This window comes from Pseudomonas helleri (assembly GCF_045830615.1).
Lineage (GTDB): Bacteria > Pseudomonadota > Gammaproteobacteria > Pseudomonadales > Pseudomonadaceae > Aquipseudomonas > Aquipseudomonas helleri.
The window spans coordinates 1-55,441 of record NZ_CP174501.1; the positions used below are offsets into that span (position 1 = coordinate 1).

A 55,441-nucleotide genomic window follows, 5' to 3' on the forward strand; every position below is an offset into this window, starting at 1 on the left:
ATGTCCCGACTCAATCCCCGGCAGCAAGAAGCCGTGAGCTACGTCGGCGGCCCTCTTTTGGTGCTCGCCGGTGCAGGCTCCGGCAAAACCAGCGTAATTACCCGAAAAATCGCGCACCTTATTCAGAACTGCGGCATCCGTGCCCAGTACATCGTCGCCATGACCTTTACCAACAAGGCGGCGCGCGAGATGAAGGAGCGCGTGGGCACGCTGCTCAAAAAAGGTGAGGGCCGAGGCCTGACGGTCAGCACGTTCCACAACCTGGGGCTGAACATCATCCGCAAGGAGCACGCGCGGCTGGGGTACAAGCCGGGCTTTTCGATCTTTGACGAGGCCGACGTCAAGGCGCTGATGACCGACATCATGCAAAAGGAATACTCGGGTGATGACGGGGTCGACGAAATCAAGAACATGATCGGCTCGTGGAAAAACGACCTGATCCTGCCGCCTCAGGCCCTGGAAAATGCGCGCAACCCCAAGGAACAGACGGCGGCCATCGTCTACACCCACTACCAGCGCACGCTCAAAGCCTACAACGCGGTGGACTTTGACGACCTGATCCTGCTGCCGGTAAAGCTCTTTGAAGAGCACGCCGACATCCTCGAAAAGTGGCAGAACAAGGTGCGCTACCTGCTGGTAGACGAATACCAGGACACCAACGCCAGCCAGTATTTGCTGGTCAAGTACCTGATCGGCAGCCGCAACCAGTTCACCGTGGTAGGCGATGATGATCAGTCGATCTACGCCTGGCGCGGCGCCCGCCCGGAAAACCTGATGCTGCTCAAGGACGATTACCCGTCCTTGAAAGTGGTGATGCTGGAGCAAAACTATCGCTCCACCAGCCGTATTCTGCGCTGCGCCAACGTGCTGATTTCGAACAACCCGCACGCCTTCGAGAAACAGCTGTGGAGTGAGATGGGCCACGGCGATGAAATTCGTGTGATTCGTTGCCGCAACGAAGACGCCGAAGCCGAGCGCGTCGCGGTCGAGATTTTGACCCTGCACCTGCGCACAGACCGGCCTTACAGCGATTTTGCGATTCTGTATCGCGGCAACTATCAAGCAAAACTGATCGAACTGAAGTTGCAGCACCACCAGATCCCTTACCGCCTGTCGGGCGGTAACAGCTTCTTCGGGCGTCAGGAAGTGAAAGACCTGATGGCCTACTTCCGGCTGATTGTGAACCCGGACGACGACAACGCCTTCTTGCGGGTGATCAACGTCCCACGGCGTGAGATCGGCTCGACCACGCTGGAAAAACTCGGTAACTACGCCACCGAGCGCAAAATCTCGATGTACGCGGCCACCGATGAAATCGGTCTGGGCGAGCATCTGGACAGCCGGTTCACCGACCGCCTGGCCCGTTTCAAACGGTTCATGGACCGCGTGCGTGAACAATGCGCGGGCGAAGACCCGATTGCCGCGCTGCGCAGCATGATCATGGACATCGACTACGAGAACTGGCTGCGCACCAACAGCTCCAGCGAAAAGGCCGCGGATTACCGCATGTCCAACGTCTGGTTTTTGGTCGAGGCGTTGAAAAACACCCTTGAGAAAGACGAAGACGGCGCCATGACCGTCGAAGAAGCCATCGGCAAGCTGGTGTTGCGCGACATGCTCGAGCGCCAGCAAGAAGAGGAAGACGGCGCCGAAGGCGTGCAGATGATGACGCTGCACGCCTCCAAAGGCCTGGAATTCCCCTACGTGTTCATCATGGGCATGGAAGAAGAGATCCTGCCGCACCGTTCCAGCATCGAAGCCGACACCATCGAAGAAGAACGCCGACTGGCCTACGTGGGCATTACCCGCGCCCGTCAGACGCTGGCGTTTACCTTTGCAGCCAAGCGCAAGCAGTACGGCGAAATCATTGATTGTGCGCCGAGCCGCTTCCTGGATGAGTTGCCACCGGACGATCTGGCCTGGGAAGGCAATGACGACACCCCCACCGAAGTGAAAGCGGTTCGCGGAAATACGGCATTGGCCGATATACGCGCGATGTTAAAACGCTAAAATCGACTACTTTTTACTCTACCTTCAGCGCATAGGCGCTATTTGAGGACGTTACGTTGGAAGCACTGCACAAGAAAATTCGCGAAGAAGGCATCGTGCTTTCCGATCAGGTTTTGAAGGTTGATGCCTTTTTGAACCACCAGATCGATCCACAGCTGATGAGAGAAATCGGCGATGAGTTCGCGCGTTTGTTCGCTGATGCGGGCATCACCAAGATCGTGACCATCGAAGCCTCGGGCATTGCCCCGGCGGTGATGACCGGCCTGAACCTGGGCGTTCCGGTGATCTTTGCACGCAAGCACCAGTCCCTGACCCTGACTGAAAACCTGCTGACCGCGACGGTGTACTCGTTCACCAAGCAAACGGAAAGCACCGTGGCCATCTCGCCGCGTCACCTGAAAAGCACCGACCGCGTGCTGGTCATCGATGACTTCCTGGCGAACGGCAAAGCGTCCCAGGCGCTGATTTCGATCATCAAGCAAGCCGGCGCCACCGTGGCTGGCCTGGGCATCGTGATCGAGAAGTCGTTCCAGGGCGGCCGTGCCGAACTGGACTCGCAGGGCTACCGCGTTGAGTCCCTGGCACGGGTTAAATCCCTGGCCGACGGCCAAGTGACGTTTATCGAGTAACTACCCCGATCTGTTAGCCGCTGCCGCAGGCTGCGATCTTTTAAAGATGAAAAGATCGCAGCCTGCGGCAGCTCCTACGGGGTCAGTGGTGGTGGGGGGCTTTTGCAGTCGCCTGCAACCCCGCCAGCAGTACGCGCTGATACACCTCTTCGCGCAGCCCGTCCGGGTCTGTGAGCTGCATGCGCGCCAGATGCTCGGGGAACGCCTGCGGCGACGGCGCTTCAAGGGCAGCCTTGCCAAGCCGGTAGAGTTGCGTGAGCTTGAATTTGCTCTTGAGCCAGTTCAAGGCGCGCAGCAAGTCTTGCTCCTGGGTGCTGAAATCGCTGCCCAGCGGGTACTCCGGGAATAAATGCGGATGGCGGGCAGCAATCGCCTGCAAGCGTTCCGGGCTGTTGTCGGCAAAGCGCGGTTGCAGTTGAAAGTCTTTGGGCAGTTTGCCCACCTGCTGCGCCTGGGCGATCAGTTCGGTCTGGAAACGTGAGTCGGTGATGTTGAGCAGTGCCTCGATCACGTGCCGGTCGGTTTTGCCGCGCAAATCAGCAATGCCGTATTCAGTAACCACGATGTCGCGCAAATGGCGCGGGATCGTACAGTGGCCATATTCCCAGACGATGTTGGAACTGACATCGCCGCCCGACTCGCGCCAACTGCGCAGGATGATCACCGAGCGCGCATCGTGCAGCGCATGGGCCTGCGCGACAAAGTTGTATTGCCCCCCTACTCCGCTGAGCACACGCCCGTCTTGCAACTGATCCGCCACCCCGGCGCCCAGCAAGGTCGCAGTGAACGCGCTGTTCACAAAGCGCGCATCGCGGCGTTGCAAGCGCTTCAGCGTTTCTTGGCCATACAGCTCGTTGATGTAGCTGATGGCGGTCATGTTGAATTCGGCGCGCTTGCTGTGGGGCAGTTCGTTCAAGCGCTGATAAAACTCCTGCGGGCCCAGCAGAAAACCGCCGTGCACGCTGATGCCATCGGTGTGCAGGCTTTCGTCGAGGGTACCGGCGTTGGCTTGGGTCTGGCGTTCGACATCGGGGTACACCTTGCGCCGCACAATGCCGGCGTCGACCAGCACCATCAGCCCGTGCACAAACATTTCGCTGCAGCCATACAGGCCCTGGGCAAAGGGTTCTATCCCGCCTTCGCGCTCAATCAGGTTACGCCACGGGCTGATGTCCAGGTCGTCGAGCAAGGCGCAATAACCTTCGTTGTCCGCCTGGCGTGCGAGCAGCGAGGCGGTCAGCGCATCGCCCATGGCGCCGATGCCGATTTGCAGGGTGCCGCCGTCACGGATCAAGGTGCTGGCATGGTGGCCAATAAAGTGGTCTTGCAGGTTGACCGGCATGCTGGGCGTGGAAAACAGCGTGGTGCGCTCTTCGTCGTCGATCAGCAGGTCGAAAGCGTCTGCATCGAGTTCTGAGTCGCCGGGCATGTAGGGCAAGTCGCTGTGCACCTGGCCGAGCAGCAGGATGGTTTCGCCCGCCTCACGGCGCTTGGTGATCATCGGCAAGAGGTCGAGGGTGATGTCCGGGTTGCAGCTCAGGCTCAGGCGATCCGGGGCCTGGGGGTTACGGGCCACCAGTTGCGCCACCAGGTTCAAGCCGTTGGCGTTGATGTCGCGGGCAGCGTGGCTGTAGTTGCTGCTGACGTAATCCTGTTGCGCCGGTGGGCTGTTGAGCAAGCTGCCTGGCTGCATGAAAAACTGCTCGACGTTGATGTTGGGCGGCAGGCTGTCGCGGTGCAGGTCGGCGAGGTAATCCAGCTCGATATAGTCGCCAAACACGCGCTCTACGAATGGTTGCAGAAAGCGCTTTTGCAAGCCGTCGCCCAGCGCCGGGCGGCCCAGGCTCAAGGCGGTGTAGATGGTTAGTTGGCGTTCGGGCAGTTGCTTGATTCGCTGATACAGCGCGTTCACAAAGCGATTGGCTTTGCCCAGGCCCAAGGGCAAGCCCAAGTGGATGTGGGTGGGCAGCCGAGACAGTGCTTCATCGACTGCGCGCTCGATCGAACAGGATTGCACCATCGGATCCTCCAGGAACTTGCGTGTCTAGCGAATAGACCGAGAGTGACCGGAGTTGGTTGCAAAGCGCAAGGCGCAAACACTTTCAAACTGTAGGAGCGAGCTTGCCTCGCGATCTTTTAAACCATCAAAACATCGCGAGGTAAGAGACGGCGGGGAGTTATAAGCCAGACATTTTCTGGATCGCGGCTTTGAGCTCGGCGTCGCTGCATTCGCCGCACGTGCCTTTTGGCGGCATGGCGTTGAGCCCGGTAATCGCCTTGGCCAAGAGGCCATCAAGGCCGCCTTCTTTGTCGGCGCGGGCTTTCCAGGCAGCGGTGTCGCCGATTTTCGGCGCTTCCAGCAAGCCAATGCTGTGGCAAGCAGTGCAGTGTTTGGCGATCACGTCATCGGGGCTCATGCCTCCCCCGCTCGCGGCTGCGGTCGCGCCACCTCCACCCGCGGCACATTCCTGGCCTTGAATGCAGACTTTACCCACAGGCTCCAGGCGTTTTGCTATCTCATCAGCCGACGTTGTGGCCTGGGCGTTGGCAGCCCAAAGGGCCAGTACTGTTGCTGGTACGGCCAGCATTTTCATAATTAGGTTCACGCGTACACCCTCAATGGTGGCTATTCACGCCCACAACCACGGTTTTGCAGGCGGCGAAAGTATACCGATTAGCCAGACGCACTGAAACAACCCTAATTTTAGAAGGGGAATAGGCGTGACCGATGAATGTCGCGGGCGCCGCCAGAGCTGTGCAGGGCGACGCTTTGCTTAGAAGTTCGCGGGGGTGGCTGCGCTGATTAGTCGCGCCGCTACGTCGAACGGGTTGCGGAAACGGTGCGGTTTCGAGCTCTCGAAGTAGTAGCTGTCACCGGCTTCCAGCACGAACGTCTCCAGACCGACAGTCAACTCCAGGCGGCCCTCGACGAGGATCCCGGTTTCTTCGCCTTCGTGGGTCAGCATTTCATCCCCGGTGTCAGCGCCCGGTGGATAAATTTCGTTGAGGAAGGCAATGGCCCGGCTCGGATGCGCCCGGCCGACCAGTTTCATGGTCACCGCACCATCTGAGATGTCGATCAGCTCATTGGCTTTGTAGACAATCTGGGTCGGTTTTTCCTGAAGAATCTCTTCGGAAAAAAACTCCACCATAGACATGGGAATGCCACTCAGCACTTTTCTCAGGGAGCTTATGGACGGGCTCACGCTGTTCTTTTCGATCATCGAAATGGTGCTGTTGGTCACGCCGGCGCGCTTGGCAAGCTCGCGCTGTGACAAACCTTTGATTTTGCGGATGGATTGCAGTCGTTCACCGACGTCCAATGCAGGAGCCTCCAGGGATCAGATTCAGGTCAAGATGGCGCCATCATGGCGATAGTGTTCAGTATTTACAACACTTTGACTTGAAACCTGAGAGCCCGGTCAGCCCTGCATTTTGCATACAACCCATCAGCTCCCGGAATAGAGCCGTGGCACTCGTTTCAGGTTGCAAAAAATTTGGTAGGGAATGGTTTCAGCTTTTTCCGCGAGTTCGCTGGCAAGAATGTTTTTGCCCCACAACTCAACGGTCGAACCCAGACCGGCGTCGGGCACATCCGTGAGGTCGATGCACAGCATGTCCATCGACACCCGGCCGAGCAATTGGCTGCGCTGGCCGGCCACCAGTACCGGCGTGCCGGTCGGTGCATGACGCGGGTAGCCGTCGGCATAACCCATGGCGACGACGCCGATGCGCATCGGTTTGGGGGTGATGAATTTTGCGCCATAGCCCACCGGTTCACCGGCGGGCAGTTCGCGTACGCAAATGACTTTGGACTCCACGGTCATCACTGGTTGCAGGCGTGCGGCCAGTGGGTGGTCTTGTTCAAAGGGGGTAGCACCGTAGAGCATCAGGCCGGGGCGCACCCAGTCGCTCGGCACGCTTGGCCAGCCCAGAATGGCAGGTGAGTTGCGCAAGCTGACTTCGGCAGACAAGTCGTCACGAGCCGCCAGGAACACCGCCACCTGCTCGACGCTGCGCAGGCTGTCGAGTTCATCGGCGCGGGCGAAGTGGCTCATCAGCACGATCTTCGTGACTTTGCCGCTGGCTTGCAGGCGTTGGTAAGCGCTTTTGTACTCGCTTGGGTGCAAGCCGACGCGGTGCATGCCGGTGTCGAGCTTGAGCCACACCTGAATCGGCTTGGCCAGTGTGGCCTGCTCGATAGCATCGAGTTGCCAGAGCGAATGCACGACGCACCACAAGTCATGTTCGACGATCAGCGGCAGTTCATCGGCTTCAAAAAAACCTTCGAGCAGCAGAATCGGCGCGCGAATGCCGGCGGCGCGCAGTTCCAGTGCTTCTTCGATACAGGCCACCGCAAAACCATCGGCCTCGGCTTCCAGGGCTTGGGCGCAACGCACGGCGCCGTGGCCGTAGGCATCGGCCTTGATCACCGCGAGGGCTTTGGCCCCCGTCACTTCACGGGCCAGTTGGTAGTTGTGTCGCAGGGCTTGAAGGTCGATCAGGGCACGGGCTGGGCGCATGGCGGCAGGCTTCTAACGGCAGTTGAATAAAAAAACGGTGCGTACCGCGGCGTTAACCGCGTACCGCACCGCAAGAGGGACTTTGCTTGGCAACGGTGACGTTAAGGCAGTGCAGCCACCACCGACAATTCCACCAGAATCTCGGGTTCGCACAGTTTGGCTTCTACGGTGGCGCGGGCCGGTTGCACGCCTTTTGGCAGCCACTTGTCCCACACACTGTTCATGCCCGCGAAGTCAGCATCAATGTCTTTGAGGTAGATGGTCACCGACAGAATGTGGCTTTTGTCGGTGCCTGCCAGATCCAGCAAACGCTCGATGTTTGTCAGGGTTTCGCGGGTCTGCTGCTCAATCCCTGCGTTCATGTCGTCGCCGACTTGCCCGGACAGGTAAACGGTGCCGTTATGAGCCACGATCTGGCTCATGCGGTCATTGGTGAGCTGGCGCTGGATTGCCATGTTTTGCAGTCTCCTGGTGGTTGCCGTAACGAGAAATATCGAGGCCTTCGGCGCTGATTTGTGGGGTCTTTTTGGCCATCACGTCAGCGAGGAAGCGACCAGAGCCGCACGCCATGGTCCAGCCGAGTGTGCCATGACCGGTGTTCAGGAACAGGTTTTTGAACGGGGTCGCGCCCACAATCGGTGTGCCGTCCGGGGTGGCTGGACGCAGGCCGGTCCAGAAACTGGCCTTGCTCAAATCGCCGCCCTGAGGGTAAAGGTCGTTGACGCACAGTTCCAGGGTTTCGCGCCGTTGTGGCTTCAGCGACAGGTCAAACCCGGCGATTTCCGCCATGCCGCCGACGCGAATGCGGTTGTCGAAACGGGTGATCGCGATCTTGAAGGTTTCGTCCAGAATGGTCGAGGTCGGGGCCATGGCCGGGTTGGTGATCGGGATGGTCAGCGAGTAACCCTTGAGCGGGTAAACCGGCGCCTTGATACCCAGCGGCTTGAGCATTTGTGGCGAGTAGCTGCCCAGGGCCAGCACGTAGCGGTCAGCGGTTTCGAGCTTGCCGTCGATCATCACGCCATTGATGCGATCGCCTGCGTAGTCCAGGCGCTGAATGTCCTGTCCGAAGCGGAATTCGACACCCAGTTGAATGGCCATTTCAGCCAGGCGGGTGGTAAACATCTGGCAGTCGCCAGTTTGGTCATTCGGCAGGCGCAAGGCGCCGGACAGAATGTTGGTGACGCTGGCCAGCGCCGGTTCAACACGGGCGATGCCTTCACGGTCGAGCAGCTCAAACGGCACGCCCGACTCTTTGAGTACGGCGATGTCTTTGGCCGCGCCGTCCAGTTGCGCCTGGGTGCGGAACAGTTGCGTGGTACCGAGGTTGCGGGCCTCGTAGGCAATGCCGGTTTCTGCGCGCAGTTCATCGAGGCAGTCACGGCTGTACTCGGACAGACGCACCATGCGCTCTTTGTTCACGGCATAACGGCTGGCGGTGCAGTTGCGCAGCATCTGCGCCATCCACAGGTATTGGTCGATGTCGCCAGTGGCCTTGATCGCCAACGGTGCGTGGCGCTCCATCAGCCACTTGATGGCTTTGAGCGGCACGCCCGGCGCGGCCCACGGTGAGGCATAGCCAGGCGAAACCTGGCCGGCGTTGGCAAAGCTGGTTTCCATTGCCACGGCAGGCTGACGGTCTACCACGACCACGTCGAACCCGGCTCGGGCCAGATAATAGGCGCTGGCTGTGCCAATCACGCCGCCACCCAATACCATAACGCGCATATTTTTATCCCTCATCGCGGCCCGCCGCAGACGTTTATTATTCAAAGCGAAGATGCGCGCAGTATAAGAAGCTTTAGCCAGTGAGTTTCACTGTATAACCAGCTATATTTGGCGACAATTCTCGGCCAAAACGCTTTTGACAAAGGAGAATCTCCTATGCGTACAAATCACCAAACAAAGCGTGAATTAGACAAGATCGACCGCAATATTTTGCGCATTCTGCAGGCCGACGGGCGCATCTCGTTTACCGAGCTGGGCGAGAAAGTCGGGCTGTCGACCACGCCCTGCACCGAGCGCGTACGCAGGCTGGAGCGCGAAGGGATCATCATGGGCTACAACGCCCGGCTCAACCCGCAGCACTTGCAGGGCAGTTTGCTGGTGTTTGTCGAAATCAGCCTCGACTACAAATCTGGCGACACATTTGAAGAATTCCGACGCGCCGTTCTGAAACTGCCCCATGTGCTGGAGTGCCACCTGGTGTCCGGTGACTTCGACTATTTGGTCAAGGCGCGGATCAGCGAGATGGCCTCGTACCGCAAACTGCTGGGCGACATTTTGCTCAAGCTGCCCCACGTGCGGGAGTCCAAGAGCTACATCGTGATGGAAGAAGTCAAAGAAAGCCTGAACCTGCCGATCCCGGATTGATAGTAGGAGCGAGCTTGCCTCGCGATCTCTTGATCTTTAAAAATCAAAAGATCGCGAGGCAAGCTCGCTCCTACAGGGTCGTTTTGAGGTCAAAAGTGCTGATCCAGAAACGCAAAATACTGCGCCCGAATGTCGGCAGTTTCATTGGCCAGATGGTGACGGGCCTGGGGAATCAGCAGCACCTGCGGGTGATTGAACTTGGCGTCCAGCACCTTGAGGTTGTGTTCCCAATCAACGGTTTTATCCGCCTGGCCCTGAATCACCAAGGGCTGGCGGGCGCTCGGCGGCAAGGCCTCGACGCGAGGGATCCAGCGCGCCATGGCGCCGACCCAGGCGGTGGGCAGGCGCACGGGCTGTAGCGGATCGGCCTGCAAAAACGGCATGAAGTCGGGGTCATTGGTGTTCTCGCTGAAGCGCCGCTCAATGCCTTTAACAAAGGGCCTGAGCAGGTAATAGCTGAACTTGGACCACTGCCAGTCTTTGGGTCGCACCAGCGGCGCCAGCAAGATGGCCTGGCCCTGGGCCGGGCTCTGCTCGCCGTGATGAAGCAAATGGTCCAGCACCACGGCACCGCCGGTGCTCTGCCCGATTAAGTGCCAGGGCTGCGGCAGGTTCAGCGACTGGGCCTCGATAAACAGGCCTTGCAGCGCCTCCTGGTACTGATAAAAGTCGCCGATGCTGGCGCGCTCGCCGCTCGACAGACCATGGCCCGGCAAGTCGCAGGCAATGACCACAAAACCGTGGTTCAACCCCCACTCGATCACATGCCGATACAGCCCCATGTGATCGTAAAAACCGTGGATCACAAACAGCGTGGCTTTGGGGGTGGACTCAGGCCACCACACCTGGCTGACCAAGTCGTAGCCTGCGGCACTGAAGCGCCCCAACTGACGACGGACCGGTACTGCGCGCTGCGCAAAGTCCAGCCCGTAAAAATGCTGGTATGCCAGATCCTCACTCGATAAAGGCTGACCTGCGACCAACGGTTGTAAATGGGGGCGCAAGGACTCGGGGGAAAACGCGACAGACATAGGGGTTCCAAACAGAAAGGCATGAAGGCAGAACAGTCTTTATAGCTGACGATATTCTGCTGTCAGTTTAAGCATGGCAAGCTACGCGCCCTTTCAGGAACATTCAGCATGCCCATAACGACCCTTAAAACCTGGTTTGCCTGGCTGTTGGTGCTGACCTGCGCCGTGGGTGTGTGGGCCGCCTACCAGTGGTTTGAGGGGCGTTACATCCGTGCGTTCAACGATCAGACTGTTTTGTTTGCCGGGGACGTGCTGGCCCTGCCCGCAGACCTCTCGGGCCCCGGGCCGATTCGCGTGGTGCACTTCTGGGACCCGGCCTGCCCGTGCAATGTCGGCAACCAGCAACACTTGAGCGAACTGCTGGCGACCTACGTCCCACAGGGCGTTGAGTTCTATGCCGTCCAAAAGCCCGGCAGCCAGGGCCAGTTGCCTGCCAGCCTGGGTGCGATCAAACCCCTGACCGCCCTGCCCGGCGCCGAACACCTGAGCGTCAGCCCGGCGGTTGCCATCTGGGACCGCAGCGGCCAACTGGCCTACTTCGGCCCCTACAGCGAAGGCGCCACCTGCAACGCCAGCAACAGCTTCATCGAACCTGTGCTGCAAGCCTTGACCCAAGGCCGCAGCGTCAACGCCACCCACACCCTGGCGGTGGGGTGTTACTGCCCGTGGTCGTCGAAGCAGTCACTGCCCATGCAGCGTTGAAAGCAATGATTGGCCGGGAAGGGCTCGAACCTTCCACCTCACCCTTATCAAGAGTGCGCTCTACCCGCTGAGCTACCGGCCAGTTAACTTATCCACAGGTTGCTGACCTGTGTGCCCGCCCCAATACCGCTGCCCTGCCCACAACATCAAGCTGGCAACGAAACAACAAAGGGCGAGGCTGGTAAATACCCCCTGAATGTCCAGCATTTCGCCCGTGCTGCGTCCAGCGAGAATGACACCGAAGCCTGCCGCCAAGGTGATGATGGTTTTGGTCAGGCCGCTGGCCACACCCGTTACGTGCTCACCCACAACAGCTTGCGTCGCGATTAATGTCAGCGCATTGGCGACCCCTAGAAATCCTCCACATAAGGTGACCAGCAGCAGATAGAGCCATTCGCTTAGTGCAAACGCAGCGCCCAGCAGTAACGCCGCGCTGGCGCACAGGCAGGTAGCCATCGCTCTCACTGCGCAAGATGACGGGATGCGGCCAGCAATGGGCCCACCGCAGGCCAGAAGCACCGCCGAGCCAAGGAATGCGATACCTGCTTGCAAGGGGCTCAACCCCCACACACTTTGCAACGACAACGGCACCACAAACAGATGCACCACCGTCGAGGTATTCACCACGGCCCCGGCTAACGTCAGCATCCAGTACGGTGCATTGCGAAACAGGCAAGTCGCGATCAGAGGGGTGGCGGCGTGTTTTTCGCGCCAGGCAAACAGACTGAAACTGAGCACCATTGCGCTGACGATCAAGACCGTTTGCGGGCTTACCCATGCGCGAGTGCCCAGTTCATCCAGCAAGAAGCCGAAGGCGACCAGCCCTACACTGACCAACAGCAACCCCAGCCCATCCACGGCTGCGCGCTCGCCTGACGGGTGTTGCCCGGCTATTGGCCAGCAACACCCGAGTGCGAACAGCACCACGGGCACATTGATCCAGAAAATAAACCGCCAACTGAACCATTGGCTCATTGCAGCCCCTATAAAAGGGCCAATCACCGTGGCGATGGCCCCAAGCCCTAACGCCAAACCCATTGCCCGACCGCGACGTGCACTGGGGTACACATGGCTCAACAGTGCGAGGCCCGAGGGCATGATGCAGGCGGCGCCGATGCCCTGAAGCACACGCGCAGCAATTAGCCCGTTCAGTGTCGGCGTAACGGCACACAGTAATGACGCCAGGCCGAACAGCGACAGCCCTGTGCGCAACATACGGCGATGGCCAATACCATCACTCAAGCGGCCGGCAGCCAGCATCAACGTACCGACGCAGAGCAAATAACCACTCACCACCCATTTAACGTGTGCTACCGACGCCGCAAAGTCATGGGCGATGGGCAGCAGCGCCAAATTCAATGCAAACGCATCCAGTTGAATACAAAAAATCCCGGCTGAAAAGGCCAGTAATGCCAGACGTTGAGACCGTTCAGAAGTCGATTTCATGGCCACCTGCGGGTTGGCGTTCAATACAAGCCCACTGAATGGGGTTGGTACGTCTGGTCAAGAATGGATGTGAGGAACTGCTCAAAGTCGGCCACTAACTCAAGGCCATGCTCTGGCTTATAGGTGTAAAGGCCTTCGCACATCTGTTTGTCGAGGCTGCTGTCGAGAAACAACGCGTATGAAAAACGGTCCTCTCTGGCATGTTCAGGTCGCTGCTGCACAACCCTGTGCGCGACTGCTGCGACGGGCCTGGCTGTGTGTCGGGTCAGGATTTCCATCGCGCATCCGAAGTTGACGATAAAACACCCGGGCCGGGGGTCAATCGGGCACCAGATACCCTCGCGCAAAACCTCAAGCCCAGGCTCCAGTGAGCGCAACACCGTGACCCAGCCGGAGTCTTTGTGAACGTTCAAGCCGCGCGCTTTTACGTGGGGGCGAAAATGATTGAACGTTAACGTATGGGTACCCGCCTGGGTCATGCAGTGCCCTGTAGCTTTGAGCCAAAGTGCGCGTGGAATATCCAGATGCTTCAGTACGGCCAGCATCACCTCGATGGCCAAGGCTTTCAGATGTTGCGCCAAGCTGCACAGTGCTTGGGGAAACAGCTGTTGCCAATGTGTGCTGCGCAAAAAGAATTGTTCTGTCTGATCTGCATCTCTGCAGAAATACCCTTGAAGAGGGCCGAGTTCGGTTTCGGTTTGGGTTTTAAATCCGCGATAAGCGCAGCCGCGTGGCTCGTTTGGAGGCGGGGGCAAATAAAAGTGGCGGGCGAATCGATCTCCCGGCGCAAGGTCAATTGGCGCGGAGGGCTCAACGAAGAAAAAACCGTCGAGTAGCGCCTGTTGCATGCCGTTGGCCTGATCAAATTGCAGGCCATGATTGGTCAGCGTGGCTTGTTGCCACGGGCGATTACACGCGGGAATGGAAGGCATAGCCCATTCCTTGCGCTTTTTGCACTGAAAAGGCTTTGAACGACTGATACCTGTCCAAGGCGCCCGATGGGTTGTATTGATAGAGGTCCATATCAAAGTCAGGCCCCATGTACACCGTAAATGACGACCGATCCGGCGCCTGCGCTGAGGGCCGGGTTTCGATAACGCGGTGCAAGACGGCCCGGCCAGGCAAGGGCAAATGGGCTGTCAGGATTTGATAGGCGTCGCCCAAGTTGACGATAAAACAGCGTGGCTCCAGTGCAACGGCTTGCCACACGCCCTTGTGGAGGATTTCGAATCCTGGCTGATCGGCTGCGATCAGGGTGATAAAACCGCTGTCAGTGTGTTCGACGATCCCCAGCGTGCCTCTGACACAGGCACGGTAGTGGTTGAGGGTTGTGTAACACAGGCTTGTCTCGTCCAGCGTTGCCCCGGTGATGGTTGCCCAGTGCTCCTTGCGCACCGCTGAGGCCTCAAACAAATGACGCAAGACCTGTACCGTCAGGATTTTCATGGCCTCCAGTAACTCGGTTACAGGCAATGCAAAATACTCGTGCCACAGATGGCTCTCGATTTGCAGTTGTTCGACCTGATTGGGGCGATCTTCGTAGCCTAACTTTGAGCGTGGGTGGGCATGCTCACGATGGCCGCGCATTCGATCCAGAGTGTCTAGCCGGGGTTGATAAAAATTACGGCACAACTCAAAGCCCTGGTTCAGGTCTACACCCTGCGGGATTTCCAGCAAAAATGCGCCAAGGCTTAGCGCCTGTTCAAGCGTGCTCTTGCTGAAGGCCAGGCCGTGGTGGGTCAAACGTGCTCGGGGCAACGCTATCGCACGGGGTTGATCGGCTGCGGATAAGCTCATGCTACCTCCACTGAAGCGTCCATCTTTGGATATCAGGGCCTGTGGATAACCTTGCCCGTTGTTACAGCGTGTGTGTCCTGTCGTAGGTACGTGCGACTTCCTGCTCGGCAAAGTCCGCCACGCTTTGCAGCACCACAGCCCGGCCATGACGGTATTGGTAGATAGTGCCGTCGAGCGCCGAGTCGAGAAAAAGCGCATATGAGGTTCTTTCGAGTCCTGGCTCACGGGGTTCGAGTTGCGCAACGCCGTGAATATTGGCCCTGACGGGTGTTTCAAGCCTTGCGGTCAGCACCTCGAAGGAACTGCCGAAATTGATGATGAAGTAGCCTGGTTCCGGGTTGATCGCCCGTATCTGCCCGTTAATCCACGCATATAAGCCGGGCTCGGTAGAGCGAAGTACCGTCACCCACCCCGAATCGCGGTGAAATTTGCAGCCGCGAGCCTTTTTTGACGACCGAAAATGGTTGAATGCCAGCATCTGATGCCCGCCGTTCTCGCTAAGACCTGACGAAATGAAAGGCCAGTCGCGGACCGGGAGCTTGAGGTGGGCCAAGGTGCTGCGCAGCACACTGATGCCGATGGCTGCCATTTGAGTACCCACTATCGCCACTGATTGGGGTAACAAGTGCCAATTGGCGCGCTCGATGTAGAAGTTTTCCCATTGATCGTGGGGGCGGTCGAAATAGCCCTGATAGAGCCCGGGCACGTCCATGTCGAGAAAGCCGTTTTGGGGCAGGTAAAACTGCTGTGCAAATTGATCAGCGGCCTTACACACCAAGCCTTGGGGCATTTTCAGCAAAAAGAAACCTTGCTCAAGCCCACGGGCAAACCCATTGGGCGAATCGAAGACCAATTTCGTGCCCGCAAGTCGTGCCCGCTCCAGAGCACAGGGCGGGTACATGGCCTGTGCGTGGGCCTGATGCAACGGTGAAGGCAATGTCAGGCTGTCCCGGTAGGTAGCAGTGTGGCGATTAACCATCGCTCTGATCTCCACAGTGTTTGGGGCGCAGGGTCAATACGCCTGGCTGTGCGGGCTTGGGCATCGCGCAATGGCGTCGCAGACTGAGGTCGATACCTTCGCTGCTGACCTCAAAGCGGCCATAAAGCTCACGTAGCAACAATCCTTGAATGTTGACTGAGAAAAGACGGCCTGGGCATTTGCGTGGGTTGCGCCGGGTGTTGAGCATGCTGAACGAGTTGATGTCATAGCGATTGCGCGCCAACAGTGAGGTGCAGAGCGCGTGGGCTGTGTCGTCCTTTTTTTGCAGTGCCAGAATATGGGTGACATCGAAAGCTTCAGGCTGGGTAAAAATGTGAGGATCTCTATTGGCCTGCCAGCGGTCCAGCCACAACTGGGTGTCCTCGGGGACTAGCACGCGCTGACCTGCATGTTCGATTTCGCACGGCTTAAGCGTCCGACGCCAAAGCGCTGTTGGGTTGGAGCCTCCTAGACGCAGCGCTTCCATGACCGCCAGATCAATAACGTTTGGTGCTTGAGTGCAACTGTCTGAGGCCGCTAACAGGACCTCACGTTTAACGTGGGCAGAGGTCTCGATGTACGCCAGCGACCACAACAGGCTAAGCGCCGTAGTGTCATAGGTTGCAATGATGATTGTGCCGATCTCCAGCGCCCGCTCCGTACTCAGGTTTTCAATGTTTTTCCGGGTAAAAGGCAGCGCCCAAAGGGCGAAATGGCCAAGGATCAGGTTGGTCAGGGGCGCTTGTTCAATGGCGTCGAAGTTGGTGAGCAGCAGGTCTTTGATGAACGGTTTCAAGGCTTCATGCTGCTTTAGCGCGAGCCTGTCGTCATGACTGATGACCTTGGAGGCCTGTTCGAAGAATCCGCTGACCACGTCCCTGAACTGATCGTCTTGCAGGTACTGGTCCAGGCTTTTTATCGTGCAGTCCAGGATGCCTGGTAGATAGCTATCAATTTGACTGACCCACAATAAGGTCAATTTCTCCATGCACATCGGAGTGCGCGGGCATTGGTGCAAAAAGACTGCTGCCAAACGACGAATATCGTCTTTTATGCTGTCGATAAAACGCTGACTCCCGAGCACATGCTCCACTGCCCGACGTTTTTGCGAGCGCAATGGGTCACTGATGTGCAACGAGCCCAAAAAGCCACCGAACAACTCATGATTGGCATCGGTTGAGGGCGCAAGGTCTTCATCATTGAATAGCGCACGATTGTCCATCTGATAAAGCGCCAGTTGTTCGCCCATCCAGAAACTGCAAAGGCCGCCTGACTGTTCAGCGCAGTGACGAATTCCGCTGACCTTAAAGTACTCAGTGGCGGGCAAGCCTTGCACAGACGTTGCAATGTGGAACTCGTCGCCATGCCCGCGCACGGGGCAAGGTCCTGGATGATGCGCAATAAGTCCGGCAAAAGGCGGGCATTGTTTATTCATTGGGCGTGCCCTGAGTCTGTTCAGAGAGGATGCCGAATGAGGCATGCCGGTCTTGCCAGGTGCGCTCGTTGAATCGACGAAGGAATGCTTCAGCACTCATCAGCCGTCGCAACTCGCCCAAAGGTTGCACTTCGTAGAGGTCAGCGCTGGCGGGAGGATTGATGAACGTGGCAAACGAGAAGCGGTCTTCTTGTCCCGGCAGCGCCGGGCACTCGCGCACACGATGCTTAATGGCTCGAGCCGAAAGCGGCAGTTGCGCACTGAGTAATTCAAGGCACGCGCCGAAGTTGACAATGAAATACCCAGGTTCAGGCTCAATAGGCTGCCACCCCCCGTCGATGAATGCCTCAAGGCCTGATTGGCGGGTGTACAGCAGCGTCACAAAACCGGTGTCCTGATGTTCTGCACAGCCCGGCAAATGGCGTTCGGGACGGTAATGGCTCGCGGCAAACCAATGGGTGCCCTGGCCTGTCACGGCGCCACCACTGGCGGATGCCCATAGCGCCTGAGCCACTCCAAGTTCGCGCAAGGCTGTCTGAAGAATCACCTGGCCAAGCGCGTCCATTGCGAGCACCATTTTCACCACGGCACCTGGCAGGCGTGTGGCCCAGCGCGTTTTATCGACTAACAGATGTTCAGTCTGAAAATGTTCGCGATCGAAATAAATATCGGTCTGAGGACGGAAGCCGCGATAGCGGGTGGAAGACGTGGCGGGTAAATAAAACTCGCGGCACAGTTTTATGCCCGGCTCAAGATTTAACGTTTCCGGGATTTTCAGTAAAAATAAACCTTGCTCTATGGCCGCGCGTAAACTGAATGGCGTTTTAAATAGTAAAGCGTCTTGATAAATAATGGCACGCTGCATATTAATCTTGTGTGTTTTCATTTTGCGCGCCTCCTGCATTGACAGTGCCTTGGTAAATCTCCTGGTCATTATTGTTAATTAATTCTCGAGCATCACAGATGCGTTCCAGGCCCCGTGTTGGGTAATAAGAAAAGATGCCGTGGTCATGGGGTATAAAGTTACTGGAACTGAAGTGCCCAAAACTAATGCGGTCTTGGGCTTGGTGCGTTACTCGATGCAAGATAGCAGCCACTGGCGAATCGCAATGAGCCGTTAACCACTCCATTGACAGCCCGAAGTTGATCACGAATGTATCAGGCGCACATTTAACGGACTCCCAACGATCAAGGCGGTTTACCTCAAGTCCAGGTTGAGTGGTGCGCAGAATTGTCAAAAAACCATCATCTTTGTGCGAGCTCAACCCCGCCTCTGGTAACTGCGCGCGGTAATGGTTGAAGGTCAGGTGATAAGCCCCTGCGCCTTGTGAGCAACAGCCAGTGGCTTGAGGCCAGAGGTGTTTCGGTATGCCGGCGTAGTCCAGTGCGGCGCCCAGGATCAGCCGGGATAATTCGGTCATTTTCTCGGCTATCCGGGTAATTTCAGTTGGGTAGTAGCGACTCCAAAACCGGCGTTCCAGCAAAAACTGCTCAATCTGGTCGACGCGCTGATGGAATCCCAGCAGTTCATCGTCAAACTGGTTGGCCCTAATGTTTTTGAAATGCCCATACGGGCTGGCATCTCCCCGGTAAAACTCGCTAGCGAATTGATCGGCGGCCGTGATGTCCAGTTTTGCCGGGATAGTCAGTAAGAAAACGCCGTCGGCAAACGCTTGCCGCCGATCCTGATCATTGGCAAACCCCAACCGGCCGCCTTCAATCCAGGCACAGATCAATTGAGCGGTTGTGCCCACGGGGCGCGTATCGACACGTTTGTGGTAAAGCTCGCTATAGAGCTGGCCCGCTGAGGTTGGCCTGGTTGAGTGGCGCATATTCACCGTCCTTTGAGGCACAGAGAAACGATGGTCAGCGCCTTGAGTTCATCAGGAGCCTGGGGGTGTAGACCCTGAGCTATCTCCGATAAGGTGCTGAACGAGCCGGGGTAGATCATCACGCTGTGCCCCTGCTGCTGCAGGCAGGCAAAAATGGCAAATTCTTCAAGAAAGTACGCTGTCGAAAAACCGACCTTGCGTGCCCATTCGGCAGGGGTCGAGGCTTCCAGCCTTTTACGCAAGTAGTGCTCAGCAAAACATTTGACGGACTGACTGAACGCGGCGTCGGCTCGATAGAGGTGCGTGAGTTGAGCATGCAAGTGCTGATAACTTGCCAGGGCCTGAACCCCTTGGCAGGTGATAAAGCGAAATTGTGTGAGCGCGCGAAAATGCTCAAATACGGGCTGGCTTTCACCGACAAAACGCTTACCCAATTGCAGGGCTGTGGTCAGCGCTATAGAGGGATGCATGTCATGTACAGACTGGAGGGTCAGGCGGTGAATGCTGTCTCCCACCAGCACAGTGCACTGGGTAAAACGCCGCGAAATCCATTGCACAATGCTCGCCAGTTTTTCGGGATGGAAATGACTGTTTTCGAGGCTGATGCCTAAAAAGCAATGCTCGGATAACTCAAAATTATGTCGATGCTCCCCCGGTGATACTGATGCTATTTTTGCTTTATATTTCAAATTAATAGAAGTGCTGGTCGGTACACTACAGGCGCCGGAAATATTATTTAAATCGTGCGACATACTGACTCCTTGCTCAAGTATCGACGGTTAGTGTTCGAACTTGTTGGTGAGTTATAGCCGAATTGAATAAATAGACATGACACAGTAGCAGTTTCTAAAAATTGGTATCTATAAGTGTTATTTGAATGATTTATTTATAATTGCAGGTACGGTAATTCGCAACGTCTTACCATGTAGGACATTGCCAATTATTTTGTATGAATTAACCTACAAGTATGTAAAGGGTTGTTATCAAGCCTCATTTGCAGGCCTGCACTGGGTTAACTGTAGGAGCGAGCTTGTCTCGCGATCTTTTAAAGATCAAAAGATCGCGAGACAAGCTCGCTCCTACAGGGGGGGCTGGGTTAGTTCAGTGCGTAATTCAGCACGATGCCCACGAAGATCGCCAATCCGGCCCAGTGGTTGTGCAGGAACGCCTGGAAGCAGCGCTGGGGTTCGCGGTTGCGGGTGTACCAGAATTCCCACAGGTAGCAGCCCGCAGCCACCAGCAGGCCGAGGTGGAACCAGCCGCCGAGGTCGAATTGCACGCCGGCCAGCAGCAGGCAGCCCAACGACAAGCCTTGCAGGCCGAGGATGATCACGCGGTCGGCGTCGCCAAACAGGATGGCGGTGGATTTAACGCCGATTTTCAGGTCGTCGTCGCGGTCGGTCATGGCGTAGTAGGTGTCGTAGGCCACGGTCCACAGCAGGTTGGCGATGTACAGCAGCCACGCCGCCGCTGGCAGGCTGTCGGTCTGGGCGGTGAAGGCCATGGGCATGCCCCACGAGAACGCTGCGCCCAGTACCACTTGCGGGTAGTAGGTGTAGCGCTTCATAAACGGGTAGCTCGCCGCCAGGGCCAGGCCGCCGAATGACAGCCATACGGTGGTGGCGTTGGTGCATAACACCAGCAGGAAGCTGATGCCCATGAGCAGCGCAAAGAACACCAAGGCTTCTTTGCTGCTGATTTTTCCGCTGACCAACGGCCGCTGTTCGGTACGTTTGACGTGGCCATCGACCTTGCGGTCGGCAAAGTCGTTGATCACGCAACCGCCTGCGCGGGTCAGGATCACGCCGAACACAAAAATCAGCAGGATACCCAGCGAAGGCACGCCCTTGGCGGCAATCCACAAGGCCCACAAGGTCGGCCACAACAGCAGGTAAATGCCGATGGGCTTGTCCATGCGGGTCAGTTGGATAAAGTCCCAGGCGCGCGGGTTCAAGCGATTAAGTGATTTGAGCAGGCTCACGTACATCAGTTGTTCTCCGGCCGGGCACTCAGGGCGGCCCACAGGTTAGGTAAAAAAACTTCGGCCACCAGCACACTCAACGGGCCCCGGGAAAAACGCGAGCGGCGTGCCCACAGGCCGTCTGCCTGATCAGCCACGGGCAAGCCGCCGCGCGGGTATTGGCACACCTGCATCGGCCCGCGCTCAAAGGCGTTATCGCTGAACAGCAAGCCGCCCAGTGAGCGCGCGCCCAGCGCTTCCATGTCGAAGCCGCCTATTTGCAGGACGCTTTTCGCGGCGACGCTGCGGGCGAATACCCACGCTTGCTGATGGCCGCGTAAATACACTTCGCGCACCCAGCCCTGGCTGTTTTCAGGCAAATCGAGGGCCGTGCATTCGTCGGCACGAAGTGTCTGCCAACCTTCGAAAAGCGGCAGCACGCTGAAGGAACCGTCTGAAAGTGCGGTAAGACGTTGAGTCAGGGAGCCTTGGTCGAACAACCAGTCGAGGATCTGTTCGTCAGGCGGTGCAGGAAGTTCGCTTTGCTCAAGCCAGACAGGCGAGACCAGCGTAGAAGTTATGTGCGGCACAGTGGGTCATAATTGGCAGCCATTGAGGCGGGCGAGCTTATCACGCTGGTCCTTGCTTGAGCGCCAGAGTGCCATCAGGCAGTCGTCGGGCTTGCATCTGTCGGTGTTGATCAGTACAAACGGCCTGAATTTTGCGAGTAACACAACCGATTGATAAGAGTCTGTGCCCTCGCCCACGCCTGAGCGAAAGGAAATACCCCCATGAAAAAGTGGCAATGCATTGTTTGTGGACTGATTTACAACGAAGCCGATGGCTGGCCGGATGACGGTATTGCGCCCGGTACGCTGTGGCAGGACGTACCTGAAGACTGGCTGTGCCCGGACTGCGGCGTTGGCAAAATGGATTTCGAGATGATCGAAATCGGCTGATCCGCCTTATTTTTGAATTGATTGACTCTGGAGATTGGAATGAGCGCACCTGTTGTGATCGTTGGCACTGGGCTGGCTGGCTATAACCTGGCCCGGGAGTTTCGCAAGCTGGACAGCGAAACACCGCTGCTGTTGATCACGTCCGATGACGGGCGTTCCTACTCCAAGCCGATGCTGTCCACCGGCTTTGGCAAAAACAAAGAAGCCGACGGCTTGAGCATGGCTTTGCCCGGCGCCATGGCCGAGCAGCTCAAGGCGCAGGTGCGCACCCACACCCGCGTCAGCGGGATTGATCCTGGCCACAAGCAACTGTGGATCGGTGAAGAAGCCGTGCCTTACCGCGATCTGATTTTGGCCTGGGGCGCGCAATCGGTGCAGGTGCCGGTCGAAGGCGATGCTCAGGATGCGATCTTCTCGATCAATGACCTGGAAGACTACGCCCGCTTTCGTGCAGCGGCCGCGGGCAAGCGCCGTGTGCTGATTCTAGGTGTGGGCCTGATCGGTTGCGAGTTCGCCAACGACTTGATCGCGGGGGGCTATGAGGTCGACCTGGTGGCGCCGTGCGAACAAGTGATGCCGACGCTGCTGCACCCTGCGGCTGCGGCCGCCGTGCAATCGGGCCTGGAAAGCCTGGGTGCGCGTTTTCATCTCGGGCCGGTGCTCACGCGTTTGCAGCGCACCGAGGATGGCCTTGAGGCGCACTTGTCGGACGCCAGCGTGGTCGCCTGTGATGTGGTGGTGTCAGCCATTGGTTTGCGCCCGCGCACCGATTTGGCTGCCGCTGCCGGCCTGCGGATCAACCGCGGTATCGAAGTGGACCGCCATCTTAAAACCTCCCACGCCAACATCTACGCGCTGGGCGACTGCGCGCAGGTCGACGGTTTAAGCCTGCTTTACGTAATGCCGCTGATGAGTTGCGCACGGGCGCTGGCGCAGACCCTGGCGGGCAACCCGACAACGGTCAGCTACGGGGCCATGCCGATTACAGTGAAAACACCGGTGTGCCCGCTGGTGGTGTCGCCGGTGCCGCGTGGTTGCGAAGGTGTGTGGACGGTGGAAGGTCAGGGTGCCGACATCAAAGCGCTGTGCCGCGATGCAGACGGCAAGCTGCTCGGCTATGCCCTCACCGGCGAGGCGGTTCGCGAGAAACTGGCGCTGAACAAAGAGTTGCCTGCGCTGTTGGCGTAAACACTCTACCTTTTGTCGTAAATGTCATTGCCTTGCCTCAACAAAGCGCCTGCTGAGGGTGGCGCGTGACTTGGTCGCGTGCCATTCTCACACCGGTCTGCCGCAGAGTAGAGCCTGCGGCGCCTTGGATGCTGCTCCATAGAAGAGCAGCACGGACATAACAACAAAAAACCGTCAAAGAGGCTTCATCATGCGTAAACCAGAACTCGCCGCCGCTATCGCTGAAAAGGCTGACCTCACCAAAGAGCAAGCCAGCCGCGTACTCAATGCAGTGCTCGAAGAAATCACCAACGCCCTGCACCGCAAAGACAGCGTCACGCTGGTCGGTTTCGGTACGTTTATCCAGCGCCATCGCGGTGCACGGACCGGGCAGAACCCGCAGACCGGTCAGCCAGTGACCATCAAAGCCAGCAACACCGTGGCCTTCAAGCCTGGCAAATTCCTTAAAGACAGCGTCAACCCTTAAGCGGGGCTGGTTTTAGAGGAGCGGGCAAGCTGGCTTGCCCGTTCTTGAGAGTAAATTGGCCGATCATGCGGTCATAAGTGGCAAAAACCCGTCTATCTGCGCCTAATTATTTGGATATGTGGCGTTCTTCGCTCAAATCGTTAAACTGCGCCGGCTCTTTATTTATTCCCCGAGGCCGCGTACATGAAATTTCGTTTTCTGCTCTGGATGCTGGGCTTTCTGATGGGCAAAGCCAGCCGTAAAAACCCTGCTTTTCAACAGCAACTGGTTGATAAAGACATGGTGTTCCAGCTGCAAACCCTCGATGGCAAAGTCGCCCGTCACTTCAAAGTCAAAAACCAGCGTATTACCAGCCACTCGGGCTTATACCCGGACCCGGTGTTTGCCATCGCCTTTAAAGATGCCGCCTATGGTTTCGCCACGATGCAGGCCAAGAACAAGCAACTGGCGTTTATGACCGGGATCCAGGACAAGTCGATTCAGATTAAGGGTAATCCGGCGCAGGTCATCTGGTTTCAGGGCCTGACCAAGTACCTCAAGCCGCGTAAAAAGCCGAAGGCTTGAGCCCCAATCCGTAGGAGCGAGCTTGCCTCGCGATCTTCTTTAAGATCAAAAGATCGCGAGGCAAGCTCGCTCCTACGCGGTTTAGCCGAAGAACCAGTAGCACACCGCAATCGCTGCCACCACGCCTGAGAACTCTGCCAGCAAGGCGCAGCTCACGGCGTGGCGGGCGCGCTGGATGCCGACCGCACCGAAGTACACCGCCAGCACATAGAAGGTGGTTTCCGTGCTGCCCTGTACGGTCGCGGCCACCAGAGCCGGGAAGCTGTCGACGCCTTTGGTTTGCATGGTTTCAATCAGCAACGCCCGCGCCGCGCTGCCTGAAAACGGTTTGACCATCGCCGTGGGCAGCGCATCGACAAAGCGCGTGTCCCAGCCCAGCCATTCGACCAGATGGCGAATGCCGTCCAGGCCAAAGTCCAGTGCGCCCGAAGCGCGCAATACGCCCACTGCGCAGAGCATCGCCACCAGGTACGGCAGCAGGTTTTTGGCTACGTCGAAGCCTTCTTTGGCGCCTTCGACAAACGCCTCGTAAACCTTGACCTTGCGCAGCGCACCGATCACCAGAAACAGCATGATCAGCCCGAATAGCGTCAGGTTGCCGAGGATCGATGACAAACTCGCCAGCGCCGCCGCTGACAGGCTCGCCAGCAGCGCCATAAAGCCCGCCAGAATCAGTGCGCCGGGTATCAGGTACGCCAGCACCACCGGGTCCCATAAGCGCAGGCGCTGTACGATGGCCACCGAGAAGAGGCCCACCAGGGTCGAGGCGCTGGTGGCCAGCAGGATCGGCAGGAACACCAGCGTGGGGTCTGGCGCGCCTTGTTGGGCACGGTACATAAAGATCGTGACGGGCAGCAGGGTCAGCGACGAGGCGTTGAGCACCAAGAAGAGGATTTGCGCATTACTGGCGCTGGTCGGGCTGGGATTCAGCTCTTGCAGCGCGCGCATGGCCTTGAGGCCGATCGGCGTGGCGGCATTGTCCAGGCCCAGGCCGTTGGCAGCGAAGTTCAGGGTGATAAAGCCCAGGGCCGGGTGGCCGGGCGGGACTTCCGGCATCAGGCGCTTGAACAGCGGCCCCAGCGCCCTGCCCAGCCAGTCGACGATGCCGGCCTTTTCGGCAATCCGCAGAAACCCCAGCCACAGCGTCAGCGTGCCAAACAGCAGCACCATCACCTCAACCGACAACTTGGCCATGGCAAAGATGCTTTCAACGATGGCCGCGAAGATCCCGGCATTTCCCCCGACCAGCCATTGGGCAAACGCCGACACCGTGGCGACAAGGAAAAAGCTGAGCCATAGGCCGTTAAGCATCGGGATACTCCTAATAAGTGCGGCAGATGATACCGGCCAGACCTCAGAAACGACAAACGTCGGGAGGTTGGCAAAATGGTGTTCAACGCAGAACTCGCAAAACCTGTAGTCGCTGCCGAGGAACGAAGGCTGCGATGCGGGCCGCAGGACCGCCGTTTGGGGTCACTGCGCAACCCATCGCAGCCTTCGTTCCTCGGCAGCGGCTACAGGAGAGGAAAAGTCGTGACGCCTAAAACAACAAACCCCGGACAAGTCCGGGGTTTGGGGAGTGAAGCGCCAGGCGAAGGTGATTAACCTTTGGCGGCTTCCTTGCTGCGCCAGTGCGGCAGCGAGTTCCAGTAGCGCTCGCCTTTGGCGGCGTCGTACATGCCTTCCCAGCGCGAGATGACCAGTACGGCCAAGGCGTTACCGATGACGTTGAGGGCGGTACGCGCCATGTCCATCACACGGTCTACACCGGCGATGAAGGCCAGGCCTTCCAGCGGGATGCCCACGCTGCCCAAGGTGGCCAGCAGAACCACGAAGGACACGCCCGGTACGCCGGCGATGCCTTTGGAGGTGACCATCAGGGTCAGCACCAGCAGCAGTTGCTGGCTGATCGACAGGTCGATGCCGTACAGCTGGGCAATAAAGATGGCCGCGATGCTTTGGTACAGGGTCGAACCGTCGAGGTTGAACGAGTAACCGGTCGGTACCACGAAGCTGCAAATCGCTTTCGGGCAACCGTAGGCTTCCATCTTCTCGATCACGCGTGGCAACACGGTTTCGGAGCTGGCGGTGGAGTAAGCCAGGACCAGTTCATCTTTGAAGATGCGCATCAGCTTGATCACCGAGAAGCCGAACAGCTTGGCGATCAGGCCCAGTACCGCGAAGGCGAAGAAGAGGATGGCCGCGTACACCAGCACCACCAGCTTGGCCAATGGCACCAGCGAGGCGAAGCCGAAGTTGGCGACGGTCACGGCGATCAGCGCAAACACACCGATTGGCGCGTAGTTCATGATCATGTGAGTGACTTTGAACATCGACTCGGACACGCCCTGGAAGGTTTTCACCAGCGGGTCGCGCAGCTCGGCGTTCAGGCTCGACAAGCCAAGACCGAACAGTACCGAGAAGAAGATGATCGGCAGCATCTCACCGCGAGCCATGGCTGCGAAGATGTTGGACGGGATCAGGTTGAGGATGGTCTCGATGAACGCGTGTTCATGCTGCACCTCAGCGGCAGTGGCTTGATATTTGGAAATATCCACCGTGCCCAGCGTGCTCATGTCTATCCCGGCGCCCGGGTGGAACACGTTGGCCAACACCAGGCCGACCAGGATCGCGATGGTGGTGACCACTTCGAAGTAAATAATTGTTTTTAGACCGATGCGACCGAGTTTCTTCGCATCCCCCACGCCTGCAATCCCGACAACCAGTGAAGAAATCACGATTGGGATTACGATCATCTTGATCAGACGGATAAAGATATCGCCTGCAGGTTGCAGGACGTTACTGATCCACCAGGCCTTTTCAGCACTGAAATGGTTGAGCAGTGCGCCGATTGCAATCCCGAGGACCAGACCGATTAGGATCTGCCAGGCGAGGCTAAGTTTTGCCTTCTTCATGTCATTACCCTTACTTCAAGTGGACTCGGGTACAGGCTCGGACTAGAGCGCTCAAGAGCGCAAAAAAGACCAAGCTGTACCCCCGTAGAAGGTCGCCCAAATCGAGCCGGACTGGCTCTTTGGCAGGCGAAAAAAGGCGCAACTATTCCCATGCACGGCGTTACCGTCTAATGCCGTAAACGCCTACCCTATGCCGAATCGGCATGGGTTTTGTCCGACAAGACCTCAAAAATCAGGAGGGTTGCACTGACAGAATAGATGACATAACCGCCGTAAACCGGCTGTTTCAAGGCCTTTTTGGCATTAAAGAAGGCTCACAGACAGCACTAGCATTTCGGAAATATCCCACAACACAAATCGAAAAATGAGAAGCCATCAATTTGCCAATAGTCGATATACGGTCGACGTTTCAAAGGGTAGTTCAAGCCACATCTTTTTCAGAAAAAATGAACTGGGATAAGCAATTACCGACGAAAGGCAGTGTCAGGCAGACGCAAAAAAACCAAGGCAAAACCTTGGCTTTTGGCAGTCGAAAACAGCGTTGTCGCCCTGCCCGGCATTCAATACCAGTTAGGGTCTTTCTTTAATTGCTCTTTAAGCAGCGCCTGGATTTCAGTATCAGGCTTGCCCAAGTATCGGAAATCGGCATGACGTGCAGGCGATTTGTCAGTAGGCAACCCCGCAGGCACTTCAACCAGCAGCGCGTAGGCATGCTTTTTGTCAAAGCTCACCGCGACTATCAGCCGTTGGGTGGAACACGATTGCTCGTTTTCGCACAAAGGACCGACTAGATACGGGTCACCGTCTTGTGTCACCGCGTTCATTTGCTCTGCACTGCCAGAGAGGTTCATGACCCACTCAGGCAAGCGTTCCTCTTTTTTAACCACTTTTTGCCACGCCTGACGGTAGTCCGGGTCGCTCAACAGTTGGTTGGCGCGGGACTGGCCGTCATTGGCGGCAAGGGTCATGGCACTGCTGCCCATCAACAGGGCAGCCGCCATTGCCTTAAGGGATCGACCGTACATCGTCAGCCTCGACCACGACGACCAAAGATGAAGGACACAACGAACATCACCAGGAATACGACAAAGAGGATCTTGGCGATACCGGTAGCCGTGCCCGCGATGCCACCGAAGCCCAACACTGCTGCGATGATGGCGATAATCAGGAAGGTAATTGCCCAGCTCAACATGGTGAATCTCCTTATTTCTGTTCGAAAGGGTGATGCCGTTTTGCAACTCAAGGCCCGGTCAGGGACTTAAGCGTGTGAACACTTAAAACACCCAACGTTCCGGAACGGGTTGGGTGTTGGCGGTTTGCGTGTCTTCAGAAGCTGCCAGGTCATAGCGGCCCATCGGGGTGCTTGAGCCCAATGCGGTAGAGCGAATGGCGCTGAAGTGGGTTTGTTGAGCAGCGATGGCGTGGGCTGGCACCGATTGCGCTGGGGATGGCTGCTGCCAATGTGCCCATTGCTGGCCGCCGATGAGCGTCATGACCAGCGCCAGGCTGGTGAAAAGGCCCTGCTGCAGGTGCTGTGAAGTCATACCCAGACTGGCGAAACCTTGACGATTCATGCTCAAACTCCTGCCACTCGCTGTTGTTATGAGGGTGTCGCCGCTGCGCTCATGGGGCAGTGACGGCTATGCGAGAGATATTGCAGGCTGCATGCCAGTTTTTTTGAAAGTAATAATCCTATATAAATCAGTGGTTTACAGATTTTTGAAGATGTTCGGCGCGAGCAACCTGCACGATGAGCCCTGATGGCACCGTGCGTTCTGCACGATCAGCGCCAGCGCGCTACAGTGCTGCCCGCTGAATGCGGCTCCAGCAGACCACCGGAGAATTTATCGGCCTGAACAATGCCGCAATCAGCAGCGCTAAAATCTTTAAAATCAGAGCGTTACAGGAGGTGTCCAGCGCCCTTCCCTGTTAGCCTCTGAATCATTCCTGAAAAATCATGCAACTTGCCCGATTATTCCGACACTAACCAAGATCACTCATAAAGGAACGCCGGATATGGAATCATCCAAAGAGCAACAGGGCCGCATTCTGCTGGTCGATGATGAGTCCGCTATCTTGCGCACGTTCCGCTATTGCCTTGAAGACGAGGGTTACACCGTCGCCACGGCCAATAGCGCGGCCCAAGCCGACGCCCTGCTTCAACGTCAGGTGTTTGACCTGTGTTTTCTGGACCTGCGCCTGGGCGAGGACAACGGCCTGGATGTGCTGGCCCAGATGCGTATTCAAGCGCCGTGGATGCGGGTTGTCATCGTGACCGCGCACTCTGCTGTCGACACCGCCGTGGATGCGATTCAGGCCGGTGCGGCTGACTATCTGGTCAAGCCGTGCAGCCCTGACCAACTGCGGCTGGCCACCGCCAAGCAACTGGAAGTACGCCAACTGTCTGCCCGCCTCGAAGCGCTTGAAGGTGAAGTACGCAAGCCCAAAGACGGGCTCGACTCACACAGCCCGGCCATGATGGCGGTGCTGGAAACGGCCCGGCAGGTCGCCGGCACTGACGCCAACATCCTTATTCTCGGCGAGTCCGGCACGGGTAAAGGCGAGTTGTCGCAAGCGATTCATGGCTGGAGCAAGCGCGCCAAAAAATCCTGCGTGACGATTAACTGCCCGTCGCTGACGGCAGAATTGATGGAAAGCGAGCTGTTCGGCCACACCCGTGGCGCCTTTACCGGGGCCAGCGAGAGCACCTTGGGCCGGGTCAGCCAGGCGGACGGCGGCACGTTGTTCCTGGACGAAATCGGTGACTTCCCGCTGACCTTGCAGCCTAAGCTGCTGCGTTTTATTCAGGACAAAGTCTACGAGCGTGTCGGTGACCCGGTAACGCGCCGCGCCGATGTGCGCATCCTCGCCGCGACCAACCTCAACCTTGAAGACATGGTGCGTGACGGGCGCTTCCGTGAAGACTTGCTCTACCGCCTGAACGTCATCACCTTGCACTTGCCGCCCCTGCGTGAGCGCAGTGAAGACATCCTGACGTTGGCGGACCGGTTTTTGGCCCGTTTTGTTAAAGAGTACGCCCGCCCTGCCCGCGGCTTCAGCCCGCAGGCGCGCCAGGCGCTGTCTAATTACCGCTGGCCGGGTAATATTCGCGAACTGCGTAACGTGGTGGAACGGGCCAGCATTATTTGCCCACAAGAAGTGGTCGAAGTCAGCCACTTGGGCATGGCCGAACAAACTGCCCCCAATACGCCGCGTATTGGCGCAGCCTTGAGTCTCGATCAGTTGGAAAAAGCGCACATCGGTGCGGTGCTGGCGACCAGCGACACCCTGGATCAAGCCGCAAAAACCTTGGGCATTGACGCCTCGACGCTCTATCGCAAGCGCAAGCAATACAACCTGTGAGCCATATCTGATGAAACTTGCGATCAAGCTGCGGACCCGGTTGTTCCTGAGCATTTCGGCATTGATAACGGTGGCGCTGCTGGGCTTGTTGCTGGGCGTGGTCAGCGTGATGCAGATGGCCAAATCCCAAGAGGCGCTGATCCGCAACAACTTCATCACCCTCGATCTGGGCCTCAAGCTGCGTCAGACCCTGGGTGACCAGTTGATCCTGATGCTGCGCAACCACCCTGATCCCAAGGCACTGGAATCGTCGGCGAACCAGTACCTGGCCCTGCTCGATGAGGGGATTGAACATGAGCGCGAACACAAGCTGGACAATGGTTTTGCCCAGGCCCGTGAGGACTACGAGCTTTTTCTGGAGGCCTTTAAAGAAGCCCATGCCAATGCGCTTGATATCGGCAGTGACCAGGAACTCTCCGACCGTTTCAACTCATTGCGCAATGGTCTGATCGAAGAACACCGCAAGGCGCTGGATAACATCTACACCGCGCAAGCGGCTGCCCGTGATCGCGCCATCATCATTGCTGGCTTGCTGGGGCTGGTCGGACTGGCGGTGCTGATAATCGGCTTTGTGACCGCGCATGGCATCGCCCGCCGCTTTGGCGCGCCCATCGAAGCGTTGGCCAAGGCCGCTGACAACATCGGCAAAGGCAACTATGAGGTCGTGCTGCCGCTGTCCTCTGCGGCGGAAATGAACCTGCTAACCCGTCGTTTCGGGACCATGGCCGAGGCGTTGCGCCAGCATCAGGCAACCAATGTCGATGAGTTGCTGGCGGGCCAGCAACGGCTACAGGCGGTGCTCGACAGTATTGATGACGGCCTGCTGATGATTGACCAGCAAGGCCGCCTGGAGCATTTGAACCCGGTGGCCCAGCGCCAATTGGGTTGGGACGAGGGCCGTCTGGGCCAACCGCTGGGCGAGGCATTGGGCCGCCCGGAACTCGACCAGCAACTGTTGACGGTCTTGCGCGGCGGCAGTCTTGAACGCGCGCCTGAAGACTTGAGCGTCGACATTGAGGGCGAAACCCGCCTGCTGACGTACAGCCTGACACCGGTCAGCCAGCCCAAAGGGCCGATCCTGGGGGCGGTGATGGTGCTGCACGATGTGACCGAGCAGCGGGCCTTTGAGCGCGTGCGCAGTGAGTTCGTGCTGCGCGCCTCCCATGAGCTGCGCACCCCGGTCACGGGCATGCACATGGCGTTTGGCTTGTTTCTGGAGCGTGCCCGTTTTGACCCGCAGTCCCGTGAAACCGATTTGCTGAACACGGTGAACGAAGAGATGCAGCGGCTGATGCAGTTGATCAACGACCTGCTGAATTTCTCGCGTTATCAGAACGGCCTGCAAAAGCTCACGCTGGCCCCGTGCAACCTTGAACAGATGCTCAACGAGGCCCGTGCACGGTTTGCCGATCGGGCGACGGCCAAGAACATCGAGCTACTGATTGATTTGCAGCCGGAGCTGCCGGTGCTGAATGCCGATCAGGCGCAGCTGGAGCGCGTGCTGGATAACCTGCTGGACAATGCCTTGCGCCATACCGCCAGTGGTGGGCAAATCCGCCTGCAAGCACGGCGGCACGGGGAGCGGGTCATCATGAGCATTGAAGACAGTGGCGAGGGCATTGCCTACGGCCAGCAAGGCCGTATCTTCGAACCCTTCGTACAAGTGGGCCGGAAAAAGGGCGGCGCGGGCTTGGGCTTGGCGTTGTGCAAAGAGATTGTGCAACTGCACGGCGGGCGCATTGGCGTGTACTCACGGCCTGGGCAAGGCACGCAGTTCTACATGGCGCTGCCGCTTTAAAGAGCTTGTAGTCGCTGCCGAGCTCCGCGAGGCTGCGAGTCTGCGAAGACTGCAAAAGGGCGAAGATTCTGCGGCGTTTTTGAGAAACGGGTTGCTTCGCAACCCTTCGCAGCCTGCGGCAGCGACTACAGGATCTGCGCAGTCCGAATAGCTCTACCGCTGTGTATTCAGCACGTTCAATATCGCCGCGCTTTCTGCATCAGGCGTGCCGTCGAAACGCGAAGGCCTAAAGTGCATCTGGAACGCCGCCAACACGTGGCGCGTGGCAACGTCCAGTTCGCCGGTTTGCGGCGTCTCATAACCCAACAACGCCAGTTGCTGCTGAAACCAGGTGATGCTGGGCATCGCGTTGGCATAGCGGGCCTGCTCGCGGGCCACGGCCTGGGCGTTTGGCCAGATCCCGAAACCGGCCTCGGCCAGGCGCTTCCAGGGGAACATCGGGCCCGGATCGAGCTTGCGCAATGGCGCAATGTCGCTGTGGCCGATGATGTTGTGCGGGTCGATCTTGTAGCGCGTCGAGATGTCTTTGAGCAGCGCGATCACCGACTGGATCTGACCTTCGGTGTAGGGGTACCAGACGCGACCGGTCGGGGTGTCGTGGTAGCCCGGGTTGACGATTTCGATGCCAATCGAGCTTGAGTTGAGCCAGGTGCGGCCTCGCCATTGGCTTTCACCGGCGTGCCAGGAGCGCTGGCTCTCATCGACCAGCTTGTAGATGGTCGGGGGCGTGTCGCCGATCAGGTAGTGGCTGCTCACCGGCCCGCTGGTCAGCAACTGCAATGAGCGCTCAAGCGAGGTGGAGGTGTAGTGAAGCACGATGAACTGCACGCGGCTGTCGTGGTTGGCCGAGGGGTGGCTGGTGTCCATGCGCGGACCGCTGGCGCAACCGGCCAGCAGAACAAAAGAGATGATCAACGTTAAAAATTTCATGGCAAAAAAGGTATCTGAGCAATTAATTGGCCAGCATACATGACTGGTCCCGGAACGTATCTGAACGCTGCCTGCGCGGGCAGGGCGTCAAGCTGAAGCCTGGCTGAACTCTATCGTATTGCGGCCCTTGTGCTTGGCCCGGTACAAGGCCTCGTCAGCGCGTTTAAGCACCTGTTCGCTGCGCTCGCCCAAGGCGAAGGGCGCGACCCCGATGGACGCCGTGAGCGTGACCGGCTCGCCCTTGAAGTGGAACGGGCAGGCCTCAATGGCTGCGCGCAGTTTTTCGAGCAACTGCAGGCCCGCAGGCAGCGCTGTGTTGGGGATGAGCAGGACGAACTCTTCGCCGCCAAAGCGCGCCACGAAATCGCCGGGGCGCAGGTGTTTGGTCAATTGTGCAGCGATGATCTTGAGCACTTTGTCACCGGCCAGATGGCCATAGCCATCGTTGATGCGCTTGAAGTGGTCAAGGTCGAGCATGGCGATCAGCAGCGGGTTGCCGTGGGTTTGCCATTGCGCGACTTCATGGGCCAGGCGTTCGCTCCAGGCCGCCCGGTTGGGCAGCCCGGTCAGCGGGTCGATCAAGGCTTTGAGGCGTTGCTCTTCAAGGTGTTCGCGATAACCCTGAGCTTGCTGCTCCATGAAGGCCACGCGTTCGGACAAACCTTGCAGGTGGGTGCACAGTTCTTGCTCACGGGCATCCCGCTGTTGCCGATGATGGTCCATCGTGCCCAGCAAGCCTTCGAGACGGTTCTCAAGGATGTGCTTGAGGCTGTTCAGGTCGACGGCGTCTTGCACGCTGCTTTGCAGGCTGTCGACGTGCTCGCGTATCTGGTTGTCCAGTTGCTCTGCCTCGGAGCGCCCCAGGGCGTGTCCGGCGCTGGCGGTTTGCAGGTTGCTTTGAAACGACTCCAGGCGCTCATTGAGCTGCTTGAGGTAGGTTTCAAATTCATGCTGGCCGCTGTCAGTAATGGCCAGCATCAAAATCGCCAGATCATCGAGGATCGGCAGTAATTCGTACCAGTTAAGCCCTTTTTCGAGGCGTTTGCGCATGGCTTCGGCCTGGGGCCGATGGTGCTCGGGCAGCGACAGGTCGTTCAACAAGCCGAGCAGGGTGGATTCAATATGCTCCGCCACGGAGCTGTACGTGGGCTCGGGGCTTTCGGGCAGGGCAAAGGTCGCGTCGGCTTCAGGCTCGGCAGGCGGCGGGGCCTCTGTTACTGGCGCCTGCGGCTCAAGGGTTTCGGCAGGTTCAGGCGCCTCAACGTCCTCTTCGAGACGCGCGTTTTCGGCGTCGACGAGCGCTACAACCGACTCAAGGGCGCCGATGACGACCGCTTCGTCGACGACTTCAGGCTCCGGGACTGTAGCCTCCGGGACTGGAGGCTCAGGGGGCGGCGGCGCCTCAACGTTGGCTTCAGGCTGGGCTTGCGCAGGTAAGGCTTCAGGCACCTCGGCTGGGGCAGGGGCGATAGGTCTGGGGGCTGGCGCGCTCGACACTTTAGGTGGCGCTGGCACGGGAGCAGGTGCCGTGCTCTCGGGCGGGTCGGCCTTGTCAGCTTCTTGAGTGCCGAACAAGCGCTGCAACAGGCCCGGCTTGGCCGGCTCAGCGGTGTGCTGCTGTGGCGCCAGCGCGCGGCCCTGCAAGGTGCTCAGTTCACTCAGCAGTAACGGGATTTCACGTGCCTGGGTGACCCGGTTATCGAGTTGCTTGGCGAACGCTTTTAGCGGTTTGCTGACGTCGCGGGGCAAGGGCAGGGCTTGCAACTGCGTGACCAGCGCGTTGAGCGCGACGCTCATTTGGTCGATGCGGGTTTCACGGCGCTGCTCGGAGTCGAGCACGGCTTTTTCAAGGCGCGGGAGCAGGGCGGCCAAGGGGGCGTCCATGTCATCGGTGCGCACGGCTTCGCGCATTTCTTTCATGCACTGGTCAACGGTGCGGTCGGTGCCTTCGGCCGCCAGCGTGCTGCGCACCAGGCCGCGGCGCAACAGGTCAAGGCGCGCGTTCCAGCGCCGTTCGAGCTTGTCTTGTTGCTCGACGCTCTTCAGGTACTTTTCTTTCCAGCGTGAGGCGTCATCGGCGCTCATGCCAGTGGCTCATGGGGCGGGCTCAGCACGGGCAACAAGTCGCCGCCCACAGAGCCGGGCAGACGGATATCAACTGCCACCGGCAAGTGGTCGGAAATCGGCTGGTTGAGCACCTGCACGCGCTCAAGGGTGAGGCTTGGACTGAGCAAAATATGATCAAGGCAACGTTGCGGCCGCCAACTGGGGAAGGTGGCCTGCATTTGCGGCGCCAGCAAGCCGAGATCGCGCAGCGGCGAGGTGTCGAGCAAGTCACTGGCGTGTGTGTTCATGTCGCCCATCAGCACTTGGTGCTGGTAGCCGCTAATCAGTTCGCGAACGTACGCCAACTGCCGGGTGCGGGTTTTGGTGCCCAGCGCCAGGTGCATCACGACGACGATCAGCGCATCGGGGCCGTCCCCAAAGCGCACTAATATGGCGCCACGCCCTGCGGGGCCTGGCAAAGGGTGATCTTCAATGGCAGAGGGGCGCAAACGGCTGAGCACGCCATTGCTGTGCTGCGCCAGGCGACCCAGGTTGCGATTGAGTTGTTGATACCAGTAGGGGAATTCCCCCTGTTGGGCCAGGTACTTGACCTGATTGATGTAGCCGGAGCGATGGCTGCCACCATCGGCTTCCTGCAACGCGACCAGATCGAAGTCGCTCAGCAGGTCGCCTATTTTCTCCAGGTTACCTGCCCGCCCTTTGTGTGGCAGCAGGTGCTGCCAGCTGCGGGTCAGGTAATGGCGGTAACTGTGGGTGCTGTTACCGACCTGGATATTGAAGCTGAGCAAACGCAAGCGTCGATCATCCGCCAGGCCACTGCCCGGCACATGATCTTCGTTGACCTGCGGTTCGTGCAGGCCAACGATTCGTTCGCTCTTCCAGCGCCGCACGGGAGAGGGCGCCGCTTAGTTTTTGGCCGCTTGTGGCGCCGCTTTTTCAGCTGCACGCTCTTTGGCGATCAGTTGGTCTGCCACGTTCAGCGCTTGTTCCGGGCCGCCTGCGGTGCCGAGGTCGAAGCGGTACTTACCGTTGACGATCAGGGTTGGGACGCCAGAAACCTCGTACTTCTTGGCCAGTTCTTTAGCCTGGGCGATTTTGCCTTTGATGGCGAAAGAGTCGAAGGTTTGCAGGAATTTGTCTTTATCGACGCCTTGAGTGGCCACGAAATCAGCCATGTCGTTTTTGTCGGTCAGACGTTTGCCTTCCTTCTGGATGGCATTGAAGATCGCTGCGTGTACTTTGTTCTCTACGCCCATGGCGTCCAGGGTCAGGAACAGTTGGCCGTGCGCGTCCCATGGGCCGCCAAACATGGCCGGGATACGCACGAAATGCACGTCAGCCGGCAGCTTTGCCGCCCACGGATTGATGGTGGGCTCAAACGCGTAGCAGTGCGGGCAGCCGTACCAGAACAGTTCAACCACTTCGATTTTGCCAGGCTCTGCAACCGGAACGGGATTCGCCAACTCAACGTAGGTCTTGCCGGCTTCAAGCGGGACATCGGCAGCTTGAGCAGTCATGCCAAACAGGGAGGCGCTGACGAGAACGGCGCTGAGAATCAGATTACGCATGCTTTACTCCTGGACAAATAAGGTCGCCTGACGTGGCCTGTTTTGAGACAGGTCTGTTCTGGCTTGAGTTCGGTAGTGTAGCGGCAGATAGCAGGAAAAAGGGCAGCCTGGGCTGCCCTGACACGCTTACATTCAAAGATTAAACGACCGTTAACGTCAATAAATGCATTGCGGGTTGGCTGCATCCTGCCTACACAAATCAGTGCAGACCTTGAATGTAGCTGGCCAACGCCTTGATGTCCTTGTTGCTCAGCTTGGCTGCAATGGCGCGCATGATCATGGAATCACCGTCGTTGGTACGATCACCTTCGCGGAAGTCAGTGAGCTGTTTCTCGATGTAACTGGCGTGTTGGCCGCCCACATGGGGGAAGCCGGCAGGTGCGTTGCCCTGGCCGTCCGGTGCATGGCAGCCGGTGCAGGCGGGCAGGCCTTTTTGCAGGTCGCCGCCACGGAACAGTTCTTCTCCGCGAGCAACCAGGGCCGGGTCAGCGGCGCCGACAGAGCTTTTTTGGCTGGCGTAGTAGGCGGCGATGTCCGCGAGGTCCTGATCGTTCAGGTTGGTAAGCTGGCCGGTCATTTCAAGGATCTGGCGTTTGCCGTCCTTGATTTCATGCAGTTGCTTGAGCAGGTAGCGATCACCTTGCCCGGCCAGTTTGGGGAAGTTGGGGGCCATGCTATTGCCGTCGGGACCGTGACACGCGCCACAGACAGCGGTTTTTGCCTGACCGGCGGCGGCATCACCCACAAGGGCGGTGCTTGCGGCCTGGGCGATACCACTAACGCCCATGGTCAACAGCAGACTCACGAAAAATTTGTTCATCAGCTAATCCAACTACGGCTAAGGGTTAAGAGTTATGGCCGGGCTTACTCATTCATCCACTGGATGATTGGCTGGTAATCCTCGACACTGCAGTCCGTGCACACACCACGCGGCGGCATCGCCTTTTCACCCTGGGGCACGTGTTGCACCAACGTCTGCTTAACTTACCCTCGGCCTTTACACCCGGTTTCGGTGTTATGAATCGCTGACCTTCATGGCAGGCAATACAAACGCGGTTGTACACGGCTTCCGGATCCTGTGTAGCCTGAACGCTGTCAGGCGGCATCAAAGCACCGGCAGCAGCCAATTCGTTTAAACGATTTTTTCAGGGTTGGGAGCGTGATGCGTTCTAATGCGCACCCTGGCTCTTGTTCTTCGTCCTACGCCGGGACAAAGCACACACAAAATCTGCGGCATTATATACTGGCGCCACTGAAACGGAAACGACACGCACGCCGCGTCCATTCCTGACGCCGCTCACATCGGAAATCCCATGCAACTCAAGAACCCCATTCTCGGTCTGTGCCAACAGGCTACCTTCATGCTCAGCGCTGCCAAGGTTGATCAATGCCCCGATGACGAAGGCTTTGAAGTCGCCTTTGCCGGGCGTTCCAACGCCGGCAAGTCCAGTGCGCTCAACACGTTGACCCACGCCAGCCTGGCGCGGACCTCGAAAACCCCGGGCCGTACGCAGCTGCTGAACTTCTTCAAGCTGGACGAAGATCGTCGCCTGGTCGACTTGCCGGGTTACGGCTACGCGAAAGTGCCCATCCCGTTGAAAATGCACTGGCAGCGTCACCTTGAGGCGTATTTCGGCAGCCGTGAAAGCCTCAAAGGCGTGGTTTTGATGATGGACGTTCGTCATCCAATGACCGATTTCGACCTGTTGATGCTCGATTGGACCGTTTCCAGCGGCATGCCGATGCACATTTTGCTGACCAAAGCAGACAAACTGACGTACGGCGCTGCTAAAAACACGCTGCTCAAAATTCAGTCCGAAATCCGCAAGAAGTGGGGCGACAGCGTGACCATCCAGCTGTTCTCTTCGCCAAAGCGCATGGGCCTGGAAGAGGCGTACACCGTGCTGGCTGATTGGCTGGAACTGCCGAACAAAGGCGAAGAAGAAAGCGCCGAGTAAAAATGGCAGGCAAAAAAAACCCCGGACTTCGTATGGGGGAGGGAAGTTCGGGGTTCAAGTACTGGACCGCTAGGGGCGGGGTCCAGAATCTGCCAACACTTAACACAACATTAGGAGCATTGAAGGGCTTCACCAGCCATTCAAATAATCTGAGTTGTGTTAAGCGGGTTTAGTTCCTGAGCCCCTGAAAATTTTGGCAAACAGTAGTCGCTGACGAGGAACGAAGGCCGCGATGCGGGCCGCAGGACCGCCACTTGGGTAGCCCTGGGGAGACTCGCAGCCTCATGCTTGGGCAGCGACTACAGGTTTAGGTCAGTGCGCCTCGTCCCAGTTGTCGCCAACGCCCACTTCCACCACCAGAGGGACCGCCAGCGTGGCCGCTTCGCTCATGTGCAGGCGGATCTCGTCGCGCACCTGGTCCACCAGGTCTTCACGCACTTCTAGCACCAGTTCGTCGTGTACCTGCAAGATCACGCGGGCGTCGAGGCCGGAGGCCGTCAGCCAGTTATCCACAGCCACCATGGCTTTTTTGATGATGTCCGCCGCGGTGCCCTGCATCGGGGCGTTGATCGCGGTGCGCTCAGCGCCTTTGCGCAACGCCGGGTTTTTCGCGTTGATCTCGGGCAGGTACAGGCGACGACCAAAAATAGTCTCGACATAACCTTGCTCGGCCGCCTGGGTGCGCGTGCGCTCCATGTACTCCAGCACGCCCGGGTAGCGCGCAAAGTAGCGGTCGATATAGGCCTGCGACTGTTTGCGGTCGACACCGATCTGCTTGGCCAGACCAAAGGCGCTCATGCCGTAGATCAAACCGAAGTTGATCGCCTTGGCGCTGCGGCGCTGGTCGGTGGTGACATCGCTCAGGTCGACGCCAAATACCTCGGCCGCCGTGGCACTGTGCACGTCCAGGTTGTTGCGGAAGGCGTGCAGCAGCCCTTCGTCCTTGGCCAGGTGGGCCATGATCCGCAGCTCAATCTGCGAATAGTCCGCCGCCAGCAGTTTGTAGCCTTTGGGTGCGACGAACGCCTGACGGATCCGGCGGCCTTCGGCCGTACGAATCGGGATGTTCTGTAAGTTCGGGTCGCTGGACGACAAGCGCCCGGTGGCCGTTACCGCCTGGTGATACGAGGTGTGAATGCGCCCGGTACGCGGGTTGATCTGCTCGGGCAGACGGTCGGTGTACGTGCTTTTCAGCTTGCTCATCGAACGGTACTGCATCAGCACCTTGGGCAGCGGGAAGTCTTGCTCGGCAAGCTCTGCCAGCACCGCTTCGGCCGTCGATGGCTGGCCTTTGGCAGTTTTACTGATGATTGGCAGGCCGAGTTTTTCGTACAGGATCACGCCCAGTTGTTTGGGCGAACCCAGGTTGAATTCTTCACCGGCAATCTCGAACGCCTCACGTTCAAGCGCCACCATCTTGTCGCCCAGCTCAACGCTCTGCACGCCCAGCAGCTTGGCGTCCACCAGCGCGCCTTGGCGCTCAATACGGGCCAGAACCGGCACCAGCGGCATTTCAATGTCGGTCAGCACGCTGTTCAGGCTGGGGATCGCTTGCAGTTTTTCATGCAGCACGTGGTGCAGGCGCAGGGTCACGTCAGCATCTTCAGCGGCATACGGTCCGGCCAGTTCCAGCGAGATCTGGTCAAATGTCAGCTGTTTGACGCCTTTGCCGGCAATGTCCTGAAAACTGGTCGTGGTGTGGCCCAGGTATTTCAGCGCCAGGCTGTCCATGTCATGGCGGGTGGCCGTGGAGTCGAGCACGTAGGACTCCAGCATGGTGTCGAAGGCTACGCCTTGCACGACGATGCCGTTGGCTTGATCACCGCCAATGGCGCAGTTGGCCAAGATGTTGATGTCGAACTTGGCGTGTTGGCCGACCTTGGCCTTGTTCGGGTCTTCGAGCAGCGGCTTGAGTGCGCGCAGCACGGTATCGCGGTCCAGTTGATCCGGCACGCCCATGTAGGAGTGGGTCAACGGGATGTAGGCCGCTTCGCCCGGCTTGACCGCAAACGACACGCCCACCAGTTGCGCTTGCTGCGCGTCCAGCCCGGTGGTTTCGGTGTCAAAGGCAATCAGCTGGGCGTCGTTGAGCTTTTTCAGCCACACGTCGAAACGGGCCTGATCGAGGATGGTTTCGTATTGCAGCTCTTCGGTCGGCGCCGCAGGGGCTTCGTGGGTGATCACCTGGCCTGCGCGCTTGGCATCGCGCTCGACTTCGGCGATCCAGCTTTTGAATTCCAGCTCGGTGTACAGCTCGATCAGCTTGTCGCAATCGGGCGCTTTGAGGTGCAGGTCTTCGAGTCCGATGTCCAGCGGCACGTCGATCTTGATCGTGGCCAGCTGGTACGACAAAAACGCCATTTCGCGGTGTTCTTCGAGTTTTGCGGGCAGGTTTTTTGCGCCGCGAATCGGCAAAGTCGGCACGATGTCGAGATGCTCGTACAGTTCGACCAGGCCGCCGTTGACGCCCACCAGCAAGCCCGAGGCGGTTTTCGGACCGATGCCCGGAACGCCAGGGATGTTGTCGGACGAGTCGCCCATCAGCGCCAGGTAGTCGATGATCTGCTCGGGCGAGACGCCGAACTTCTCTTTGACGCCTTCAACGTCCAGCGTGCTGCCGGTCATGGTGTTGACCAGGGTGATGTGGCCATCCACCAGCTGCGCCATGTCTTTATCGCCGGTGGAGATGACCACTGGTCGGTCTGCGGCGGCGCTGCTGCGGGCCAGGGTGCCGATCACGTCGTCCGCTTCAACGCCTTCGACGCACAGCAACGGGAAGCCCAGTGCGATCACGCTGGCGTGCAAAGGCTCGATCTGGACCCGCATGTCATCGGGCATGCTCGGGCGATTGGCCTTGTATTCGGCGTACATGTCATCGCGAAATGTCCCGCCCTTGGCATCGAAAACCACGGCAAACGGGCTGTCCGGGTACTGCTTGCGCAGACTCTTCAACATGTTTAGCACGCCCTTTACGGCGCCGGTCGGCAAGCCTTTGGACGTAGTCAGCGGCGGAAGCGCGTGGAAGGCGCGGTACAAATATGAAGAACCGTCCACCAGGACGAGGGGTGCTTGGCTCATGAGCAGGATCAACCTTTTCGGCGAGTCCGGCGCTAGAATGTCCGGACCAATGACGACAAAGGGACAAGGTTATCATGCGCACACTTAATCGCCTGTTGTTGACCGGCTTGTTTGCATTCTCACCGCTGGTAACCTTTGCGGCTGATAGTGCACCCACCGGTGACCCAGAAGTAACCATTCGCACGGAAGGCGATAAAACCATTCAGGAATACCGTCAAAACGGGTTCCTTTATGCCATCAAGGTGACCCCAAAAGGAGCGCCGCCGTACTTTTTGGTACGCGCTGATGGTACTGATGCCAACTTCATCCGTTCCGACCAGCCGGATATGCTGATTCCTTCGTGGAAAATCTTCGAATGGAAATAGCGTCTTAACTTTAATTGGCGCCGCCCACGCGGCGCCCGCACTGGCAATTTAAACCATGTCTGTATTCACCCCACTGACTCGCCCGGAGCTGGAGACTTTTCTTGCGCCTTATGAACTCGGCCGTTTGCTCGATTTCCAGGGGATTGCCGCGGGTAGCGAAAACACCAACTATTTCATCAGCCTGGAGCAGGGCGAATTTGTTCTGACCCTGGTTGAGCGTGGCCCGATCAAAGAAATGCCGTTCTTTATCGAGCTGCTGGACGTGCTCCACGACGCTGACCTGCCGGTGCCTTTTGCCCTGCGCACCAAAGACGGCGAGGCCTTGCGCGAGCTCAAAGGCAAGCCGGCGCTGCTGCAACCGCGCCTGGCCGGCAAGCACATCCGCGAGGCTAACGCGCAACATTGCGCCCAAGTGGGCGAGCTGTTGGGCCATTTGCATGTGGCCACACGTGACAACGTGCTGGAACGCAAAACCGACCGCGGACTGGACTGGATGCTGGCGGAAGGGCCCGCACTGATGGCTGATTTGTCGCCTGATGCGGCCGATTTGCTGCAAAAGGCGTTGGCTGAGATTACCGAACGCAAGACGCAGATTTTGGCCTTGCCAAGGGCCAACCTGCATGGCGACCTGTTTCGCGATAACGCGATGTTCGAAGGGACGCACTTGACCGGTCTGATCGACTTTTACAACGCCTGCTCGGGGCCGATGCTCTACGATGTGGCCATTGCCCTGAACGACTGGTGTGCTGACGAAGACGGCCAGCTCGACGCCCCGCGTGCCCGTGCATTGCTCGGTGCGTATGCCGCGCTGCGTCCGTTTACGGCCAGCGAAGCCGAGTTGTGGCCGACGATGTTGCGTGTGGCCTGTGTGCGTTTTTGGTTGTCACGTTTGATTGCGGCTCACTCGTTTGCGGGGCAGGACGTGTTGATCCACGACCCGCAAGAGTTCGAACGCCGTTTGGCCTTGCGCCAAACCGTGACCGTCCCGCTGCCGTTCGCGTTGTAACCCGCTAACCCCCTGTAGGAGCGAGCTTGCCTCGCGATCTTTTGATCTTTAAAAGATCGCGAGGCAATCGAGCGTCGACCGGCTGCTCCTACAGGTCGGGGTTGGGTTACAGGCTGTTCAGGCAGCCTGCCAGGTCGTTGCCGAGTTTTTCCAGCAGTTGCTCATAACCTTGCGCGGTGGCCGGGGTGAAGCCGCCCAGCGGGTCCAGCTCGGCCAGTTTGACCGGCAAGCCAGCGGTCAAGGTGTCGGCCAGGCGCGGGCGCAGCGGCGGGTCGCTGAAGACGCAGGTCTTGCCCACTTCTTGCAAACGCTGGCGCATGGCTGCCACGTGTTGGGCGCCCGGCTGCACTTCAGACGCCACACTGAACACACCGGTGTGCTTCAGGCCGTAGGCGCTTTCGAAGTAGTCGTAGCCTTCATGGAAAACAAAGAACGGTTTGTCCGCAATCGCGGCCATGCTCGTTTTCAGGCGTGCATCCAGCGCATCCAGACGCTCATTGAAGGCCTTGAGGTTGCTTTGGTATTGCGGCGCATGGGCCGGGTCTTTTTCGCTCAGGTCGGCGGCCATTTTGGCTGCAATCACCCGGGCGTTGTCCGGCGCCAGCCACAAGTGCGCGTCGAGGGTGCCAGGGCGGTGGTCGTGATCATGCTCCGCCGCATCGTCTTCGTCATGGGAATGGCTGTCCTGGGAGAAATGACGCAGCTTCAAACCCGGCAAATTTTGCACGGCCACTGAGGGCAGGGTGCGGGTTTTGATCACGCGAGGCATAAAGCCTTCCATGTCCGGGCCGATCCAGTACAGCAAGTCAGCCGACTGAACACGCCGTACGTCGGAGGGGCGCAACGCATAGTTATGCGGCGACGCATTGGGCGGCAACAGTACCTCGGGCTTGCCCACGCCGTCCTGCACAGCCGCGGCAATCAGCTGCAACGGTTTGATGCTGGTCAGTACATTGACCTCGGCCTGCGCCGGGTTAATCACCAACAAACTGGCAGACAAAGCAATAAAAATCGCAAAAATACGGGACACGATGGGCACTCATGGCGGCTGAAACGGGTAACATAATAACGTCTCTCTCGGAAATCGTCGCCGCCCATGTCTATTGCACCGCTTGCCAGCCGTCCCCACGACCACTCTCATTGCGTCCACAGCGCGCTCTCTGAAGCAGACGTTCTGTGCGCGCAAAAGGGCCTGCGCCTGACGGCGTTGCGTCGGCGGGTGCTGGAGCTGGTGTGGCAGAGCCACAAGCCGCTGGGCGCGTACGACATCCTGGCCGTGCTCAGCGAGCAAGACGGCCGCCGCGCTGCGCCACCCACCGTGTACCGCGCGCTGGACTTCCTCCTGGAAAATGGCCTGGTGCACCGTATTTCGTCGCTCAACGCCTTTATTGGCTGCAGCCACCCCGAGCACGCGCATCAAGGCCAGTTCCTGATCTGCCGCACATGCCACGCGGCCATCGAGCTTGAACAAAAAACCATCAGTGACGCGATTATCAGCAGCGCACGCGATGTCGGCTTTACTGTCGAAGGGCAAACCGTAGAAGTGCTCGGTTTGTGTTCGGGTTGCCGGGAGGCTTGATGAGCGCTGCGCTGATACGTCTTGAAGGGGTCTGCGTGACCTTTGCCGGGCAAAACGTGCTCGACATGATTGAGTTGAGCGTTGAGCCGGGCCAGATCGTGACCCTGATCGGCCCCAACGGCGCCGGTAAAACCACGCTGGTCAAAGCAGTGCTGGGCCTGCTCAAGCCCACCAGCGGCAGCGTCTGGCGCAAACCCAAGCTGCGCATCGGCTACATGCCGCAAAAACTGCACGTTGACCCTACGTTGCCGCTCTCGGTGCTGCGCTTTTTGCGCCTGGTGCCGGGTGTGGACCGCGCCCAGGCCCTTGCCGCCTTGAAAGAGGTCGGCGCCGAAAAGGTCATCGACAGCCCGGTGCAAAGCGTCTCGGGGGGCGAAATGCAGCGTGTGCTGCTGGCCCGTGCGCTGTTGCGCAAACCCGAGTTGCTGGTGCTCGACGAGCCGGTGCAGGGCGTTGACGTGGCCGGGCAGGCCGAGCTGTATAGCTTGATTACCCGCCTGCGCGACCGTCATGGCTGCGGCGTGCTGATGGTGTCCCACGATTTGCATCTGGTCATGAGCACCACCGATCAGGTGGTGTGCCTCAACCGCCACGTGTGCTGCTCGGGCCACCCGGAGCAGGTGAGTGGCGACCCGGCCTTCGTCGAGCTGTTCGGCAAAAACGCACAAAGCCTGGCGATTTATCACCACCATCACGACCACGCCCATGACTTGCATGGCTCGGTGGTCACTGAAGGCGCCGCCCCGGCGCATGCCCACGTTCATGGAGAAGGCTGCAAGCATGGCTGATTTTCTGCTTTACGCCCTGCTGGCAGGTTTGTCTTTAGCGGTGGTGGCGGGCCCTTTGGGCTCGTTTGTGGTGTGGCGTCGCATGGCCTATTTCGGCGATACCTTGTCCCACGCCGCCTTGCTGGGCGTGGCGCTGGGCTTTTTGCTGGATGTGAGCCCGGCGATTGCCGTGACCGTTGGCTGCCTGTTGCTGGCGGTGTTGCTGGTGACGTTGCAGCAGCGTCAGCCACTGGCTTCCGACACACTGCTCGGAATTCTCGCTCCCAGCACCTTGTCCCTTGGGCTGGTGGTACTAAGCTTCATGCATGAAGTGCGGATCGACCTGATGGCTTACCTGTTTGGTGACCTGCTGGCGATCAGCCCGACTGACTTGATGTGGATCATGGGCGGCAGCGCGGTGGTGCTGGCGTTGCTGGTGGCACTGTGGCGGCCTTTACTGGCCATTACCGTGCACGAAGAGCTGGCGACGGTTGAGGGTTTACCCGTCGCAACGCTGCGCATGGCCCTGATGTTGTTGATTGCGGTGGTGATCGCGGTAGCGATGAAGATTGTCGGTGTGCTACTGATTACCTCGTTGCTGATTATCCCTGCTGCTGCCGCCCAACGGCATGCCCGCTCTCCGGAGCAAATGGCGTTTGGCGCGACGTTGCTGGGAATGCTGGCAGTGTGTGGTGGCCTGGCCCTGTCGTGGTTCAAAGACACGCCTGCCGGGCCTTCCATTGTGGTATGTGCTGCCGCGCTGTTTCTGCTGAGTTTTGTTCTGCCCCGTCGAGGGGTGTAGACTTGCTCGTTTTTTGCGCACTTAGAGAGCCGCAGGAATGAAGCTGTTTAACTCACGTTATGTGCTCCTGGCCGCATTTTCCTTGCTGCTGGGGGCCTGCCAAAGCACGCCAACGGCCGTCAATCAGGTCGAGCAAGCGCGTGCCGGTGCCATTGCACAGCTGGAGCAAAACCTGGCCAGCAGCGAACTCGCGACCGCCGAAGATCAGTTGGCCGCCTTACAGGCCCAAACCCCGGATGACCCGCAGTTGGTGCAGTACCAGCGCCAATTGGCGGAGGCTTACCTGCAACGCAGCCAGATCGTGCTGCAAAAGGGTGATGTCAACGCCGCTGCGACGGCCTTGAGCCGTGCACGGGCCTTAATGCCTAAAGCCCCGGCCCTGACCGGTGGCGTCAACAGCGCCATCACCCAGGCGCGCAAGGCCGAGCTGGATAAAGCCGAAGCAGCACTCAAGGCGGCGGAAGCGCGACCAGCGGCCAAGGTTATTGACCCGGCGGCGCCGTTCACCACAGTTACCTTGAACATCACCGATATTGGCAAACTTCGCCATCAACTGGATTTGATCGCGCAAGACATTGTCAATTATCAGTGCGCCGTCAGCCTGCAGGTGCCACGCACCGCTGATTACCCGTGGCTGGCCACGTTGATCAGCAAACGCGTGAAAAAGCTCGACCCCGGCTTTGACCTGAGCCTTGAGCGTCAGATCATCCGCCATGTGCCTGCGCAAGTGGTGCTGACGCCCAGCAAGCCTGAATAAAGAGCGTGGCCGTTACCCAAGCGCTAATAGCACTTGGGCAACGGCCAGGCGTCTACCCCTTAAGCCGGAATAGCCTTGGCCTTCGGTTCCCGTGCCCAAACGCGATGCTGCGCAATGGCTGCAAAAAACGCCTTCAGGTCCTGAGCGTCCTTGATCGCCAACAACCCGTCATCCACCTGCAAATGCAGCACATCCAGCAGCTGTCTGGCTTCGCCGTGCACGGCGATGGGCTTGAGGTGCTTGTAGGCTTCCAGCAGGTAATGCAGCGCCACTCCGTCGCCACTCAGTGCTTTGATCGACTCTGCGCCTCCCGGCACAAACACGGCGTCAAAGGCCACTGACGGCAAACCTTCCATCGAACCGTCCACGTTCAGCAGCTTGCCTTCTGCTGTTTTGACCGGTGCAGACGTCGGCCCCAGCAATTTAGCGTGGGCGCCTTGCGCGGTCAGTGCCTTTTTCAGCGCTTCAATGGCTTTTCCCTCGACACCGTTGGCGGCCAGCACGGCCACTTTGCGGGTTTTGATATTGCCCGGCAGCAAGTTGGCCTGACTCAGCGCGGGCGAAGCGCTGACGCTGGTTTTGCGCGCAGGCACAGTGCCCGCCTTCGGTGCGGGCAGCCCCAGGTTTTCAGCGACGCGTCGCGCCAGCTCAAGGTCGATGTTGGCCAGGATCTCATCCACCTGGCGTGCGCGGATGTGTTCGCGCTCAACCTTGCCCAATTCAAAGCTGTAGGCCGCGATGATGTGCTCTTGTTCATGTTTGCTCATGCTGTTGAAAAACAGCCGGGCCTGGGAAAAGTGATCGCTGAACGAGTCGCTGCGCTGACGTATTTTGTTGGCGTCAATGCGCTCCGGGTACGACTCAAAGCCCCCGTCTTGCGCAGCGGGCGGGGTTTCTTTCGGCCAGCCGCCATCAATGGAGTTGGGCTCGTAAGACGCACGGCCTTTATTGATCGTGCTGCGGTGCTGAGCGTCGCGCTGATTGTTGGAAAAAGGGCAGACAGGGCGGTTGATCGGAATCTCGTGGAAGTTCGGCCCGCCCAAGCGGCTGATTTGCGTGTCGGTGTACGAAAACAGACGGCCTTGCAGCAGCGGGTCGTTAGAGAAGTCGATGCCCGGCACGATATGCCCAGGGCAGAACGCCACCTGTTCGGTTTCCGCAAAAAAGTTATCGGGGTTGCGGTTAAGCACCATCTTGCCCAGCGGTGTAATCGGCACTTGTTCTTCGGGGATCAGCTTGGTCGGATCAAGAATGTCGAAGTCGAACGTGTGCTCGTCTTCCTCAGCAATGATCTGTACGCCGAATTCCCATTCCGGATAATCGCCGGTTTCAATCGACTCCCACAGATCACGCCGATGGTAATCGGTGTCTTTACCGGCGAGCTTTTGAGCTTCGTCCCACACCAGAGAGCAAGTCCCTACGCTAGGGCGCCAGTGGAATTTAACGAAATGTGATTTCCCCTCGGCGTTGATGAAGCGGAAGGTGTGCACGCCAAAGCCCTGCATGCTGCGCAGGCTTTTCGGGATCGCCCGGTCGGACATCGCCCAGATGACCATGTGCGCAGACTCCGGCACTAGCGAGACAAAATCCCAGAAGGTGTCATGCGCCGAACCGCCGGTGGGCATTTCATTGTGGGGTTCGGGTTTGACCGCGTGCACGAAGTCAGGAAACTTGATCGCGTCCTGAATAAAGAACACCGGCATGTTGTTGCCGACCAAGTCGAAGTTGCCTTCATCGGTAAAAAACTTGACTGCAAACCCACGCACGTCACGCACGGTATCGCCCGAGCCACGGGGTCCCTGAACGGTCGAAAAGCGCACGAATACCGGCGTTTTTTTATCCGGATCTTGCAGGAAACCGGCTTTGGTCAGGGCGCTGTGGGCTTTATAGGTCTGGAAATAGCCGTGAGCGCCGGTGCCGCGTGCGTGGACGATGCGCTCCGGGATTCGCTCGTGGTCAAAATGCGTGATCTTTTCACGCATGATGAAGTCTTCCAGCAGTGACGGGCCACGCGCCCCTGCTTTGAGGGTGTTTTGGTTGTCCGCAATCTTCACGCCTTGATTGGTTCTGAGCGCCTGTTGGGTCGCATCGTCGCGGAAGGCTTCGAGGTTTTCCAATTTGACGTTCGTGTTGCCACGATCCAAGGTGTCGGTGCCGGCCATCTGGCTCTTGGGTGAAGACGGTTTTTTGCTACTCATCAGACTAAGCTCCTTGTTGATGAAAGCCCCACGGGCTGGGCTTCTTGGACATATATCCCGTTGCGGGATGTGAGGTGCTGTTAGTACTGACTGGCGTCTGTTGTGGTCGTTCCTTATTTCTGACCATCAGTCGTCTTATCGCCAAATCAAAGGTCTTCGCTCAAATAAATGCTAAGAACCTCTATAAGGACAGGCTAAAATGCGCGCCCGGCTAACCGCTGATCTTCTATTTACGCGCCCCACAAGGTTCGCTACGTGATTGAGTTTCATAACGTTCATAAAACTTACCGGGTCGCCGGTAAGGACATTCCCGCCCTGCACTCCACGAGTTTGCGTGTTGAGAGCGGTCAGGTATTTGGCCTGATTGGCCATTCCGGCGCGGGTAAAAGTACATTGCTGCGCCTGATCAACCGCCTCGAAACACCGAGCGGCGGGCAGATCATCGTCGACAACGAAGACGTGACCGCCATGGATGCCAATGGCCTGCGGCGTTTCCGTCAGCAAGTCGGGATGATCTTCCAGCACTTCAACCTGCTGGCGTCCAAGACCGTGGCTGACAACGTGGCGATGCCGCTGACGCTGGCGGGCGAATTGTCCCGCAGTGAAATCGACCAACGGGTTGCCGAGTTGCTGGCGCGCGTGGGCCTGTCAGACCACGCCAAGAAATACCCGGCGCAGCTGTCAGGCGGTCAAAAACAACGCGTGGGCATTGCCCGTGCCTTGTCCACCAAGCCAAAAGTCTTGCTGTGTGACGAAGCCACCAGCGCGCTCGACCCGCAAACCACGGCGTCGGTCCTGCAATTGCTGGCTGAAATTAACCGCGAGCTGAAGCTGACCATCGTGCTCATCACCCACGAGATGGATGTGATCCGCCGTGTGTGTGACGAAGTGGCGGTGATGGACGCTGGCGTGATCGTCGAGCAAGGCCCGGTGGCCGAGGTGTTCTTGCACCCCAAGCACCCGACCACCAAGCGTTTTGTGCAGGAAGACGAGCAGATCGACGAAGGCGAGCAGCGCGATGATTTCGCTCATGTGCCGGGGCGCATTGTGCGCCTGACGTTCCAGGGCCAGGCCACCTACGCGCCGCTGCTGGGCACCATCGCCCGCGAAACGGGTGTGGACTACAGCATCCTGGCGGGTCGGATCGACCGCATCAAAGACACCCCCTACGGGCAACTGACCCTCGCCATCACCGGTGGCGACATGGACGCCGCTTTCGCCCGCTTTACCGCGGCTGACGTCCATATGGAGGTACTGCGTTAATGGACTCTTTACTGAGCTTTTTCACCAATATCGATTGGTTCGAAATCTGGCTGGCCACCGGCGATACCCTGATGATGCTCGGCGGCTCGCTGCTGTTCACCATCCTGCTGGGCCTGCCGCTGGGCGTGTTGCTGTTTCTGTGCAGCCCGCGCCAACTGTTTGAACAAAAAACCGTGTACGCCCTGCTGTCGCTGCTGGTGAACATTCTGCGTTCGTTGCCGTTCATCATCCTGCTGATCGTGATGATCCCGTTCACCGTGTTGATTACCGGCACCTCGCTGGGCGTCGCGGGTGCGATTCCGCCTTTGGTGGTCGGTGCAACCCCGTTCTTCGCCCGTCTGGTAGAAACGGCCTTGCGCGAAGTTGACCGTGGCATCATCGAAGCCACCCAGTCGATGGGCGCCAGCACCCGTCAGATCATTACCAGCGCCTTGCTGCCAGAAGCCCGCCCGGGCATTTTTGCAGCGATTACCGTGACCGCGATTACGCTGGTGTCCTACACCGCCATGGCGGGTGTGGTGGGTGCGGGCGGCCTCGGGGATTTGGCGATTCGTTTCGGCTACCAACGTTTCCAGACTGACGTGATGATTGTCACGGTGGTGCTGTTGTTGATTCTGGTGCAGATTCTGCAAACCGTCGGCGATCGGCTGGTGGTGCACTTCTCGCGCAAGTAAGGCCTCGCTTTAAACACATAATAGCCAGCGCTGTGCTGGCAGATACCTGGAGTCAGGTGTTCACAAGGAGCTGTTGAATGAAGAAGTTATTTGCTGCTGTGGCCGCTGTAGCGGCATTTTCTGCCCACGCAGGTGATCTGTCGGTGGCGGCGACTCCGGTCCCTCACGCTGAGATCCTGGAGTTCGTTAAGCCGGCTCTGGCTAAAGAGGGCGTGAACCTCAAGGTCAAAGTGTTCACTGACTACGTTCAACCCAACGTACAAGTGGCGGAAAAGCGTCTGGACGCCAACTTCTTCCAGCACCAGCCTTACCTGGATGAGTTCAACAAGTCCAAAGGCACTAACCTCGTCAGCGTAGCGGCCGTGCACCTTGAGCCGCTGGGCGCGTACTCCAGCAAATACAAAAAGCTTGATGAGCTTAAAGACGGCGCCACCGTGGTGATCCCGAACGATGCCACCAACGGCGGCCGTGCGCTGTTGCTGCTGGACAAGGCGGGGTTGATCAAGCTCAAGGATTCGAAAAACATCCTGTCGACGCCAAAAGACATCGTTGAAAACAAGAAAAACCTGAAATTCCGCGAGCTGGAAGCCGCGACGATTCCACGCGTGCTGACCCAGGTTGATCTGGCGCTGATCAACACCAACTACGCGCTGGAAGCCAAGCTGAACCCGGAAAAAGACGCACTGGTCATTGAAGGCAGCGACTCGCCTTACGTGAACATCCTGGTTGCACGCCCGGACGACAAAGACTCTGAAGACATGAAAAAGCTGGTCGCTGCCCTGCACACACCAGAAGTGAAAGCCTTCATTCTTGAGAAGTACAAAGGCGCCATCCTGCCGGCGTTCTAAGCATTGCCTGGAGCTGCCGCCCCGTCTTCGATGCCGTGCAGTCGCGCAACAACCAGGCCACCGAGTATCTTCAGCATCCCTCAATCGGTTCCCTCTCCTTCGGGAGAGGGCTAGGGTGAGGGGGCTCTTAGATCAAGATCAAAAGATCGCGAGACAAGCTCGCTCCTACCGATTTACCAGCCCCGGCAACTGGGCGACCATCTTTTGGGTGTTGAACGGCGCGCGGATAAAACCACGCTGAGTGCCGTCCGGCCCGATCAGCGCCAGGTTACCGCTGTGATCCACGGTGTAGTTCGGCTTGCTGGTATCTGGCGGGATAAACGGAATGCTCACGGCGTTCGCCAATGTTTGCAGTTGCTCGGTTGATCCCGGCGTCAGGCCAACAAATTGCGGGTCGAAGTAGCTCAGGTATTTTTTGAGCTGCTGCGGGGTGTCCCGGTTCGGGTCGACACTCACCAGCACCACTTGCAGCTTGTCCTGGACCGCTTTTGGCAGCTCGCTTTTGATCTGGCGCAACTGGGAAAGCGTGGTCGGGCAGATGTCCGGGCAGTAGGTGTAGCCAAAAAATAGCAGGCTCCACTTGTCCTTCAGCTCATTGATGAGCACCGGCTGGCCGTCCTGGTTGGTCAGGGTGATGGCCGGTAGATGGCGACTTTGTGGCAGCAGAATAATCCCGGCCTCGGTCAGTGCCGTGTTGTTGCCCTGGCTGTTTCGCGACATCAGGCTGTTGAAGATCAGCCCCATGATCAACGCCAGCAGCGCGACCAGGATAAAGACGTTTCTTTGGGTTTTAGTCATAGGTTCATCACAACGTAGTGGTCGATAAACAACGCGAGAAGACAGCGTACGTGAAGGCTGGGGTAGGAGCCTGTGGCGCATTGCCACGGTACAACACTGATCGGTTAAGATGCGCGCCCAAAATGAAAACCTGACCCCCGCGACAAATGGCACTCACTGCCCGATTAAAAAATGACCGACAATACGCCCCCTGAAAAAAAGGCCCTCTTTTGCAGTGAGCGTCTTTTAAAGCACTTCCCTGATTCAGCGCCCCCCCTTGGAGTTCCCATGAACACCGCCGATATTCGCGCGCAGATCTCGCGTGCCCAAGAACTTGATGCCAAAAGTGGCCTGCTCACCCAGCATTTGACGACCCGCCTTCCCCACCTGCATTCGGCGATTCAGCTACCTGACTCCGATCGGAACGCGGTGATGACCCGTTTTGTCAGCGCCTATATCGACCAGGTGCCGGACTTGCTTGATGCAGCCCATGCGGTCGCTCGCGAGGCGGGTATCGAATCACAGATCGAGCCTGTGCTGAAAATTGCCGAGCAGTTTTTTGTTCAGCCCCCATCACTGCTGGACGGTCATGAAGGGCTAGAAGGCTTGCTCGACGAAGCGTACCTGGCGCATCGGTTGGTTGAAGAGGTCAACGATCTCTACATCAAGCACTTTCACCAGCCGTTGATCCCGCTGGACATGACCGTGGCCAACCTGATCGCGCACCAATTGGTGGGTGAAGAGTTTGCCAACCAGCTCGATGAGGCTGTGCATCACGCGCTGGATGAACTGCTCGATGAAGAAAGCTTTGCGCTGGAGTCGGTTGAAGCCTATCGCGGCAAGCTCACCAGCCCGGACACAGGGGCTGCGTGGAAGCGTTGGCCGTGCCTGTCCAAGCAATTGGGCGTCGGCCTGTCGTTGTAATCCCTCGCTTGCCTCGTGATCTTTTAACGAGCAAAAGATCGCGAGGCCCGCTCCTGCCGTCCGGGGTTAAAACCGGGCTTTAGGCGTTGCGCTCGGGATCGGGTTGGTCCCGTCCAGCGGGCGGAAAGTGCCGGTGTCGGCGTCGTAAGCCTTGATCGCGCTGGTCTCGATGTCATAGACCCAGCCATGAATGAACAAATGCCCGCTGGCCATGCGCGACGCCACGGACGGGTGGGTGCGCAAGTGTTGCAGTTGGGCGATCACGTTTTCTTCCGTCAGCACGTGCATGCTTTCGGACTCGTTGGCGCAGTTGCAGTTGTCCTGCACCATGGTTTTCGCCACTTCTACGTGATGCAGCCAGGCTTTTACCGTCGGCATCTTTTTCAGCGAGGCCGGGTTGAGTACAGCGCGCATCGCGCCGCAATCCGAATGCCCGCAAATGATGATGTGCTGCACGCCCAGTGCCAGCACCGCGTACTCAATGGCGGTGGAAACGCCACCGTTCATCTGGCCGTAAGGCGGAACGACGTTGCCCACGTTACGCGTCACAAACAGATCGCCCGGTGCACTTTGAGTGATCAGTTCCGGGACGATGCGCGAGTCGGCGCAGGCAATAAACATCGCGCGCGGGCTTTGTGCCGTGGCGAGCTTTTTGAAGAAGGCTTCCTGTTCAGGAAAGATCTCGTGATGGAAGTGTAAAAAACCATCCACGATGTGGTGCAAGGCCGCATCGGCACTTTCGGCGGGTGAAGTGTTGGCGGTAGAGGCAGTGGGTTGTGGTTTCTGCTTGTCGCTCATATAAATCCCCTGGGCAAAGTGGCACCGGATGTTACACGCACACACCGTAAAACTGTAGTCGCTGCCGCAGGCTGCGAAGGGTTGCGAAGCAACCCGTTTCTCAAATTACCGCAGACCTTCGCAGCCTTCGGCAGCGACTACACCATCAGGAAATGTCGGCCAACGCGTGCGCAGCTTCGGCCAATTCCAGCTCATTGAACACCTGAACTCCGGCAGCGCTGAGCAGGGCAGCGGTCACGCCCTGGCCTGCCACCTTAGTGCCGCTGAAGCTGCCGTCGTAGGTCAGTCGATTGCCACACGACGGGCTGTTGGCCTTGAGGATAGCAATGCGAATGCCATGCTGTTTGACCAACTCCAGCGCCTGCTGGGCACCGGACACAAAGGCTGCAGTCACGTCCTCGCCGTCGGTGGTGATGACCGGCGCGCGGCCGCTGAGGACGTCAACACCTTGCCCGCCCGGAATTTCGGCTGCCGCACGCGGGGTGGGCAAGCCACCGGCGACTTCCGGGCACAGCGCTATCACGCGGCCTTCGTCCTGCCATTTCGCCAACTGGTCGTAGGGGCCGCTGGCGCCGCCGTCATAGCGCACGCGATGGCCCAGCAGGCAGCGGCTGACCAGCACTTTGGCGCTCATAGCAGCACCTCGGTGGCGCGACGTCGGAACCAGCCGGTCAATGACAGCCGGTCGCGGGTAGCGGGCAGCACTTCATGGGGGATCTCGCCTGACAGGAACACCACCAGGCAGCCACCGGTCGGCAACACGTCGTAATCGCCTCTGTCCTCAAGGTACATGCGCAAGTGCCCGCCGTGCTCAGGCAGCCAGGACTGATTGAGGTAGAGCACCGCCGACACCATGCGCCGGTCGTCGTCGCGAAAGCGGTCCAGGTGCTTGAGGTAAAACGCACCGGGCGGGTAGAGCGCGAAGTGACTTTCAAAGTCCTCCAGGCCCAAAAAAAGCCTGCGATTCATGGCGATTCGCAGGCTTTCCATTAACCCTAAGTACTTGTCGCAGGCTAAAGCCTCTCCCTGCTCCAGCCATTGAATATGGTCGCCGCGGATACCCTCGCGAACCTCTTGCGCCGGGCCACGGCCAACGGCCGCCGGGGTCAATT

Annotated in this window: 55 protein-coding genes, 1 tRNA gene and 1 pseudogene (1 of these 57 cut by a window edge); 21 read left to right on the forward strand and 36 right to left on the reverse strand. The window is 58.5% G+C overall.

What is annotated here, in order from left to right:
• Together rep and ACJJU9_RS00010 are read left to right on the forward strand one after the other, a co-directional pair.
• On the forward strand, positions 1–2,010 hold the full coding sequence (gene rep, locus ACJJU9_RS00005) for a DNA helicase Rep (RefSeq protein ID WP_048372620.1): 2,010 nt from the start codon (positions 1–3) through the stop codon (positions 2,008–2,010).
• Positions 2,011–2,066: 56 nt separating this feature from the next.
• Positions 2,067–2,639: a xanthine phosphoribosyltransferase gene (locus ACJJU9_RS00010; protein WP_123750669.1), complete on the forward strand. Its 573-nt coding sequence runs from the start codon at positions 2,067–2,069 to the stop codon at positions 2,637–2,639.
• Positions 2,640–2,721: 82 nt separating this feature from the next.
• On the opposite strand, the gene ACJJU9_RS00015 is transcribed toward ACJJU9_RS00010, so the two are convergent.
• The 6 genes from ACJJU9_RS00015 to dadA all read right to left on the reverse strand — a co-directional run bounded on the left by ACJJU9_RS00015 (position 2,722) and on the right by dadA (position 8,890).
• Complete coding sequence (locus ACJJU9_RS00015; RefSeq protein ID WP_407729795.1) at positions 2,722–4,659, reverse strand: acetyl-CoA hydrolase/transferase C-terminal domain-containing protein; 1,938 nt, start codon at positions 4,657–4,659, stop codon at positions 2,722–2,724.
• Between the two features lie 157 nt (positions 4,660–4,816).
• Entirely contained in the window at positions 4,817–5,233 is a 417-nt protein-coding gene (locus ACJJU9_RS00020) for a cytochrome c5 family protein (RefSeq protein WP_048387143.1), read from the reverse strand.
• A gap of 180 nt (positions 5,234–5,413) precedes the next feature.
• Positions 5,414–5,962, reverse strand: coding sequence for a cupin domain-containing protein (locus tag ACJJU9_RS00025; protein ID WP_048372525.1), 549 nt, complete (start codon positions 5,960–5,962; stop codon positions 5,414–5,416).
• Between the two features lie 126 nt (positions 5,963–6,088).
• Positions 6,089–7,162 (reverse strand): alanine racemase, encoded by a 1,074-nt coding sequence (gene alr / locus ACJJU9_RS00030; protein WP_407729796.1) that lies wholly within the window; start codon positions 7,160–7,162, stop codon positions 6,089–6,091.
• Positions 7,163–7,263: 101 nt separating this feature from the next.
• A complete protein-coding gene (locus ACJJU9_RS00035) occupies positions 7,264–7,617 on the reverse strand; it encodes a RidA family protein (RefSeq protein ID WP_407729797.1) in 354 nt (117 codons plus the stop codon).
• The gene (gene dadA, locus ACJJU9_RS00040) at positions 7,589–8,890 is read right to left on the reverse strand and encodes a D-amino acid dehydrogenase (protein ID WP_153327554.1); all 1,302 of its coding nucleotides are present in this window, start codon (positions 8,888–8,890) and stop codon (positions 7,589–7,591) included. Before dadA ends, ACJJU9_RS00035 begins: the two co-directional genes overlap by 29 nt.
• A gap of 156 nt (positions 8,891–9,046) precedes the next feature.
• On the opposite strand from dadA, the gene ACJJU9_RS00045 reads away from it, so the two are divergent.
• On the forward strand, positions 9,047–9,535 hold the full coding sequence (locus ACJJU9_RS00045) for an Lrp/AsnC ligand binding domain-containing protein (RefSeq protein WP_003437842.1): 489 nt from the start codon (positions 9,047–9,049) through the stop codon (positions 9,533–9,535).
• A gap of 89 nt (positions 9,536–9,624) precedes the next feature.
• Here ACJJU9_RS00045 and ACJJU9_RS00050 read toward each other — a convergent pair whose 3' ends face one another.
• Positions 9,625–10,566: an alpha/beta hydrolase gene (locus ACJJU9_RS00050; RefSeq protein ID WP_048372517.1), complete on the reverse strand. Its 942-nt coding sequence runs from the start codon at positions 10,564–10,566 to the stop codon at positions 9,625–9,627.
• Between the two features lie 108 nt (positions 10,567–10,674).
• Here ACJJU9_RS00050 and ACJJU9_RS00055 point away from each other — a divergent pair, with 108 nt between their 5' ends.
• Positions 10,675–11,268: a DUF6436 domain-containing protein gene (locus ACJJU9_RS00055; protein WP_407729798.1), complete on the forward strand. Its 594-nt coding sequence runs from the start codon at positions 10,675–10,677 to the stop codon at positions 11,266–11,268.
• A 9-nt stretch (positions 11,269–11,277) separates the two neighbouring features.
• On the opposite strand, the gene ACJJU9_RS00060 is transcribed toward ACJJU9_RS00055, so the two are convergent.
• The 11 genes from ACJJU9_RS00060 to ACJJU9_RS00110 form a co-directional block, all read right to left on the reverse strand.
• Positions 11,278–11,350 (reverse strand) — tRNA-Ile (locus ACJJU9_RS00060).
• Positions 11,341–12,714, reverse strand: a complete 1,374-nt coding sequence (locus tag ACJJU9_RS00065; RefSeq protein WP_407729799.1) for an MFS transporter — start codon at positions 12,712–12,714, stop codon at positions 11,341–11,343. Before ACJJU9_RS00065 ends, ACJJU9_RS00060 begins: the two co-directional genes overlap by 10 nt.
• A 20-nt stretch (positions 12,715–12,734) precedes the next feature.
• The gene (locus tag ACJJU9_RS00070; protein ID WP_407729800.1) at positions 12,735–13,646 is read right to left on the reverse strand and encodes a 2OG-Fe(II) oxygenase family protein; all 912 of its coding nucleotides are present in this window, start codon (positions 13,644–13,646) and stop codon (positions 12,735–12,737) included.
• Complete coding sequence (locus ACJJU9_RS00075; RefSeq protein ID WP_407729801.1) at positions 13,624–14,511, reverse strand: 2OG-Fe(II) oxygenase family protein; 888 nt, start codon at positions 14,509–14,511, stop codon at positions 13,624–13,626. The genes ACJJU9_RS00070 and ACJJU9_RS00075 overlap by 23 nt, the downstream gene beginning before the upstream one ends.
• Positions 14,512–14,572: 61 nt before the next feature.
• Complete coding sequence (locus ACJJU9_RS00080; RefSeq protein WP_407729802.1) at positions 14,573–15,490, reverse strand: 2OG-Fe(II) oxygenase family protein; 918 nt, start codon at positions 15,488–15,490, stop codon at positions 14,573–14,575.
• Positions 15,483–16,925 (reverse strand): cytochrome P450, encoded by a 1,443-nt coding sequence (locus tag ACJJU9_RS00085; RefSeq protein ID WP_185059635.1) that lies wholly within the window; start codon positions 16,923–16,925, stop codon positions 15,483–15,485. Before ACJJU9_RS00085 ends, ACJJU9_RS00080 begins: the two co-directional genes overlap by 8 nt.
• Positions 16,918–17,811, reverse strand: a complete 894-nt coding sequence (locus ACJJU9_RS00090) for a 2OG-Fe(II) oxygenase family protein (protein ID WP_407729803.1) — start codon at positions 17,809–17,811, stop codon at positions 16,918–16,920. Before ACJJU9_RS00090 ends, ACJJU9_RS00085 begins: the two co-directional genes overlap by 8 nt.
• Positions 17,792–18,757 carry a 2OG-Fe(II) oxygenase family protein gene (locus tag ACJJU9_RS00095; protein WP_407729804.1) on the reverse strand — a complete coding sequence of 322 codons (966 nt, stop codon included), beginning with the start codon at positions 18,755–18,757 and terminating at the stop codon, positions 17,792–17,794. The genes ACJJU9_RS00090 and ACJJU9_RS00095 overlap by 20 nt, the downstream gene beginning before the upstream one ends.
• A gap of 2 nt (positions 18,758–18,759) precedes the next feature.
• A complete protein-coding gene (locus ACJJU9_RS00100; RefSeq protein ID WP_123750683.1) occupies positions 18,760–19,509 on the reverse strand; it encodes a tRNA-dependent cyclodipeptide synthase in 750 nt (249 codons plus the stop codon).
• Positions 19,510–19,853: 344 nt separating this feature from the next.
• Positions 19,854–20,744 carry a 4-hydroxybenzoate octaprenyltransferase gene (ubiA, locus tag ACJJU9_RS00105; protein ID WP_048372510.1) on the reverse strand — a complete coding sequence of 297 codons (891 nt, stop codon included), beginning with the start codon at positions 20,742–20,744 and terminating at the stop codon, positions 19,854–19,856.
• On the reverse strand, positions 20,744–21,307 hold the full coding sequence (locus ACJJU9_RS00110) for a chorismate--pyruvate lyase family protein (RefSeq protein ID WP_407729805.1): 564 nt from the start codon (positions 21,305–21,307) through the stop codon (positions 20,744–20,746). Before ACJJU9_RS00110 ends, ubiA begins: the two co-directional genes overlap by 1 nt.
• Before the next feature lie 201 nt (positions 21,308–21,508).
• Between ACJJU9_RS00110 and ACJJU9_RS00115 the strand changes: the two genes are divergently transcribed.
• From ACJJU9_RS00115 to ACJJU9_RS00130, 4 genes are all read left to right on the forward strand, one after another.
• Positions 21,509–21,676 carry a rubredoxin gene (locus ACJJU9_RS00115; protein ID WP_002555879.1) on the forward strand — a complete coding sequence of 56 codons (168 nt, stop codon included), beginning with the start codon at positions 21,509–21,511 and terminating at the stop codon, positions 21,674–21,676.
• A 39-nt stretch (positions 21,677–21,715) separates the two neighbouring features.
• Complete coding sequence (locus ACJJU9_RS00120) at positions 21,716–22,864, forward strand: NAD(P)/FAD-dependent oxidoreductase (RefSeq protein ID WP_407729806.1); 1,149 nt, start codon at positions 21,716–21,718, stop codon at positions 22,862–22,864.
• Between the two features lie 190 nt (positions 22,865–23,054).
• Positions 23,055–23,330, forward strand: a complete 276-nt coding sequence (locus tag ACJJU9_RS00125) for an HU family DNA-binding protein (protein WP_048372506.1) — start codon at positions 23,055–23,057, stop codon at positions 23,328–23,330.
• A gap of 183 nt (positions 23,331–23,513) precedes the next feature.
• Positions 23,514–23,894 (forward strand): hypothetical protein, encoded by a 381-nt coding sequence (locus tag ACJJU9_RS00130; RefSeq protein ID WP_048372505.1) that lies wholly within the window; start codon positions 23,514–23,516, stop codon positions 23,892–23,894.
• 81 nt (positions 23,895–23,975) lie between these two features.
• Here the strand turns inward: ACJJU9_RS00130 and ACJJU9_RS00135 are convergent, their stop codons facing one another.
• From ACJJU9_RS00135 to ACJJU9_RS00155, 5 genes are all read right to left on the reverse strand, one after another.
• Entirely contained in the window at positions 23,976–25,205 is a 1,230-nt protein-coding gene (locus ACJJU9_RS00135; protein ID WP_048372504.1) for a nucleoside recognition domain-containing protein, read from the reverse strand.
• A 290-nt stretch (positions 25,206–25,495) separates the two neighbouring features.
• Entirely contained in the window at positions 25,496–26,809 is a 1,314-nt protein-coding gene (gltP, locus tag ACJJU9_RS00140; RefSeq protein ID WP_048372502.1) for a glutamate/aspartate:proton symporter GltP, read from the reverse strand.
• 560 nt (positions 26,810–27,369) lie between these two features.
• Positions 27,370–27,834 (reverse strand): inhibitor of vertebrate lysozyme family protein, encoded by a 465-nt coding sequence (locus ACJJU9_RS00145; RefSeq protein WP_048387130.1) that lies wholly within the window; start codon positions 27,832–27,834, stop codon positions 27,370–27,372.
• Positions 27,835–27,836: 2 nt separating this feature from the next.
• A complete protein-coding gene (locus ACJJU9_RS00150) occupies positions 27,837–28,001 on the reverse strand; it encodes a DUF1328 domain-containing protein (protein WP_019828122.1) in 165 nt (54 codons plus the stop codon).
• A gap of 82 nt (positions 28,002–28,083) precedes the next feature.
• Positions 28,084–28,383, reverse strand: a complete 300-nt coding sequence (locus ACJJU9_RS00155) for a hypothetical protein (RefSeq protein ID WP_407729807.1) — start codon at positions 28,381–28,383, stop codon at positions 28,084–28,086.
• Positions 28,384–28,825: 442 nt separating this feature from the next.
• Here ACJJU9_RS00155 and algB point away from each other — a divergent pair, with 442 nt between their 5' ends.
• Together algB and ACJJU9_RS00165 are read left to right on the forward strand one after the other, a co-directional pair.
• Positions 28,826–30,172 (forward strand): sigma-54-dependent response regulator transcription factor AlgB, encoded by a 1,347-nt coding sequence (gene algB / locus ACJJU9_RS00160; RefSeq protein WP_407729808.1) that lies wholly within the window; start codon positions 28,826–28,828, stop codon positions 30,170–30,172.
• 10 nt (positions 30,173–30,182) lie between these two features.
• Positions 30,183–31,970, forward strand: coding sequence for a KinB sensor domain-containing domain (locus tag ACJJU9_RS00165; protein ID WP_407729809.1), 1,788 nt, complete (start codon positions 30,183–30,185; stop codon positions 31,968–31,970).
• Positions 31,971–32,123: 153 nt separating this feature from the next.
• Here the strand turns inward: ACJJU9_RS00165 and ACJJU9_RS00170 are convergent, their stop codons facing one another.
• The 6 genes and pseudogenes from ACJJU9_RS00170 to ACJJU9_RS00195 form a co-directional block, all read right to left on the reverse strand.
• On the reverse strand, positions 32,124–32,900 hold the full coding sequence (locus ACJJU9_RS00170; protein ID WP_048372488.1) for an N-acetylmuramoyl-L-alanine amidase: 777 nt from the start codon (positions 32,898–32,900) through the stop codon (positions 32,124–32,126).
• An 87-nt stretch (positions 32,901–32,987) separates the two neighbouring features.
• Complete coding sequence (locus ACJJU9_RS00175) at positions 32,988–34,985, reverse strand: GGDEF domain-containing protein (protein WP_407729810.1); 1,998 nt, start codon at positions 34,983–34,985, stop codon at positions 32,988–32,990.
• The gene (locus ACJJU9_RS00180; protein ID WP_048387120.1) at positions 34,982–35,857 is read right to left on the reverse strand and encodes an endonuclease/exonuclease/phosphatase family protein; all 876 of its coding nucleotides are present in this window, start codon (positions 35,855–35,857) and stop codon (positions 34,982–34,984) included. Before ACJJU9_RS00180 ends, ACJJU9_RS00175 begins: the two co-directional genes overlap by 4 nt.
• Before the next feature lie 15 nt (positions 35,858–35,872).
• Entirely contained in the window at positions 35,873–36,535 is a 663-nt protein-coding gene (locus ACJJU9_RS00185; protein ID WP_048372480.1) for a thiol:disulfide interchange protein DsbA/DsbL, read from the reverse strand.
• Positions 36,536–36,734: 199 nt separating this feature from the next.
• On the reverse strand, positions 36,735–37,355 hold the full coding sequence (locus tag ACJJU9_RS00190) for a cytochrome c (RefSeq protein ID WP_048387118.1): 621 nt from the start codon (positions 37,353–37,355) through the stop codon (positions 36,735–36,737).
• A gap of 25 nt (positions 37,356–37,380) precedes the next feature.
• Positions 37,381–37,641 (reverse strand): annotated as a pseudogene (locus ACJJU9_RS00195) (c-type cytochrome).
• 207 nt (positions 37,642–37,848) lie between these two features.
• Between ACJJU9_RS00195 and yihA the strand changes: the two are divergent.
• The gene (yihA, locus tag ACJJU9_RS00200; protein WP_048387116.1) at positions 37,849–38,493 is read left to right on the forward strand and encodes a ribosome biogenesis GTP-binding protein YihA/YsxC; all 645 of its coding nucleotides are present in this window, start codon (positions 37,849–37,851) and stop codon (positions 38,491–38,493) included.
• Positions 38,494–38,805: 312 nt separating this feature from the next.
• Here the strand turns inward: yihA and polA are convergent, their stop codons facing one another.
• Complete coding sequence (gene polA, locus ACJJU9_RS00205) at positions 38,806–41,571, reverse strand: DNA polymerase I (protein ID WP_048387114.1); 2,766 nt, start codon at positions 41,569–41,571, stop codon at positions 38,806–38,808.
• A gap of 74 nt (positions 41,572–41,645) precedes the next feature.
• Between polA and ACJJU9_RS00210 the strand changes: the two genes are divergently transcribed.
• Entirely contained in the window at positions 41,646–41,936 is a 291-nt protein-coding gene (locus ACJJU9_RS00210) for a DUF2782 domain-containing protein (RefSeq protein ID WP_048372475.1), read from the forward strand.
• Positions 41,937–41,991: 55 nt separating this feature from the next.
• Positions 41,992–42,942 (forward strand): homoserine kinase, encoded by a 951-nt coding sequence (locus tag ACJJU9_RS00215; RefSeq protein ID WP_407729811.1) that lies wholly within the window; start codon positions 41,992–41,994, stop codon positions 42,940–42,942.
• 106 nt (positions 42,943–43,048) lie between these two features.
• On the opposite strand, the gene znuA is transcribed toward ACJJU9_RS00215, so the two are convergent.
• Positions 43,049–43,972: a zinc ABC transporter substrate-binding protein ZnuA gene (gene znuA / locus ACJJU9_RS00220; protein WP_371928805.1), complete on the reverse strand. Its 924-nt coding sequence runs from the start codon at positions 43,970–43,972 to the stop codon at positions 43,049–43,051.
• Between the two features lie 66 nt (positions 43,973–44,038).
• Here znuA and ACJJU9_RS00225 point away from each other — a divergent pair, with 66 nt between their 5' ends.
• Genes ACJJU9_RS00225 through ACJJU9_RS00240 form a run of 4 tightly spaced genes read left to right on the forward strand, consistent with a single transcriptional unit; the run spans position 44,039 to position 46,847 of the window.
• Positions 44,039–44,521 (forward strand): Fur family transcriptional regulator, encoded by a 483-nt coding sequence (locus ACJJU9_RS00225; protein ID WP_048372469.1) that lies wholly within the window; start codon positions 44,039–44,041, stop codon positions 44,519–44,521.
• A complete protein-coding gene (gene znuC, locus ACJJU9_RS00230; RefSeq protein WP_048372467.1) occupies positions 44,521–45,309 on the forward strand; it encodes a zinc ABC transporter ATP-binding protein ZnuC in 789 nt (262 codons plus the stop codon). Before ACJJU9_RS00225 ends, znuC begins: the two co-directional genes overlap by 1 nt.
• The gene (gene znuB / locus ACJJU9_RS00235; RefSeq protein ID WP_048372465.1) at positions 45,302–46,090 is read left to right on the forward strand and encodes a zinc ABC transporter permease subunit ZnuB; all 789 of its coding nucleotides are present in this window, start codon (positions 45,302–45,304) and stop codon (positions 46,088–46,090) included. The genes znuC and znuB overlap by 8 nt, the downstream gene beginning before the upstream one ends.
• 37 nt (positions 46,091–46,127) lie before the next feature.
• A complete protein-coding gene (locus tag ACJJU9_RS00240; protein ID WP_048387110.1) occupies positions 46,128–46,847 on the forward strand; it encodes a PA5502 family lipoprotein in 720 nt (239 codons plus the stop codon).
• 59 nt (positions 46,848–46,906) lie between these two features.
• On the opposite strand, the gene katE is transcribed toward ACJJU9_RS00240, so the two are convergent.
• Positions 46,907–49,099, reverse strand: a complete 2,193-nt coding sequence (katE, locus tag ACJJU9_RS00245; protein ID WP_323370029.1) for a catalase HPII — start codon at positions 49,097–49,099, stop codon at positions 46,907–46,909.
• 201 nt (positions 49,100–49,300) lie between these two features.
• Between katE and ACJJU9_RS00250 the strand changes: the two genes are divergently transcribed.
• The 3 genes from ACJJU9_RS00250 (at position 49,301) to ACJJU9_RS00260 (ending at position 51,830) form a co-directional block, all read left to right on the forward strand.
• Positions 49,301–50,308, forward strand: coding sequence for a methionine ABC transporter ATP-binding protein (locus ACJJU9_RS00250; protein ID WP_048387105.1), 1,008 nt, complete (start codon positions 49,301–49,303; stop codon positions 50,306–50,308).
• Positions 50,308–50,982, forward strand: a complete 675-nt coding sequence (locus tag ACJJU9_RS00255) for a methionine ABC transporter permease (protein WP_048372458.1) — start codon at positions 50,308–50,310, stop codon at positions 50,980–50,982. Before ACJJU9_RS00250 ends, ACJJU9_RS00255 begins: the two co-directional genes overlap by 1 nt.
• A 77-nt stretch (positions 50,983–51,059) precedes the next feature.
• Positions 51,060–51,830: a MetQ/NlpA family ABC transporter substrate-binding protein gene (locus ACJJU9_RS00260; RefSeq protein WP_153327584.1), complete on the forward strand. Its 771-nt coding sequence runs from the start codon at positions 51,060–51,062 to the stop codon at positions 51,828–51,830.
• 165 nt (positions 51,831–51,995) lie between these two features.
• Here ACJJU9_RS00260 and ACJJU9_RS00265 read toward each other — a convergent pair whose 3' ends face one another.
• Positions 51,996–52,628 (reverse strand): SCO family protein, encoded by a 633-nt coding sequence (locus ACJJU9_RS00265; protein ID WP_407729812.1) that lies wholly within the window; start codon positions 52,626–52,628, stop codon positions 51,996–51,998.
• Positions 52,629–52,895: 267 nt separating this feature from the next.
• On the opposite strand from ACJJU9_RS00265, the gene ACJJU9_RS00270 reads away from it, so the two are divergent.
• Positions 52,896–53,531: a hypothetical protein gene (locus tag ACJJU9_RS00270; RefSeq protein WP_407729813.1), complete on the forward strand. Its 636-nt coding sequence runs from the start codon at positions 52,896–52,898 to the stop codon at positions 53,529–53,531.
• A 66-nt stretch (positions 53,532–53,597) separates the two neighbouring features.
• On the opposite strand, the gene ACJJU9_RS00275 is transcribed toward ACJJU9_RS00270, so the two are convergent.
• The 3 genes from ACJJU9_RS00275 to ACJJU9_RS00285 all read right to left on the reverse strand — a co-directional run.
• Complete coding sequence (locus tag ACJJU9_RS00275; RefSeq protein WP_048372451.1) at positions 53,598–54,329, reverse strand: carbonic anhydrase; 732 nt, start codon at positions 54,327–54,329, stop codon at positions 53,598–53,600.
• A 145-nt stretch (positions 54,330–54,474) separates the two neighbouring features.
• Positions 54,475–54,963, reverse strand: coding sequence for a DUF523 domain-containing protein (locus tag ACJJU9_RS00280; protein ID WP_407729814.1), 489 nt, complete (start codon positions 54,961–54,963; stop codon positions 54,475–54,477).
• Positions 54,960–55,441 carry the 3' portion of a 2OG-Fe(II) oxygenase gene (locus ACJJU9_RS00285; protein ID WP_048372446.1) on the reverse strand. The gene runs 154 nt beyond the window's last position, so only the last 482 of its 636 coding nucleotides appear in the window; its start codon lies off the right edge, out of view — the gene reads right to left on this strand; its stop codon occupies positions 54,960–54,962. Before ACJJU9_RS00285 ends, ACJJU9_RS00280 begins: the two co-directional genes overlap by 4 nt.

Coding starts and splice junctions, on each gene's coding strand:
- rep (WP_048372620.1), top strand. CDS start 1: ATGTCCCGACTCAATCCCCGGCAGCAAGAAGCCGTGAGCTACGTCGGC.
- ACJJU9_RS00015 (WP_407729795.1), bottom strand. CDS start 4,659: ATGGTGCAATCCTGTTCGATCGAGCGCGCAGTCGATGAAGCACTGTCT.
- ACJJU9_RS00020 (WP_048387143.1), bottom strand. CDS start 5,233: ATGAAAATGCTGGCCGTACCAGCAACAGTACTGGCCCTTTGGGCTGCC.
- alr (WP_407729796.1), bottom strand. CDS start 7,162: ATGCGCCCAGCCCGTGCCCTGATCGACCTTCAAGCCCTGCGACACAAC.
- ACJJU9_RS00035 (WP_407729797.1), bottom strand. CDS start 7,617: ATGGCAATCCAGCGCCAGCTCACCAATGACCGCATGAGCCAGATCGTG.
- dadA (WP_153327554.1), bottom strand. CDS start 8,890: ATGCGCGTTATGGTATTGGGTGGCGGCGTGATTGGCACAGCCAGCGCC.
- ACJJU9_RS00045 (WP_003437842.1), top strand. CDS start 9,047: ATGCGTACAAATCACCAAACAAAGCGTGAATTAGACAAGATCGACCGC.
- ACJJU9_RS00050 (WP_048372517.1), bottom strand. CDS start 10,566: ATGTCTGTCGCGTTTTCCCCCGAGTCCTTGCGCCCCCATTTACAACCG.
- ACJJU9_RS00055 (WP_407729798.1), top strand. CDS start 10,675: ATGCCCATAACGACCCTTAAAACCTGGTTTGCCTGGCTGTTGGTGCTG.
- ACJJU9_RS00065 (WP_407729799.1), bottom strand. CDS start 12,714: ATGAAATCGACTTCTGAACGGTCTCAACGTCTGGCATTACTGGCCTTT.
- ACJJU9_RS00070 (WP_407729800.1), bottom strand. CDS start 13,646: ATGCCTTCCATTCCCGCGTGTAATCGCCCGTGGCAACAAGCCACGCTG.
- ACJJU9_RS00075 (WP_407729801.1), bottom strand. CDS start 14,511: ATGAGCTTATCCGCAGCCGATCAACCCCGTGCGATAGCGTTGCCCCGA.
- ACJJU9_RS00080 (WP_407729802.1), bottom strand. CDS start 15,490: ATGGTTAATCGCCACACTGCTACCTACCGGGACAGCCTGACATTGCCT.
- ACJJU9_RS00085 (WP_185059635.1), bottom strand. CDS start 16,925: ATGAATAAACAATGCCCGCCTTTTGCCGGACTTATTGCGCATCATCCA.
- ACJJU9_RS00090 (WP_407729803.1), bottom strand. CDS start 17,811: ATGAAAACACACAAGATTAATATGCAGCGTGCCATTATTTATCAAGAC.
- ACJJU9_RS00095 (WP_407729804.1), bottom strand. CDS start 18,757: ATGCGCCACTCAACCAGGCCAACCTCAGCGGGCCAGCTCTATAGCGAG.
- ACJJU9_RS00100 (WP_123750683.1), bottom strand. CDS start 19,509: ATGTCGCACGATTTAAATAATATTTCCGGCGCCTGTAGTGTACCGACC.
- ubiA (WP_048372510.1), bottom strand. CDS start 20,744: ATGTACGTGAGCCTGCTCAAATCACTTAATCGCTTGAACCCGCGCGCC.
- ACJJU9_RS00115 (WP_002555879.1), top strand. CDS start 21,509: ATGAAAAAGTGGCAATGCATTGTTTGTGGACTGATTTACAACGAAGCC.
- ACJJU9_RS00120 (WP_407729806.1), top strand. CDS start 21,716: ATGAGCGCACCTGTTGTGATCGTTGGCACTGGGCTGGCTGGCTATAAC.
- ACJJU9_RS00125 (WP_048372506.1), top strand. CDS start 23,055: ATGCGTAAACCAGAACTCGCCGCCGCTATCGCTGAAAAGGCTGACCTC.
- ACJJU9_RS00130 (WP_048372505.1), top strand. CDS start 23,514: ATGAAATTTCGTTTTCTGCTCTGGATGCTGGGCTTTCTGATGGGCAAA.
- ACJJU9_RS00135 (WP_048372504.1), bottom strand. CDS start 25,205: ATGCTTAACGGCCTATGGCTCAGCTTTTTCCTTGTCGCCACGGTGTCG.
- gltP (WP_048372502.1), bottom strand. CDS start 26,809: ATGAAGAAGGCAAAACTTAGCCTCGCCTGGCAGATCCTAATCGGTCTG.
- ACJJU9_RS00145 (WP_048387130.1), bottom strand. CDS start 27,834: ATGTACGGTCGATCCCTTAAGGCAATGGCGGCTGCCCTGTTGATGGGC.
- ACJJU9_RS00150 (WP_019828122.1), bottom strand. CDS start 28,001: ATGTTGAGCTGGGCAATTACCTTCCTGATTATCGCCATCATCGCAGCA.
- ACJJU9_RS00155 (WP_407729807.1), bottom strand. CDS start 28,383: ATGAATCGTCAAGGTTTCGCCAGTCTGGGTATGACTTCACAGCACCTG.
- algB (WP_407729808.1), top strand. CDS start 28,826: ATGGAATCATCCAAAGAGCAACAGGGCCGCATTCTGCTGGTCGATGAT.
- ACJJU9_RS00165 (WP_407729809.1), top strand. CDS start 30,183: ATGAAACTTGCGATCAAGCTGCGGACCCGGTTGTTCCTGAGCATTTCG.
- ACJJU9_RS00170 (WP_048372488.1), bottom strand. CDS start 32,900: ATGAAATTTTTAACGTTGATCATCTCTTTTGTTCTGCTGGCCGGTTGC.
- ACJJU9_RS00175 (WP_407729810.1), bottom strand. CDS start 34,985: ATGAGCGCCGATGACGCCTCACGCTGGAAAGAAAAGTACCTGAAGAGC.
- ACJJU9_RS00185 (WP_048372480.1), bottom strand. CDS start 36,535: ATGCGTAATCTGATTCTCAGCGCCGTTCTCGTCAGCGCCTCCCTGTTT.
- ACJJU9_RS00190 (WP_048387118.1), bottom strand. CDS start 37,355: ATGAACAAATTTTTCGTGAGTCTGCTGTTGACCATGGGCGTTAGTGGT.
- yihA (WP_048387116.1), top strand. CDS start 37,849: ATGCAACTCAAGAACCCCATTCTCGGTCTGTGCCAACAGGCTACCTTC.
- polA (WP_048387114.1), bottom strand. CDS start 41,571: ATGAGCCAAGCACCCCTCGTCCTGGTGGACGGTTCTTCATATTTGTAC.
- ACJJU9_RS00210 (WP_048372475.1), top strand. CDS start 41,646: ATGCGCACACTTAATCGCCTGTTGTTGACCGGCTTGTTTGCATTCTCA.
- ACJJU9_RS00215 (WP_407729811.1), top strand. CDS start 41,992: ATGTCTGTATTCACCCCACTGACTCGCCCGGAGCTGGAGACTTTTCTT.
- ACJJU9_RS00225 (WP_048372469.1), top strand. CDS start 44,039: ATGTCTATTGCACCGCTTGCCAGCCGTCCCCACGACCACTCTCATTGC.
- znuC (WP_048372467.1), top strand. CDS start 44,521: ATGAGCGCTGCGCTGATACGTCTTGAAGGGGTCTGCGTGACCTTTGCC.
- znuB (WP_048372465.1), top strand. CDS start 45,302: ATGGCTGATTTTCTGCTTTACGCCCTGCTGGCAGGTTTGTCTTTAGCG.
- ACJJU9_RS00240 (WP_048387110.1), top strand. CDS start 46,128: ATGAAGCTGTTTAACTCACGTTATGTGCTCCTGGCCGCATTTTCCTTG.
- ACJJU9_RS00255 (WP_048372458.1), top strand. CDS start 50,308: ATGGACTCTTTACTGAGCTTTTTCACCAATATCGATTGGTTCGAAATC.
- ACJJU9_RS00260 (WP_153327584.1), top strand. CDS start 51,060: ATGAAGAAGTTATTTGCTGCTGTGGCCGCTGTAGCGGCATTTTCTGCC.
- ACJJU9_RS00265 (WP_407729812.1), bottom strand. CDS start 52,628: ATGACTAAAACCCAAAGAAACGTCTTTATCCTGGTCGCGCTGCTGGCG.
- ACJJU9_RS00270 (WP_407729813.1), top strand. CDS start 52,896: ATGAACACCGCCGATATTCGCGCGCAGATCTCGCGTGCCCAAGAACTT.
- ACJJU9_RS00275 (WP_048372451.1), bottom strand. CDS start 54,329: ATGAGCGACAAGCAGAAACCACAACCCACTGCCTCTACCGCCAACACT.
- ACJJU9_RS00280 (WP_407729814.1), bottom strand. CDS start 54,963: ATGAGCGCCAAAGTGCTGGTCAGCCGCTGCCTGCTGGGCCATCGCGTG.